At 66.4% G+C, this 56,566-nt stretch carries 55 protein-coding genes (2 of these 55 only partly in view); 24 read left to right on the forward strand and 31 right to left on the reverse strand.

Translation table 11 applies throughout. From position 1 onward, the window contains the following. The 6 genes from VVD47_RS04170 to VVD47_RS04195 all read right to left on the reverse strand — a co-directional run. Positions 1–3,095, reverse strand: the 5' portion of a protein-coding gene (locus VVD47_RS04170) for an EAL domain-containing protein (RefSeq protein ID WP_327602138.1). The gene continues 13 nt to the left of window position 1, outside the view; only the first 3,095 of its 3,108 coding nucleotides appear in the window; it begins with the start codon at positions 3,093–3,095; the stop codon falls past the left edge of the window. A gap of 204 nt (positions 3,096–3,299) precedes the next feature. Next, on the reverse strand, positions 3,300–3,629 hold the full coding sequence (locus VVD47_RS04175; protein WP_327602139.1) for an acylphosphatase: 330 nt from the start codon (positions 3,627–3,629) through the stop codon (positions 3,300–3,302). Further along, the gene (locus VVD47_RS04180) at positions 3,613–5,259 is read right to left on the reverse strand and encodes a SulP family inorganic anion transporter (protein WP_327602140.1); all 1,647 of its coding nucleotides are present in this window, start codon (positions 5,257–5,259) and stop codon (positions 3,613–3,615) included. The genes VVD47_RS04175 and VVD47_RS04180 overlap by 17 nt, the downstream gene beginning before the upstream one ends. 53 nt (positions 5,260–5,312) lie before the next feature. Beyond that, positions 5,313–5,543, reverse strand: a complete 231-nt coding sequence (locus VVD47_RS04185) for a hypothetical protein (RefSeq protein ID WP_327602141.1) — start codon at positions 5,541–5,543, stop codon at positions 5,313–5,315. A gap of 31 nt (positions 5,544–5,574) precedes the next feature. Continuing rightward, a complete protein-coding gene (metG, locus tag VVD47_RS04190) occupies positions 5,575–7,695 on the reverse strand; it encodes a methionine--tRNA ligase (protein ID WP_327602142.1) in 2,121 nt (706 codons plus the stop codon). 110 nt (positions 7,696–7,805) lie between these two features. Beyond that, positions 7,806–8,174 (reverse strand): YkgJ family cysteine cluster protein, encoded by a 369-nt coding sequence (locus VVD47_RS04195; RefSeq protein ID WP_327602143.1) that lies wholly within the window; start codon positions 8,172–8,174, stop codon positions 7,806–7,808. A gap of 75 nt (positions 8,175–8,249) precedes the next feature. On the opposite strand from VVD47_RS04195, the gene apbC reads away from it, so the two are divergent. The 4 genes from apbC (at position 8,250) to VVD47_RS04215 (ending at position 12,882) form a co-directional block, all read left to right on the forward strand. Beyond that, positions 8,250–9,338: an iron-sulfur cluster carrier protein ApbC gene (gene apbC / locus VVD47_RS04200; protein WP_327602144.1), complete on the forward strand. Its 1,089-nt coding sequence runs from the start codon at positions 8,250–8,252 to the stop codon at positions 9,336–9,338. A gap of 71 nt (positions 9,339–9,409) precedes the next feature. Continuing rightward, complete coding sequence (gene dcd / locus VVD47_RS04205) at positions 9,410–9,979, forward strand: dCTP deaminase (RefSeq protein WP_327602145.1); 570 nt, start codon at positions 9,410–9,412, stop codon at positions 9,977–9,979. 13 nt (positions 9,980–9,992) lie between these two features. After that, positions 9,993–10,547, forward strand: a complete 555-nt coding sequence (locus VVD47_RS04210) for a DUF2799 domain-containing protein (protein ID WP_327602146.1) — start codon at positions 9,993–9,995, stop codon at positions 10,545–10,547. 94 nt (positions 10,548–10,641) lie between these two features. Beyond that, positions 10,642–12,882 (forward strand): arginine/lysine/ornithine decarboxylase, encoded by a 2,241-nt coding sequence (locus VVD47_RS04215; protein ID WP_327602147.1) that lies wholly within the window; start codon positions 10,642–10,644, stop codon positions 12,880–12,882. A 74-nt stretch (positions 12,883–12,956) separates the two neighbouring features. On the opposite strand, the gene VVD47_RS04220 is transcribed toward VVD47_RS04215, so the two are convergent. The 5 genes from VVD47_RS04220 to VVD47_RS04240 are packed head-to-tail and all read right to left on the reverse strand — an operon-like array spanning position 12,957 to position 16,233. Next, positions 12,957–14,069: a rhomboid family intramembrane serine protease gene (locus tag VVD47_RS04220; protein WP_327602148.1), complete on the reverse strand. Its 1,113-nt coding sequence runs from the start codon at positions 14,067–14,069 to the stop codon at positions 12,957–12,959. An 18-nt stretch (positions 14,070–14,087) separates the two neighbouring features. After that, the gene (locus VVD47_RS04225; protein ID WP_327602149.1) at positions 14,088–14,327 is read right to left on the reverse strand and encodes a DUF2798 domain-containing protein; all 240 of its coding nucleotides are present in this window, start codon (positions 14,325–14,327) and stop codon (positions 14,088–14,090) included. A 21-nt stretch (positions 14,328–14,348) separates the two neighbouring features. Then, positions 14,349–14,708 carry a hypothetical protein gene (locus tag VVD47_RS04230; protein WP_327602150.1) on the reverse strand — a complete coding sequence of 120 codons (360 nt, stop codon included), beginning with the start codon at positions 14,706–14,708 and terminating at the stop codon, positions 14,349–14,351. 59 nt (positions 14,709–14,767) lie between these two features. Further along, the gene (locus VVD47_RS04235; RefSeq protein ID WP_327602151.1) at positions 14,768–15,742 is read right to left on the reverse strand and encodes a quinone oxidoreductase family protein; all 975 of its coding nucleotides are present in this window, start codon (positions 15,740–15,742) and stop codon (positions 14,768–14,770) included. A 41-nt stretch (positions 15,743–15,783) separates the two neighbouring features. Further along, complete coding sequence (locus VVD47_RS04240) at positions 15,784–16,233, reverse strand: hypothetical protein (RefSeq protein WP_327602152.1); 450 nt, start codon at positions 16,231–16,233, stop codon at positions 15,784–15,786. A 143-nt stretch (positions 16,234–16,376) separates the two neighbouring features. Here VVD47_RS04240 and VVD47_RS04245 point away from each other — a divergent pair, with 143 nt between their 5' ends. The 4 genes from VVD47_RS04245 to VVD47_RS04260 all read left to right on the forward strand — a co-directional run bounded on the left by VVD47_RS04245 (position 16,377) and on the right by VVD47_RS04260 (position 20,692). Further along, a complete protein-coding gene (locus VVD47_RS04245; RefSeq protein WP_327602153.1) occupies positions 16,377–17,144 on the forward strand; it encodes a ParA family protein in 768 nt (255 codons plus the stop codon). Between the two features lie 93 nt (positions 17,145–17,237). Further along, complete coding sequence (locus tag VVD47_RS04250; protein WP_327602154.1) at positions 17,238–18,857, forward strand: CHASE2 domain-containing protein; 1,620 nt, start codon at positions 17,238–17,240, stop codon at positions 18,855–18,857. Next, on the forward strand, positions 18,854–19,222 hold the full coding sequence (locus VVD47_RS04255; protein ID WP_327602155.1) for a hypothetical protein: 369 nt from the start codon (positions 18,854–18,856) through the stop codon (positions 19,220–19,222). The genes VVD47_RS04250 and VVD47_RS04255 overlap by 4 nt, the downstream gene beginning before the upstream one ends. 12 nt (positions 19,223–19,234) lie before the next feature. After that, on the forward strand, positions 19,235–20,692 hold the full coding sequence (locus VVD47_RS04260; RefSeq protein ID WP_327602156.1) for a M48 family metallopeptidase: 1,458 nt from the start codon (positions 19,235–19,237) through the stop codon (positions 20,690–20,692). Between the two features lie 34 nt (positions 20,693–20,726). Here VVD47_RS04260 and VVD47_RS04265 read toward each other — a convergent pair whose 3' ends face one another. Further along, positions 20,727–21,626, reverse strand: coding sequence for a LysR family transcriptional regulator (locus VVD47_RS04265; protein ID WP_327602157.1), 900 nt, complete (start codon positions 21,624–21,626; stop codon positions 20,727–20,729). Between the two features lie 108 nt (positions 21,627–21,734). Here VVD47_RS04265 and VVD47_RS04270 point away from each other — a divergent pair, with 108 nt between their 5' ends. Beyond that, positions 21,735–22,376 (forward strand): NAD(P)-dependent oxidoreductase, encoded by a 642-nt coding sequence (locus VVD47_RS04270; RefSeq protein WP_327602158.1) that lies wholly within the window; start codon positions 21,735–21,737, stop codon positions 22,374–22,376. Here the strand turns inward: VVD47_RS04270 and VVD47_RS04275 are convergent. From VVD47_RS04275 to VVD47_RS04300, 6 genes are all read right to left on the reverse strand, one after another. Next, a complete protein-coding gene (locus VVD47_RS04275) occupies positions 22,360–22,497 on the reverse strand; it encodes a hypothetical protein (RefSeq protein WP_327602159.1) in 138 nt (45 codons plus the stop codon). The two genes, VVD47_RS04270 and VVD47_RS04275, sit on opposite strands and share 17 nt — an antisense overlap. Positions 22,498–22,540: 43 nt before the next feature. Continuing rightward, entirely contained in the window at positions 22,541–23,110 is a 570-nt protein-coding gene (locus tag VVD47_RS04280; RefSeq protein ID WP_327602160.1) for a chlorite dismutase family protein, read from the reverse strand. A gap of 88 nt (positions 23,111–23,198) precedes the next feature. Further along, positions 23,199–23,399, reverse strand: a complete 201-nt coding sequence (locus VVD47_RS04285; protein WP_327602161.1) for a DUF1289 domain-containing protein — start codon at positions 23,397–23,399, stop codon at positions 23,199–23,201. Positions 23,400–23,482: 83 nt separating this feature from the next. After that, entirely contained in the window at positions 23,483–24,106 is a 624-nt protein-coding gene (lolA, locus tag VVD47_RS04290) for an outer membrane lipoprotein chaperone LolA (protein WP_327602162.1), read from the reverse strand. A 59-nt stretch (positions 24,107–24,165) separates the two neighbouring features. Beyond that, on the reverse strand, positions 24,166–26,481 hold the full coding sequence (locus VVD47_RS04295; RefSeq protein WP_327602163.1) for a DNA translocase FtsK: 2,316 nt from the start codon (positions 26,479–26,481) through the stop codon (positions 24,166–24,168). 139 nt (positions 26,482–26,620) lie between these two features. Continuing rightward, positions 26,621–27,883: a GAF domain-containing sensor histidine kinase gene (locus tag VVD47_RS04300; RefSeq protein ID WP_327602164.1), complete on the reverse strand. Its 1,263-nt coding sequence runs from the start codon at positions 27,881–27,883 to the stop codon at positions 26,621–26,623. Between the two features lie 213 nt (positions 27,884–28,096). On the opposite strand from VVD47_RS04300, the gene VVD47_RS04305 reads away from it, so the two are divergent. From VVD47_RS04305 to VVD47_RS04350, 10 genes are all read left to right on the forward strand, one after another. Beyond that, complete coding sequence (locus tag VVD47_RS04305) at positions 28,097–29,107, forward strand: sulfate ABC transporter substrate-binding protein (RefSeq protein WP_327602165.1); 1,011 nt, start codon at positions 28,097–28,099, stop codon at positions 29,105–29,107. 102 nt (positions 29,108–29,209) lie between these two features. After that, positions 29,210–29,815 carry an RBBP9/YdeN family alpha/beta hydrolase gene (locus VVD47_RS04310; RefSeq protein WP_327602166.1) on the forward strand — a complete coding sequence of 202 codons (606 nt, stop codon included), beginning with the start codon at positions 29,210–29,212 and terminating at the stop codon, positions 29,813–29,815. A 392-nt stretch (positions 29,816–30,207) separates the two neighbouring features. Further along, the gene (gene ssuE, locus VVD47_RS04315) at positions 30,208–30,810 is read left to right on the forward strand and encodes an NADPH-dependent FMN reductase (protein ID WP_327602167.1); all 603 of its coding nucleotides are present in this window, start codon (positions 30,208–30,210) and stop codon (positions 30,808–30,810) included. A 70-nt stretch (positions 30,811–30,880) separates the two neighbouring features. After that, the gene (locus tag VVD47_RS04320) at positions 30,881–31,843 is read left to right on the forward strand and encodes a sulfonate ABC transporter substrate-binding protein (protein ID WP_327602168.1); all 963 of its coding nucleotides are present in this window, start codon (positions 30,881–30,883) and stop codon (positions 31,841–31,843) included. 163 nt (positions 31,844–32,006) lie between these two features. Beyond that, complete coding sequence (gene ssuD / locus VVD47_RS04325) at positions 32,007–33,200, forward strand: FMNH2-dependent alkanesulfonate monooxygenase (RefSeq protein ID WP_327602169.1); 1,194 nt, start codon at positions 32,007–32,009, stop codon at positions 33,198–33,200. Positions 33,201–33,211: 11 nt separating this feature from the next. After that, a complete protein-coding gene (gene ssuC / locus VVD47_RS04330; RefSeq protein ID WP_327602170.1) occupies positions 33,212–33,994 on the forward strand; it encodes an aliphatic sulfonate ABC transporter permease SsuC in 783 nt (260 codons plus the stop codon). A 22-nt stretch (positions 33,995–34,016) separates the two neighbouring features. Then, positions 34,017–34,874, forward strand: coding sequence for an ATP-binding cassette domain-containing protein (locus tag VVD47_RS04335; RefSeq protein WP_327602171.1), 858 nt, complete (start codon positions 34,017–34,019; stop codon positions 34,872–34,874). An 80-nt stretch (positions 34,875–34,954) separates the two neighbouring features. Then, a complete protein-coding gene (locus tag VVD47_RS04340) occupies positions 34,955–35,170 on the forward strand; it encodes a TOBE domain-containing protein (protein ID WP_327602172.1) in 216 nt (71 codons plus the stop codon). Positions 35,171–35,387: 217 nt separating this feature from the next. Further along, entirely contained in the window at positions 35,388–36,437 is a 1,050-nt protein-coding gene (locus VVD47_RS04345) for an NADP(H)-dependent aldo-keto reductase (RefSeq protein WP_327602173.1), read from the forward strand. 492 nt (positions 36,438–36,929) lie between these two features. Beyond that, positions 36,930–37,670 carry a THxN family PEP-CTERM protein gene (locus tag VVD47_RS04350; RefSeq protein WP_327602174.1) on the forward strand — a complete coding sequence of 247 codons (741 nt, stop codon included), beginning with the start codon at positions 36,930–36,932 and terminating at the stop codon, positions 37,668–37,670. 83 nt (positions 37,671–37,753) lie between these two features. Here the strand turns inward: VVD47_RS04350 and VVD47_RS04355 are convergent, their stop codons facing one another. The 8 genes from VVD47_RS04355 to VVD47_RS04390 all read right to left on the reverse strand — a co-directional run bounded on the left by VVD47_RS04355 (position 37,754) and on the right by VVD47_RS04390 (position 48,032). Beyond that, on the reverse strand, positions 37,754–38,710 hold the full coding sequence (locus VVD47_RS04355; protein ID WP_327602175.1) for a helix-turn-helix transcriptional regulator: 957 nt from the start codon (positions 38,708–38,710) through the stop codon (positions 37,754–37,756). A gap of 302 nt (positions 38,711–39,012) precedes the next feature. Further along, positions 39,013–40,170, reverse strand: coding sequence for an oligogalacturonate lyase family protein (locus tag VVD47_RS04360; protein ID WP_327602176.1), 1,158 nt, complete (start codon positions 40,168–40,170; stop codon positions 39,013–39,015). A gap of 240 nt (positions 40,171–40,410) precedes the next feature. Next, positions 40,411–42,312 carry an ABC transporter substrate-binding protein gene (locus tag VVD47_RS04365; RefSeq protein ID WP_327602177.1) on the reverse strand — a complete coding sequence of 634 codons (1,902 nt, stop codon included), beginning with the start codon at positions 42,310–42,312 and terminating at the stop codon, positions 40,411–40,413. A gap of 249 nt (positions 42,313–42,561) precedes the next feature. Then, positions 42,562–44,484 carry an ABC transporter ATP-binding protein gene (locus VVD47_RS04370; protein WP_327602178.1) on the reverse strand — a complete coding sequence of 641 codons (1,923 nt, stop codon included), beginning with the start codon at positions 44,482–44,484 and terminating at the stop codon, positions 42,562–42,564. A 91-nt stretch (positions 44,485–44,575) separates the two neighbouring features. Continuing rightward, positions 44,576–45,817, reverse strand: a complete 1,242-nt coding sequence (locus VVD47_RS04375; protein ID WP_327602179.1) for an alpha/beta hydrolase — start codon at positions 45,815–45,817, stop codon at positions 44,576–44,578. A gap of 91 nt (positions 45,818–45,908) precedes the next feature. Further along, a complete protein-coding gene (locus VVD47_RS04380) occupies positions 45,909–46,211 on the reverse strand; it encodes a HepT-like ribonuclease domain-containing protein (protein WP_327602180.1) in 303 nt (100 codons plus the stop codon). Between the two features lie 53 nt (positions 46,212–46,264). Beyond that, a complete protein-coding gene (locus VVD47_RS04385; RefSeq protein WP_327602181.1) occupies positions 46,265–46,555 on the reverse strand; it encodes a nucleotidyltransferase family protein in 291 nt (96 codons plus the stop codon). A 175-nt stretch (positions 46,556–46,730) separates the two neighbouring features. Continuing rightward, positions 46,731–48,032, reverse strand: a complete 1,302-nt coding sequence (locus tag VVD47_RS04390; protein ID WP_327602182.1) for a tryptophan--tRNA ligase — start codon at positions 48,030–48,032, stop codon at positions 46,731–46,733. A 108-nt stretch (positions 48,033–48,140) separates the two neighbouring features. Here VVD47_RS04390 and VVD47_RS04395 point away from each other — a divergent pair, with 108 nt between their 5' ends. The 3 genes from VVD47_RS04395 to VVD47_RS04405 all read left to right on the forward strand — a co-directional run bounded on the left by VVD47_RS04395 (position 48,141) and on the right by VVD47_RS04405 (position 49,337). Then, positions 48,141–48,569: a hypothetical protein gene (locus tag VVD47_RS04395; RefSeq protein WP_327602183.1), complete on the forward strand. Its 429-nt coding sequence runs from the start codon at positions 48,141–48,143 to the stop codon at positions 48,567–48,569. Positions 48,570–48,660: 91 nt separating this feature from the next. Then, positions 48,661–48,918, forward strand: a complete 258-nt coding sequence (locus tag VVD47_RS04400; protein WP_327602184.1) for a type II toxin-antitoxin system Phd/YefM family antitoxin — start codon at positions 48,661–48,663, stop codon at positions 48,916–48,918. Beyond that, on the forward strand, positions 48,915–49,337 hold the full coding sequence (locus VVD47_RS04405) for a type II toxin-antitoxin system VapC family toxin (protein WP_327602185.1): 423 nt from the start codon (positions 48,915–48,917) through the stop codon (positions 49,335–49,337). Before VVD47_RS04400 ends, VVD47_RS04405 begins: the two co-directional genes overlap by 4 nt. A 248-nt stretch (positions 49,338–49,585) precedes the next feature. On the opposite strand, the gene VVD47_RS04410 is transcribed toward VVD47_RS04405, so the two are convergent. The 5 genes from VVD47_RS04410 to VVD47_RS04430 all read right to left on the reverse strand — a co-directional run bounded on the left by VVD47_RS04410 (position 49,586) and on the right by VVD47_RS04430 (position 54,802). Then, the gene (locus VVD47_RS04410; RefSeq protein WP_327602186.1) at positions 49,586–52,093 is read right to left on the reverse strand and encodes an ABC transporter permease; all 2,508 of its coding nucleotides are present in this window, start codon (positions 52,091–52,093) and stop codon (positions 49,586–49,588) included. Positions 52,094–52,327: 234 nt separating this feature from the next. Then, on the reverse strand, positions 52,328–53,056 hold the full coding sequence (locus tag VVD47_RS04415) for an ABC transporter ATP-binding protein (RefSeq protein WP_327602187.1): 729 nt from the start codon (positions 53,054–53,056) through the stop codon (positions 52,328–52,330). Positions 53,057–53,485: 429 nt separating this feature from the next. After that, positions 53,486–53,893, reverse strand: coding sequence for an ester cyclase (locus tag VVD47_RS04420; protein ID WP_327602188.1), 408 nt, complete (start codon positions 53,891–53,893; stop codon positions 53,486–53,488). A gap of 25 nt (positions 53,894–53,918) precedes the next feature. After that, positions 53,919–54,350, reverse strand: a complete 432-nt coding sequence (locus tag VVD47_RS04425; RefSeq protein WP_327602189.1) for a YybH family protein — start codon at positions 54,348–54,350, stop codon at positions 53,919–53,921. Between the two features lie 14 nt (positions 54,351–54,364). Further along, the gene (locus VVD47_RS04430; protein ID WP_327602190.1) at positions 54,365–54,802 is read right to left on the reverse strand and encodes a DUF1801 domain-containing protein; all 438 of its coding nucleotides are present in this window, start codon (positions 54,800–54,802) and stop codon (positions 54,365–54,367) included. A gap of 118 nt (positions 54,803–54,920) precedes the next feature. Between VVD47_RS04430 and VVD47_RS04435 the strand changes: the two genes are divergently transcribed. After that, positions 54,921–56,123, forward strand: coding sequence for an MFS transporter (locus VVD47_RS04435; protein ID WP_327602191.1), 1,203 nt, complete (start codon positions 54,921–54,923; stop codon positions 56,121–56,123). 112 nt (positions 56,124–56,235) lie between these two features. Beyond that, on the forward strand, positions 56,236–56,566 hold the 5' portion of the coding sequence (locus VVD47_RS04440; RefSeq protein ID WP_327602192.1) for an MFS transporter. 857 nt of this gene lie beyond the right edge of the window; the window shows 331 of its 1,188 coding nt (coding positions 1–331); it begins with the start codon at positions 56,236–56,238; the stop codon falls past the right edge of the window.

Here is a 56,566-nt window from a genome sequence, read left to right on the forward strand (position 1 = left end):
CCGGTGGCGTTGAGGTCGGCGGTGCGCGACGCCATGCCTTTGGTCAGCACAGCCATGAACACCTCGTGCGTGACCGGCGGGCAGAAATAGTAGCCCTGCGCCTCGCGACAGCCCTCCCGCACCAGGAAGTCCACCTGCGCACGCGCCTCCGCGCCTTCGGCGATGACATCCAGCTTCAGGCTGCGGCCGAGCTGGATGATGGCGCGCACGATGGCGGCGTCATCCGGGTCGTCCACCACGTCGCGCACGAAACTCTGGTCGATCTTGAGGCGGTCCACGTCGAAGCGCTTGAGGTAGGACAGCGAGGAATAGCCCGTACCGAAATCGTCGATCGACAGGCGCACGCCCAGCGCCTTGAGGCGCTCCACGGTTTCCAGCACCTCCTCCGCGTGCTGCATCAGCAGGGACTCGGTGAGTTCGAGTTCCAGCCAGCGCGGATCGAGGCCGGTCTCGTTCAAAACGCTGCGCACGCTCTCGACGATGTCATCGCGGCGGAACTGCAGGGCCGAGATGTTCACCGCCACCGCTACCGGCGGCAGGCCGGCCTGCTGCCATTCCTTCGCGTGCATGCAGGCTTGCCGCAACACCCAGCGGCCGATGGGCACGATGAGCCCTGACTCCTCGGCAATCGAGATGAAACGCCCCGGCGGCACGAAGCCCAGGGCCTCGCTCTGCCAGCGGATCAGCGCCTCCGCCCCCACCACGTCACCTGTCACCAGGTCGACCTGCGGCTGGTAGTTCAGCAGCAATTCGCCACGGTCCAGGGCCTGGCGCAACTGGTTCTCCAGTTGCAGGCGCTCCAGCGCATTGGCATTCATCGCTTCGGTGAAGAAACGGTAGGTGTTCCGCCCGCTCTCCTTGGCGTGATACATCGCCGTGTCGGCGTTCTTCATCAACGCATCGGTATCGCGGCCGTCGTTCGGGAACACGGCGATGCCGATGGAGAAAGAAGTGCCCAGCACGTGACCATCGATCTCGAAGGGCTCGGACAGGCGTCGCAGGATCTTCTCCGCCACCCGTGCCGGCACATCCGTGTCGCCGATGTCGGTCAGCACGATGAGGAACTCGTCGCCACCCTGGCGACACACGGTATCGGTGTCGCGCACGCACTGGGTCAGGCGCTCGGCCACCGCCTGCAACAGGCGATCGCCGGCAAGGTGGCCAAGCGAGTCGTTGATGGTCTTGAAGCGGTCGAGGTCCAGGAACAGCAGCGCCGCGATCTGCCCGTTGCGCTCGGCGCGGCCCAGCGCCTGTTCCAGGCGATCCTGGAACAGCGTGCGGTTGGGCAGCGTCGTCAGCGGGTCGTGGTGGGCCAGGAAGGCGATGCGCGCCTCGGAAGCCTTGCGCTCGGTGATGTCGGTGAACACCGCGACGAAGTGGGTCACGATGTCCGCGTGGTCGCGCACCACGCTGATCGACAGCCACTCCGGGAACTCGGTGCCGTCGCGACGGCGCTGCCAGATCTCGCCCTGCCAGGAGCCACGCCGGCGCGCCTCCCCCCACACGGTTTCGTACTGTTCGGTTTCGAAGCGCGCCGAAGACAGCATGTCCGGCGTGTTGCCGATGACCTCGGAGGAGCCAAAGCCGGTGAGGTCGCTGAAGGCCCGGTTCACCGACAGGATGCGCAGTTGCGCATCGGTGATCATGATGGCCTCCACGCTACTGTCGAACACGGTCGCGGCCAGGCGCAACTCTTCCTCGGCACGGCGCTGCGCGGTGATGTCGGACAGGGTCAGCACCACCGGATGCAGGCCGCTCTGCGAATCGCGAGGCAGCGGCTCGGCACGCGACACGAACCACACCTTGCTGCCGTCGCGGCGCTCGACGCCGACCACCGACGAGGCCGCACGACCCAGGCGCATGGCCCGCGAGCTGGGCAGCTCGTCGATGGAGCCCGGCGAACCATCCTCGTGCAGATACTTCACGATCACCGAGTCGTACAACGGCGGGAACGGTTCCTCCGGCCCCAGTCCGTAGATCTGGCGCGCGGCGGCGTTGGCGATCATCACCCGGCCACCGGCGTCGCGCATGATGACGCCCTCGCGCATCGCCGACAGCACCGTGCGCAGGCGCCCTTCGCTCTCGCGCAGTTCGTTCTCGGCCTGCCGCCGCGCGGTCACGTCCTCGATGACTTCCATGAACTGGCCCGCGGCACGGTTGCGGGCCTTCACCAGCGACATCGTGAGCCGGACCCACACCACCTCGCCGTTGGCGCGGATCATCCGCTTCTCGACGGAATAGGTTTCACGATTGCCGAGCACCAGCTCATCGAGCAGCCGCTCGTTGGGCTCGACGTCGTCACTGTGGGTGATGTCGCGGAAGTCGCGCTGCTGCAGCAGCGCCGCCGGGTAGCCGGTGATCTCGCAGTAGCGCTGGTTGACCCGCACGTAACGTCCGGTCAGCTCGCAAAGGCCCACGCCCACCGCGGCCTGTTCGAACATGCTGCGGAAGCGCGCCTCGCTTTCCTCCAGCGCCGCCTCGGAAGCCTTGTGCGAAGTGATGTCGACGAAGATGCCGCGCATGCCGACCGCATGACTGCGGGAGCCGACGATGGGCGTACGCAGGTCGCGCACGAAGACTTCACGGCCATCGGCATGCAGCAGGCGGTATTCGCATTCGTGGGCGGCATCCGGCCGGGACTGGTCCCGCAGGAAGGCCATGGCCTGTGCCACGTCCTCGGGATGGATACGCGAACGCCAGAAGCCGGACTGGTACCACTGGGTGAGCTGGAAGCCCAGCAGGCCCTCGCCCGGGGCCGACACGTAGGTGAAGCAGTCGGCGCCCACGTCGTACTCCCAGGCCACCACGCTGGTGCCCTCGACGATGACCCGGTAGCGCTCCTCGGACAACTGGAGCGCACGCAGCCGGCGCGAAGCGAGGGAGAGCTGGCGGCGATACATCAGCGACGCCACGGCCAGCAGGACCAGGGACGTCCCGATGAAGAAGGCCGACCAGCCGCTGTCCGACAGCTCGCGCCAGGAGCCCTGCGCGAACGCCGTCGCCGGGGCGGCCGCCAGCACGGTCAGGGCGTGTTTCAGCCCACCGTATCGCCCTGCCCCCCGCGCGCACTCCGCTGACAGTTTGTGCCCCTGCATGCGTCTCAGCTACCTGTGCAAATCAGGCAGGACACTAACACGTCACCGGGTCCGGAGCGACCCCACAAAAGTCCTTGGGGAGGGCATTCTGCGCGCTCGGCGCACGAGGCCGGAACGGCATGGCCGCCGGTCGTGAAAAACGCCCTGCCGATGACGACCGCCTAAGCTTCGCACGGAAGCTGTGCAGCCACGGCCGGCAGTGCTTCAGGCGGTATCTCGCTGCACGAACTGCAGGCGGAATTCGGGTGTGGCCGGCGCCGGGGAGTCCTCCACGGTCACCTGCTCCACCCGCGCACCCGGCGGGCCGTTGCGTGCCCAGTCGATCAGGGCCGCGATCTCGATGTGCGGCCCGTGGATCAGGGCCTCCACGCTGCCATCGCGACGGTTGCGCACCCAGCCGGACACGCCCAGCCGTTGCGCCGCCTGCACCATGCTCCAGCGGAAGCCGACCCCCTGCACCAGGCCGCGGATGCTCAGGTGCCGGGTCACCATGGCATCCGGCGGCGCCTTGTCCGTTTCAGTCCGAGGTGACATGCAGATCCTCCTTCGCCCGCGCCAGCGCTGCGGGCAGGTCAGGCAGCAAGCGGTCGCCGCCGAGCTGCGCGGCAAAACCGGACCGCTGCAGCAGGGACTGCACCTGGCGACCCGCCGCGCACACCACCAGACCGATGCCACGCCGGGCCAGGCCCCTGCGCAGGGCATTGAGCCAATCCACCCCCGAGGTATCGATGTTGAGCACCTCGTGCAGGTCCAGCACCAGCACGCGGCCCGCTATCCGTCCCGGGTCGAGCTGGGCATCCAGCCTGGCAATCGCGCCGAAGAACAACGAGCCACGCAGGGACACCAGTTGCACCCCGGCCGGCACGCCACCCGGGATGTCGGCCGCCGGACGCATGTCCACGCTGGTCAGGTCCTGCATGCGGTAGATGAAGAACAGGCAGGCCAGGATCATGCCGATCTCCACCGCGATGGTCAGGTCGAACAGCACCGTGAACACGAAGGCGGAGAGCACCACGGTGCGATAGTTCCACGAGAAGTGTTTCAGGCGTGCGAACTCGTGCCACTCGCCCATGCGCACCGCCGTCACCACCACGATGGCCGCCAGCACCGGGATCGGCACGTAGCCGGCGAGCGGCGCCGCCACCAGCACGATCAGCAACAGGAGCAGCGCATGCACGATGCCGGCCACCGGCGTACGCGCCCCGGCGCGAACGTTGGTCGCCGTGCGGGCCATCGCGCCGGTGGCCGCGAAACCGCCGAAGAGCGGCGCGGCCAGGTTGGCGATGCCCTGCCCCACCAGTTCCTGGTTGGGATCATGGCGGTCGTCGATGGCCGTGTCCGCCACCCTCGCCGACAGCAGGGATTCGATGGCCCCCAGCAAGGCGATTGCCAGAGCCGGTGACAACAGGCTGCCGAGCGAGGTGATGGAGAACGCCGGCAAGCCGGGCATAGGCACGCCCTGCGGGATACCACCGAAGCGCGCCTCGATGGTCTCCACCGGCAGGTTCAGCAGGACACTGGCAAGGGTGCCCAACACCAGCGCCACCAGCTGGCTGGGAAACCGCGCGAGCAGCCGCCAGCGTTTCGCCGCGCGCTCCCACAACAGGATGCAGGCCACCGCGGCGAGGCCGAGTGCGAAAGTCGGCCAGTGCGTCGTGTGCAGCGCCTGGCCGAGCGCCTGCATGCGCGCGAAGAACTCGGCCGGCAGTTCCCCCTGCAGGCCGAGGAAATCACGGATCTGCGACAGGAAGATGACGACCGCGATCCCGTTGGTGAAGCCGATCACCACGCCGATGGGAATCATCCGCACCAGGTTGCCCAGCCGCGCCAGCCCCATCGCCAGCAACAGGACGCCTGCCAGCATGGTGGCCACCAGCATGTTGTCGACACCGTGGGCCGCCACGACGCCATACACGATGGGGATGAAGGCGCCCGTCGGCCCGCCGATCTGCACCCGCGAACCACCAAGCAGGGAGATGAGCAGGCCGCCGACGATGCCGGTCCAGATGCCTGCGGTGGGGCTCATGCCGCTGGCGATCGCGAAGGCCATCGCCAGCGGCAAGGCCAGCACGCCTACCGTGATGCCCGCCGCGACATCCTGGCCGAATTGCTCGCGCGTATAACCGTGCAGCGATTCGATCAGCTTGGGTCGGAAGCGATGCATCACCCTGTGCGTCACCTAGATGGAAGGAGGCCGTCCGGCATCATGCGCGCCACTCATGACGGTGGCGCTGTGTGGTTGGCCGAGGCTGCCAGCAGCTTTGCCACGGCCTGCAGCATCAGGCCGAAGCCCAGCACCACGCAGACGATCGCACCGAATGTACCGCCCGGCCAACCCTCGATCAGCAGGGCTTTGTCGTAGAACAACCAGTAGCCGCCAGAAGCCAGCAGCAACATGCCGAAAGCATCCAGCACCAGCCACACCACCATGCCGGGCGTGGGGGTCATGCGGCGGCGACCGGGGCCCAGCATGGGGCGCTTACTTCACACGCATGCCGGGCTGTGCGCCGGAGTCGGGCGACAGCACGAACAGGCCGGGCACTTCGCCGCTTTCATCCGATGCGGCGAGGACCATGCCCTCGCTGATGCCGAACTTCATCTTGCGCGGCGCGAGATTCGCCACCATCACGGTCAGGCGACCGACCAGCGTGGCCGGATCGTAGGCGCTCTTGATGCCGGCAAAGACCTGGCGCACGCGCGGCTGGCCGTCCACCACCTCGCCGATGTCCAGTTGCAGCTTGATCAGCTTGGCCGCGCCTTCGACATGCTCGGCAGAGACGATCTTCGCCACGCGCAGATCGATCTTGCCGAAGTCGTCGATGTTGATCTCCGGCGCGACCTCCACGCCGGCCTTGGCGGCAACGGTTTCAATGGCGGCGGTTTCCGCGGTCTTCGGTGCTTCGCTCACGAGCGACTCCTTGTTGGCTTCCAGCAGCGCATCGACCTGCTTGCGTTCGATGCGCGTCATGAGGTGTTGATAGGTGTTGATGGCGTGGCCGGCCGGCAACGCCTGCGACAGGTCGTCCCAACCGAAGGCCGCGACGCCGAAGAAGCTCTCCACCTGCGCGGCCAGCGCCGGCAGCACCGGCTTGAGCAGCACGGTGAGCACGCGGAACTGGTTCAGCGCCGTGCTGCATACGCGGTGCAGGCGCTCGACTTGCGCCGGGTCCTTGGCCAGCTCCCAGGGCTTCTCGTCGTTCACGTAGACGTTGGCGAGGTCCGCCAGGCGCATGATCTCGCGCAGCGCCAGGCTGAAGTCGCGGTTGTCATACGCCTGCGTCACCGCTGCCACGGCGTCCGCACCGAACGGCGCCAGCGCAGCCGCGTCGCTCTCGCCCAGCTTGCCGTCGAAACGCTTGGCGATGAAACCAGCGCAGCGGCTGGCGATGTTCACGAACTTGCCGACCAGGTCCGAATTCACCTTGGCGATGAAGTCGTCCAGCGACAGGTCCAGATCCTCGATGTTGGCGTTCAGCTTGGCGGCGTAGTAATAGCGCAGCCATTCCGGGTTGAGGCCCTGCTCGGTGAAGCTGCGCGCGGTGATGAAGGTGCCGCGGCTCTTGCTCATCTTGGCGCCGTCCACGGTCAGGAAGCCGTTGACGCACAGCTGCGTGGGCGTGCGGTAGCCAGCGAAGTGCAGCATCGCCGGCCAGAACAGCGCATGGAAGTACAGGATGTCCTTGCCGATGAAGTGGACCATCTCGGTCCCTTCGGCAGCGGCCTTCGCCGGATCGGTGAAGCGCGACACATCGATGCCGCCGTGCTTGCCGGCGAAGTTCACGAAGCTGGCGAGGTAGCCGATCGGCGCGTCCAGCCAGACGTAGAAGTACTTGCCCGGCGCGTCCGGAATCTCGAAGCCGAAGTACGGCGCGTCGCGGGAGATGTCCCAGTCCGACAGCTTGTTCTCGCCGTCGCCACCGATCCACTCCTGCATCTTGTTGGCGGCGGACGCGGGCATCACCGAGCCGGCGGTCCACTGGCGCAGGAAGTCCACCGCGCGCGGGTCGGACAGCTTGAAGAAATAGTGCTCCGACTGGCGCAGCTCCGGCGTCGCGCCGCTGACCGCCGAGTACGGGTTCTTCAGCTCGGTCGGTGCGTACGCAGCGCCGCAGACCTCGCAGTTGTCGCCGTACTGGTCCGGCGAGGAACACTTCGGACACGTGCCCTTGATGAAGCGGTCCGGCAGGAACATCTGGCGCACCGGGTCGTAGAACTGCTCGATGGCGCGCGTGGCGATGAAGCCGGCCTGCTTCAGGCGGCCGTAGAACTCGCCGGCCAGCTGCTGGTTTTCCGGGCTGTGCGTGGAGTGGTAGTTGTCGAAGGCGACGCCGAAGTCGGCGAAGTCGCGCGCATGCTCGCCGTGGGCGCGGGCGATCAGCTGCTCCGGCGTGATGCCTTCCTTCTCGGCACGCAGCATGATGGGCGTGCCGTGGGTGTCGTCGGCGCACACGTAATGCACCGTGTTGCCACGCATGCGCTGGAAGCGCACCCAGATGTCGGCCTGGATGTAACCCACCAGGTGGCCGAGGTGGATGTCGCCGTTGGCATACGGCAGGGCATTGGTAACGAAGATCTCGCGTTTTTTCGCGGGCGTGCTCATGGGGGGATGTTCTGCAGAAGACTGCGGCAAAGCGGGAAGCCGCGATTTTAGCCCGCCGACCCCTTGCGGGTCACGGACACTGATGCCGACAGGCAGTTTCCAGCGGAGCGTCAGGCAAGCGTCAAGGCCACCAGCGGCGGCAGGCCGATGCCCGCCCGCGCCGCGTTACAGCGGGGATTCACGCTGCCATCCGGCTCGCGCGCATCGAACTCACGACAGGTGCTGGAGCGTTGCGTGTAGATGCGACAACTCACGCAACTGCCCGGCTCGCCCCCCAGCGCCACGCAGCGCTGGCTCACCGGATCGCGTCGCATCGCACGCATCGTGGGGCTCACCTGCTCGGTCAGCGCGACCGGCACCGTGCCGCCCGGCGCGTCATCCGCCTCGCCCCAGTAGAAGGAGACGCGGAAGCGCGTACAGCAGGCGCCGCAAGCCGTGCAGGGGTTTGGGGCTGCACCCGGGATTTCGACTGTGCTCATAACCAGAGGTGAAAAGGCGTCCAGGGACCCCGTGATAAGCTTGACTAAATCAATCAAGTATTACGTCAGACAGCCATGAGTCTAACCAACGACGCCCTGCTCGCCCTCGTCGGCGCGCTCATCGACCCCAACACCGGCAAGGCTTTCGCCGACGCACGCGCCATCAGATCGGTACGCATCGCCGACGGTCGTGCTGAAGTCGCGGTAGAGCTCGGCTACCCGGCGCGCAGCCAGCACGACGCCATCGCCGCGCAGATCGAAACCGCTGCGCGAGCAGCCGGCGCCACGTCTGCCAGCGTGACTGTCAGCTCGAAGGTCGTCGCCCATGCCGTACAGGGCAACAACAAGCTGCTGCCGGGCGTGCGCAACATCATCGTGGTGGCCTCCGGCAAGGGCGGCGTCGGCAAGAGCACCACCGCGGTGAACCTCGCGCTCGCGCTGTCGCAGGAAGGCGCGCGCGTCGGCATCCTGGACGCCGACATCTACGGCCCCAGCCAGCCGCAGATGCTCGGCATCGCCGGTGCCCAGCCGCAGAGCGAGGACGGCAAGACCATGCAGCCGCTGCAGGCCCACGCCCTGCAGGCCAACTCCATCGGCTTCCTGGTCGACACCGAGCAACCCATGGTCTGGCGCGGGCCGATGGTCACCCAGGCGCTGCGCCAGTTGCTCAACGAAACCCGCTGGGACGACCTCGACTACCTGGTGATCGACATGCCGCCCGGCACCGGCGACATCCAGCTGACCCTGGCGCAGACCGTGCCGGTCACCGGCGCGGTGATCGTCACCACCCCGCAGGACATCGCCCTGCTCGACGCCCGCAAGGGCCTGAAGATGTTCGAGAAGGTCGGCATCCCCATCCTCGGCATCGTCGAGAACATGAGCATCCACATCTGCTCCCACTGCGGCCATGCCGAACACATCTTCGGACAGGGCGGCGGCGAGAAGATGTGCGCCGACTACGGCGTGCCCTTCCTCGGCGCCCTGCCGCTGGACATCGCCATCCGCAGCCAGGCGGATTCCGGCACCCCGACGGTGGTGGCCGAGCCGGACAGCCAGGTGGCCGCCATCTACCGCCTGATCGCCCGCAAGGTGGCGATCGCCATCGGCGACAAGCAGCGCGACCTGCGTCACAAGTTCCCGAACATCGTGGTGCAGAACACCTGACGAGTAACAGGCCGCGAGGCGAAACAACCCTGTAATATCGCGGCTTTTCAGGCACTTCCGGGCAGAACAGCGTGAGTATCAAATCCGACAAGTGGATCCGCCGCATGGCGGAACAGCACGGCATGATCGAGCCCTTCGAGCCGCATCTCGTGCGCGAGGCGAATGGCCACAAGATCGTGTCCTACGGCACCTCCAGCTACGGCTACGACATCCGCTGCGCCGACGAATTCCGGGTGTTCACCAACATCAATTCGACGATCGTCGACCCGAAGAACTTCGATCCGCAGTCCTTCGTGGAAGTCTCCGGCAAGGGCTACTGCGTGATCCCGCCGAACTCCTTCGCGCTGGCCCGCACGGTGGAATACTTCCGCATCCCGCGCTCGGTGCTCACCGTGTGCCTGGGCAAGAGCACCTACGCGCGCTGCGGCATCATCGTGAACGTGACGCCCTTCGAGCCGGAGTGGGAGGGCTACGTGACGCTGGAGTTCAGCAACACCACGCCCCTGCCCGCCAAGATCTACGCGGGTGAAGGCTGCGCCCAGGTGCTGTTCTTCGAGTCCGACGAGATCTGCGAGACCTCGTACAAGGACCGTGGCGGCAAGTACCAGGGCCAGGTCGGCGTCACCCTGCCGAAGATCTGATCCGCAGGGCCTCGTGAGCGTACGAAACGGGCTGGCGCTCGCCGGCCTGCTCTGTCTTGGCCTCCTGCCGGGTTGTGCGTCGTTGTCTGAAAAGGAATGCCGCACGGCCGACTGGCAGCAGATCGGCTACCGTGACGGCAGCAACGGCTACCCGCGCAGCCGCGCGGCCGATCACGTCCAGGCCTGTCGCAAGTCCGGCGTGACAGTCGACGAGCCGCGCTATTTCGCCGGCCACGCCGAAGGCCTTCAACGCTACTGCACGCCGGACAACGGCCTGCGGGCCGGCCTGTCCGGCCAGGGCTACGCCGGCGTCTGCCCGGCCGACCTGGCGGTGGCCTTCGAGGAGCGCTACATCGCCGGCCGCGAGGTGTGGCGCCAGCGCCAGCGCATCGACGAGATCGACAATGAGCGCCGTAACCTGGAATACCAGCTGGGCCGGGCCAAGACCGACGACGACCGCCGCTACCTGCGCAACAGCCTGCGTTCGCTGGATTTCGAAGCACGCCGGGAGCGCGACATCCTGTACATGCTGGAACGCCGCCTGCGGGTGCCTGTAGGCGGATTCTGAGCGTCACATCCCTGTCCGCCTTTGCGCGGTATCATCCGCCCTTGTTTCCGAGCCGGCCCCGCGCCGGCCTTCTTCTTTTCCGGGAGTACCCGCCATGCGTTTCCACTTTCCGATCATCATCATCGACGAGGACTTCCGTTCGGAAAACACTTCCGGCTTCGGTATCCGGGCGCTGGCGAAGGCAATCGAGGAAGAAGGCATGGAGGTGCTGGGCGTCACCAGCTACGGTGACCTGACGTCCTTCGCGCAACAACAGAGCCGCGCGTCCTGCTTCATCCTGTCCATCGACGACGAAGAGTTCTTCGCCGACGAGGCGGAAGACACCATCGAAGAGCTGCGCGCCTTCGTGAAGGAGATCCGCTTCCGCAACGCGGAGATCCCCATCTTCCTGTACGGCGAGACCAAGACCTCGCGCCACATCCCGAACGACGTGCTGCGCGAGCTGCACGGCTTCATCCACATGTTCGAGGACACGCCTGAGTTCATCGCCCGCTACGTGGTGCGCGAGTCCAAGGCCTACATGGACAGCCTGCCGCCGCCCTTCTTCCGCGCGCTGACCCACTACGCGTCCGACGGCTCCTACTCCTGGCACTGTCCCGGTCACTCCGGCGGCGTCGCCTTCCTGAAGAGTCCGGTCGGCCACATGTTCCACCAGTTCTTCGGCGAGAACATGTTGCGCGCCGACGTCTGCAACGCGGTGGACGAGCTCGGCCAGTTGCTGGACCACACCGGACCGGTGGCGGCCTCCGAGCGCAATGCCGCCCGCATCTGCCACAGCGACCACCTGTTCTTCGTCACCAACGGCACCTCGACCTCCAACAAGATCGTGTGGAACTCGACGGTGGCGCCGGGCGACATCGTGGTGGTGGACCGCAACTGCCACAAGTCCATCCTGCACTCGATCATCATGACCGGGGCGATCCCCGTGTTCCTGATGCCCACGCGCAACCACTACGGCATCATCGGTCCGATCCCGAAGAGCGAATTCAAGTGGGAGAACATCCAGAAGAAGATCGAGAAGAACCCCTTCGCGACCGACAAGAATGCCAAGCCGCGCGTGCTCACCATCACCCAGAGCACCTATGACGGCGTGCTGTACAACGTCGAGGAAATCAAGGAAGAGCTGGACGGCAAGATCGACACCCTGCACTTCGACGAAGCCTGGCTGCCGCACGCCGCCTTCCACGACTTCTACGGCGACTACCACGCCATCGGCGAAGGCCGTCCGCGCTGCAAGGACTCGCTGGTGTTCTCGACCCAGTCGACCCACAAGCTGCTGGCCGGGCTGTCGCAGGCCTCGCAGATCCTGGTGCAGGACTCCGAGTCGCGCCAGCTCGACAAGCACACCTTCAACGAGGCTTACCTGATGCACACCTCCACCTCGCCGCAATACGCGATCATCGCGTCCTGCGACGTGGCGGCGGCCATGATGGAGCCTCCGGGCGGTACCGCGCTGGTCGAGGAGTCCATCTCCGAAGCCATGGAATTCCGCCGCGCTATGCGCAAGGTGGACGAGGAATGGGGTGCCGACTGGTGGTTCAAGGTGTGGGGGCCGGAGTACCTCGCCGAAGAAGGCATGGGCACCCGCGAGGACTGGACGCTGAAGGCCAACGAGCGCTGGCACGGCTTCGGCAACCTGGCCGAAGGCTTCAACATGCTGGACCCGATCAAGGCCACCATCATCACGCCGGGACTGGACGTGGATGGCGACTTCGACGATGAAGGCATCCCGGCATTGATCCTCACCAAGTACCTCGCCGAGCACGGCATCGTCGTGGAGAAGTGCGGCCTGTACTCCTTCTTCATCATGTTCACCATCGGCATCACCAAGGGCCGCTGGAACACGCTGGTGACCGAGCTGCAGCAGTTCAAGGACGACTACGACCGCAACCAGCCGCTGTGGCGGATCATGCCGGAGTTCGTCGCCAAGCATCCGCGCTACGAGCGCGTCGGCCTGCGCGACCTGTGCCTCCAGATCCACAACGTGTACAAGGCCCATGACATCGCCCGCCTCACCACCGACATGTACCTGTCGGAAATGGAACCGGCGATGCGCCCGACCGACGCCTGGTCGATGATGGCCCACCGCAAGATCGAGCGCGTATCCATCGACGAACTGGAAGGCCGCGTCACCGCCATGCTGGTGACGCCCTACCCGCCCGGCATTCCGCTGTTGATTCCCGGCGAGCGCTTCAACAAGACGATCGTGGATTACCTGAAGTTCGCCCGCGTCTTCAACGAGCAGTTCCCCGGCTTCGAAACGGACATCCACGGGCTGGTGAAGGAAGACCGGGGCGGCGAGGTGCGCTACTGCGTGGACTGCGTGCAGCAGTAACTGAAGCCGCATGGAAAAGGGCCGCCGGTGAGTACCGGGCGGCCCTTTTCTTTTTGATACGGCTGGTGTGCCGGCTAGCGGCCCGACCTGTCCTGGCGGGCCTCGCGCAATTGCCACTGCAACAACAGGTTCTCGGCCCGCAGGCGCAGGTTCTCCGCCTGGTCCAGGGACTGCCGCTCGCCATGCGCCAGGGCACGCACCAGGGCGCTGACCGACTGCGCGCGCAGGTCGCTGTACTGCATCAGCATCTGCTTGCGCTCGGCATCGCCGTCCAGCCCGCTCAGCATGCCTTCGACCTGCTGCCAGCCGGGCAGGACTTCGTTCTCCAGGCGGGTGGCGGCCTCAGTCGCCGAGATCTGGCGGGTCTGCAGCGCGCCCAGAACCTGTTGCGTCCTTTGCGTGAGGCTCATGTCCTGCAAGGCAAGATTGCGCAGCAGTTGCTGGTCCTGGCTCGCCTCGGCCGGCTGCGTCGGGTGGTTTGCCGCAAGCCACAGGCCCAGGCCTGCCAGTGCCACCAGCAATACGGCAGCCCAGCTGAGCGGCCTCAGCCATACCGTACGCAGTGGCTGGGCCACGGAAACCGCCATCCCCGCCCCCAGCACCACACCTGCCAGCAATCCGCCGACGTGGGCGGCGTTGTCGACACCCGGCACCATGAAGCCTGCAAACAGCGAATAGCCGATGAACGCAACGACACCGCTGCGCACTTCGCGCAGCATGGCCAGCGGCATTTCGCCGCGACGTACCAGCAGCCAACCCGCCAGCGCGCCGGTAAGTCCGAACACGGCACCGGACGCCCCCACGCTGACCGGCCCCGGTTGCCACCACAGGCTGGTGAGCGCTCCCAACAGGCCCGACATCAGGTAGATCAGCAGCAGGCCGGCGCGCCCGTGGAGCCGCTCCACGAAGGCGCCAACCTGCCACAGGGCAAGCATGTTGAGGCCGAGGTGGATCAGGCCGCCGTGCAGGAAGATCGACGCGGGCAGGCGCCAGAACTGGCCGTCCAGCACCAGCCTCGCCTGGTTGCCGCCCAGGCGCACCAGCCATTCCGCCGGAATGTGCCACAGCGCACCCGCCGTGGCGGCCTGCACCGAGAAGACCAACGCGGTAAGGACCACGAGGCCGTGGCTCCAGCGCGCGCGGGGCACGCGGCCAAAAAGCAGGTCGAGGAATCGCTGTTCGTCCAAGGGCGTATCGGTGGCCGGTCAGTGGCCTGAGTGGGCTTGCAGCAGACGGGTTGTGAAGTGTCGCACCGCCGGTGCGAAGAAGAAGATCATAGGGCAGGCCACGGCATAGGCAATGACAAAGGCCTTCAACCAGTGAAAGACGAAATCGGGCACGAAGCCGATGTTCACGAAGGTCACCACGAAAGTCATGACCGGCACCATCACGGCGGCCATGAGGGCCGAGAACAGCAGGTGGGCACGGGTATCGGGTCTGTCCAAAGGCGCCTCGTCGCAGAGCTGCTACTTGCTACGGGCAGCCTTCTGGGCGTCAGCCAGGGCCTGGCGATAGCGCTGGTCCGCGTCGCGGATGCGCTGCTTCTGGTCGTCGTTCAACGGGCGGCGCAGATCATTTTCCAGCCCCGCGATGAGACGCGCCACCGGGTCGGTGATGCGGCCCTGGCTGGGCATCGCGCGGCGCACCGTCATGGCGGGAATATTCAGCGACATGGCCACGTCGCGGATGAAGCCTTCGTCGGCCTTGCGTGTCTCCGCCTTCAGGTAGGCCACCTGGGCGGGCGACAGCGACGGCCCTGCCGCAAAGGCGGACGTCCCTCCCAGCAGGCACGCGACGACACACAGGCAGAAGGCTCTCTTCATCATGCAGGGACTGTATCAGGCTTGGGCCTGTCCGAAGGCAGGCATGCCCGAACCGGGCGATGTCAGGGAAGCAGGATCGTCGATCCCGTGGTGCGGCGCGCCTCCAGCTCGATGTGCGCCTGCGCCACATCCGCTAACGCATGGCGCTGGCGGATGTTGACACGCACGGCGCCCGACAGCACCTGCTCGAACAGATCGGCAGAAGCCGCCAGAAGGTCTTCGCGTCGGGCCACGTAGTGCGCCAGGATCGGGCGCGTCAGGAACAGCGAGCCCATGCGCGCCAGCGCTCCCGGCTCGATGGCCGGCGCGGGCCCGGACGCATTGCCGAAGGTGACCATCATGCCCAGCGGACGCAGGCAGCTCAGGGAATCGAGGAAGGTGTCGCGGCCGATCGAGTCGTACACCACCGGCAGGCCTTCCCCGCCGGTGATCTCGCGCACCCGCTCGGCGAATTTCTCGCGGGTGTAGACGATGGTGTGGTCACAACCGTGTGCGCGCGCCAGTTCGGCCTTCTCGTCGCTGCCGACAGTACCGATGACCGTGGCCCCCAGCGCCTTGGCCCACTGGCACACGATCAGCCCGACGCCACCCGCCGCCGCGTGGATGAGGATGGTGTCGCCCGGCTGCACGCGATAGGTCCTGCGCAGCAGGTACTGCGCCGTCAGGCCCTGCAGCATGATGGACGCCGCCGCTTCGCACGATATCTGCGGTGGCAGCTTGACCAGGCGGTCGGCCGCCACGTTGCGCGCGGAGGAGTACGCGCCCAGCGTCGCGTTGCCATAGGCCACGCGATCGCCCGCCGCGACCTCGGTGACTTCGCTGCCCACGGCCTCCACGACACCGGCGCCCTCCTGGCCGAGACCGCTCGGCAAGGGCAGCGGATAAAGACCGGAGCGCTGGTAGACGTCGATGAAATTCAGGCCGATCGCTTCGTGGCGGACCCGCACCTCGCGCGGCGAAGGCGGTGGCAGCTCCACCGATTCCAGTTGCATGACCTCGGGGCCGCCGTGCTGGTGGATGCGTACGAAGGTTTCCATGCTGAGTCCTCGCGACTGTGGTCGTCCGTGGCAGCGCCTGGTCAGGGCAGGCGGAATTTCACCTGGCCCACGAAGGCGCCGTCCACATAGGGTTTGATCGAAGGCACGACGAAGAACTGCAGGCCGGTCACGCTGCCGCGCCATTCCAGCGTCGGTGCCAGCAGGGGCGCCACCTCGGTCTCGTTGTAACCGGTCAGCGCGCCGACGGTAGCACCGACCCGCCAGCCTTCCGACAGGCGCCACGGATAGTAGTTGCCCACCGCGTAGAAGGTCGGCTTCGACAGGCTGTTCTTGTAGTAGCCGACGGCCCAGGAGATCTGCTCGTTCCAGTCGCGCTCGTAGCCGATGCCGGGATTGAATTCGTTGTGGCCGAGATCGCGCTCGAAATGGTACGAACCGCCACCGATGTTGATGAACTGGTCGGCCGCAGCGCTACCGGCCATCGCGGTACAAAGCGCCGCCAGCGCAAGCCTGCAATGCAATTGCAACATGTACTCCAGGGGTCGGACATGAGGAATGCGCAGTCTAGCGCGAGGGCAGCGGCAGGGATGGCACAAAGGTCGTCGGCCAGCTTCACGCTACCCGGCCCGGCGGGCATAATGCACCGCAGCATTCCAGCCTCGGGAGAGTGATCGTGAAGCGCGTGGTGTTCAACCAGAAGGGCGGCGTCGGCAAGTCCACCATCACCTGCAACCTCGCGGCCATCGCTGCCTCGCAGGGTCTGCGCACCCTCGTGGTCGACCTCGACCCGCAGTGCAACTCCAGCCACTACCTGCTGGGCAAGGCCGCCGATGACGCTGAACCTACGGTGGCCGACCTGCTCGAACAGACGCTCACCGTGCGTTTCGAGCACAAGCCCGCACGCGACCACGTGCTGCCCACGCCCTTCGACAACCTGTGGGTGATGGCGGCCTCCCCGCGACTGGAAGAACTCATCACCAAGCTGGAATCTCGCTACAAGCTCTTCAAGCTGCGCGAGGCTTTCGAGGAGCTATCGACAGACTTCGACCGCATCTACGTCGACACCCCGCCCGCACTCAACTTCTACACCCGCTCCGCGCTGATCGCCGCCGACCGCTGCCTGATCCCCTTCGACTGCGACGACTTCTCCCGCCGTGCGCTGTACGCGCTGCTGGAGAACGTCAACGAAATCCGCGGCGACCACAACGAAGCCCTCGCGGTGGAAGGCATCGTGGTCAACCAGTTCCAGCCCCGCGCCAGCCTGCCGCAGAAGATCGTCGACGAGTTGCTCGAAGAGAAGCTGCCGGTATTGCCGACCTATCTCTCTTCATCGGTGAAGATCCGCGAGTCGCACCAGCTTGCGAAGCCGATGATCCACCTCGACGCACGCCACAAGCTGACGCAGGAATTCATCGCCCTGCACGACGCGCTGGAGCGCTGAATCCGTCGGGGGTGTGCCCTTTCGTCGCGATGATCCGACCGTCTGGCCGCCTGTAAGCTTTGAGGTCACCTACCACTCGGCATCGCATACGTCATGACGAAGGATTGCACCAAATATGATCCTCTCGTCCCGGACAGCCCTGCCGACGTAGCAGAAGCCTCTGCTGCGCCCTCGCGCGCGGGGCCACTGCCCTGGTCAACACGCTGGCTTGCGGTCGGCCTCACCGCGCTCGTCATGGGCACGATGGCCTGGATGCTGGACTTCCTGACCGACATCGAACTGGTCGACCAGCTCACCAAACGCGCCGTCGCGCGCTTCGTCGTGCCGGTCCAGGGCTTCTTCTACGGAGAAGGCTCCCGCAGGAACATCGTCGTCGTGCACATCGACGCACAGAGCCTGGCGGAGTCGGGCAGCGCGTCGGTCCTCCCCTACCGCTATCACGCGCGCGTCCTGCGGCAGATCGCCGCAAGGCAGCCGAAGGCAATCTTCGTCGACATCCAGTTCGAACAGACACGCGACGATCCGTCCATCGATCTCCTGGTGGACACCCTGTGCGAAATCAAGACGCAGGGCATCCAGGTTTTCATGGCCGCAGGCGGCGACCCCCAGGGCGGTCGCCTGAGAGCGGAACTGGAGGTTGCCCGCGCAGAAGGCTGCTTCAGGAAGGTGTCGGTTTTCCAGACGCCTGACAGCTTCGACCGGCTTGCGTGGACGTATCCACTGACTGAACGGATCGTCGAAGACCACTACGACTCGGCGGCCCTCGCCCTCTACAACTCGCTTCACCGATCACCCCTCACGAGCGACACGAACAGCAGCATGGCACTGGTGTGGGGGACACGGAGCAGTGCCATGGGCCTCGGCTGGGCAGAGGGAAGAAGCGGTCGGCAGTACTGTCGCGACCGCCAGCTGGAAGATCTTCTGCCCTTCGCCGCCGTGCTGGGGTCTGTGCAGGAAGTCGACTCCCGTCCCCAATGCGTCTTCCACGAAAGCCTGCCAGCCCGGCGACTGCTGCGCGCCACCGATGCGGCAGACAGCGAACGGATTGGCGCCGCCATCCGGGACAAGGCCGTTCTCTACGGCCTCTCATCCAATCCATATGACATGGTGGCGTCGCTCGCGCATGGCGAAATCCCCGGCGTCTACTTTCACGCCATGGCGCTGGACAACCTGATGACCTACGGAAGAAAGTGGAAACGGGCATCCGACGAAAAATCCGGCGGGGCGCTGCTTTACGGCGGCTTCGTGATCGTCAGCCTCGCTTACCTGCTGGCCACGCTGGCAGTGCTCGGCCATGCACGACACCTGCGACAGTGGTCCGGAACGCGATCGATGACCGCCATCGTCGCGCGCCTGCGCGACCGCATCCATGCCGGGGAGCGGCAAAGCGGGCCGCTCGACCGTTATCCGAGAATGCGCGCGACCGGCGTCGCCATGGCAGGTTTCCTGTGGCGGCCGATTCCCGGCCTGCTCATGTCCGCGTTGCGCTTCGTGCTGCTCGCCGCCGGCCCCGGCCTGGTCGTCGCCGTCATCGCCCACCAGTGGCTCGACCTCGGCCTGCTGACATATATCCCCGTTATCGTCATGTGTGCCGGCAGCGAAGCGCTGCAGTCTTCGCGGGAGGTTCTTGCGGCCATGACGGCATCGCTCGCCACACCCGTCCCGCCTGCTCCATCGCCGCCACCCGCTTCGCCCCAGGAGATGCTTCCATGATGAAACCCAAGGTCCGCCTGTACCTGCTCGTCGTGCCCTGCATGCTGTTCGGGTTCTGCATGAACGCCTTTGCCCAGCATCCGCCCATCGTCGGCATCACCAAGGGGGTGAAGGAGTTGCCGCTGTACGCATCGGTCGACGACCTGAAGCCGTCGATGAAGATCGCCGCCTCCGCGCTGCCCCTGCCGCTGGAAGTCATCGCCGTGCAGGGCGATTTCCTAAAGGTCCGCCTGCAACAAGGCGAGCTCTGGCTGGAGGGCGCCGACGTCATCGTCGAACGGCGCGCAACGATTGTCTGCGCCCCCGCGGCGAACAAGCCCCGCCTCACCGCGGCAACCCAGAACGCAGGCAACAACTGCATCTAGACGGGAGGCACCATGCGCAACCCGTTGATCATGGCGCTCGTCGTGCTGACGCTCGGCGCCTGCGCCACGCCCGCCACCCTGATGACGGCCGGCACGACGTCCACGCCGGCGGAGGCGTCCGCCGCCACGGAGGCGGAGCTGGCGAAGGAGCGTGCGGAGGACGTCAACCGGCAGCAGGTCACCGGCGCCGGCCTCGCACGCATCGAGCCCGTTTCCGCGCACCTCAACGCGCTGCTGGACAGGATCCGCAGCGCCGGCCCGCAGCCTGCCCACCCCGCCCAGGTGTTCATCCGCAACGACCCGGGATACATCGCGTTCACCTCGCCCTCGGGGAACATCTACGTCAGTCTCGGCTGGCTGGCGAGCGTCGGCAGCGAGGACGAACTGGTCGCGCTGCTGGCGCATGAGTACGGCCACGCGGCCTCCTCGCACCTGTCGCGGAACTGGATCGGCGCGTCGGGCTACTTCGGGCTGCTCGGCACGGCGGTGGGCGCCATCTCGCGCAACAAGCAGATGCCGCTATCCGTCCCGCTCGCGGTGTCGGTATGGGGTGCGGTGGTGAGCCCGTCCTGGTCACGCTCTCAGGAACTGGAAGCCGACGCCATCGCGCTCGATGTCTCCACATCGCTCGGCTATTCCTACACGCAGGGGCCGAAGGCCTTCCTGGAACGTATCGCCCGGCTTTCGATCTCGCTCGCGCAGAGCGACAAGGCCACGGCAGGCAACAACCTTTTCGCGTTCTCCGAAAGCCATCCCGACCCGGCCGATCGCCTGAGCGCCCTCGACACCCGTTACCGCGAAAAGGCCCAGCGCAACCGCAGCCAGCGCGGCGATGACCCCTGGCTGGCGCTGATGGGCCGCGCAGACGTGAAGGCGCTGTTCCAGGCTTACCAGCAGGCCGCAGACATCCCGAAGATGCTGGTGGATAAGCAGGGCCAGACCAAGGCCATGCAGAGGGTGACCGCCCTCAGGCAAGGACCGGCAAGGGATCATCCCTTCATCCTCACCAACGCGGCGACCGTGTACTGGGCGGCCAACCGGACCCCCGAAATGCTTGCCGCACTCAACCAGGCAACGACCGCCACGGACAGTCAATGGACGCCGTACTTCATGCTGGGCCGTCACTGGCTGGGGCAGCGTCGTTTCGACGATGCAACGACCGTCATGGAAGCGGGCTACCAGCGTTTCGGCAAGCCTGCCGCGCTTTACCCCGCGATGATCGAGCACTACCGCATCGTGCGCGACGCCTCCGCCAAGAACTCGTCCCAGCAACTCAACGCCAACCTGCAACTGCTGGCGCTGCAGTCCCAGTGCATCCTGCAGCCGGACTTCTCGGAGGAATGCACCCAGGCATCGATGACCGACGCACAGCGTGCCCAGGCCAAGCGGCAGGAGGAAGCGTTGAAACGGCAGAACGACCAGAAGCTCCAGGCCCAGATCGAGAAACTCATCAAGGACGGCTTCAAGTAGCCACGGAGGTTGCCCGGGAAATGCGGACGCCGGCTCAGCCGCGCGTCCGCAGGTACTCGCGGAACGCCGCGATGAAGGCCTTGGATTTCGCCGGCACATGGCGGCCCGGCGGATACACCGCGTAGATGCCGGCGGCGGGCAACTGCCAGTCCGCCAGCACGCGCACCAGCCGCCCCGCTTCCACGTCCTCCCGCACCACCATGTCGGCGCTCGCCGTGACGCCTGCGCCTTCGCAGGCAAGCGCGTTCAGCGTGGTGGGCGAATCGGTGCGCAGGGCGGCGCGCATGCGCACGGTGAGGTCCTCGCTCTGCTCATCACCATGCCGGCTGAAGCGCCAGGACAAGGGCGCGGGCAGCAGGCTCAAGGCAATCCAGCGGTGCTCCGCGAGTTGTGACGGGTGGTCGATCGGTCCGTGCGAAGCAAGGTAATCCGGCGTGCATACCACCCATTGCTGCACCTCTCCCAGCATGACCGCGCGCTGTGTCGAATCGCGCAGCCAGCCCATGCGGAAAGCGATGTCGATGCGCGCGGCCACCATGTCCAGCACGGTGTCGGCGGCGACAAGATCGAACTGCATGTCGGGATGCGCGGCGGCGAAGCGCGCGAGCGCCGGCGCCACCATGCCGGCCGCGAAGTCCACCGGCGCGGTGATGCGCAAGGTGCCGCGCAGCGCTTCGCCCCCCTGCGCGACTCGCGCCAGCGCGGACTCGGCTTGAGCGATCAGCGGCGCACTGTCCGCGAACAGTTCGGTGCCGGCCTCGGTCAGCGTCACGCGACGCGTGGTGCGCGAGAACAGCATGACCCCCAGCTCCGCCTCCAGCCGCGCGACCTGCTGGCTGACCAGCGCCTTGGTGCTGCCGAGGCGTTCCGCTGCGGCCGTGAAACCACCTGCGTCCGCCACTGCCACGAAAACCCGCAGGCGATTGAGATCCATCCGCATACCGTCAACAAATCGATAACAATCAATTATTGATCGGCGCGTTTATGTAATCAATTGCGGCGCGCATGATGGCGCCACCTCAACGCACATCGGAGTCCTGACATGAACATCGTCCTCATCGGCGCCACCGGTTTCGTCGGCAGCGCCCTGCTCACCGAGCTGCTATCCCGCGACCACATCGTGACCGTCGCCGGCCGCAGCGCCGACAAGCTGCCCACCCACAAGAACCTGCGTTTCGTGCAGGCCGACGCCTACGACGCCGGCCAGGTCGCCGCCGCGGTGCGCGGGCAGGACGCCGTCATCAGCGCCTTCAACCCCGGCTGGGGCAAGGCGGACATCCATAACCTGTTCCTGAAGGGACACGACGCCATCGTGGCCGGCGTGAAGCAGGCTGGCGTGAAGCGCTTCCTGGAAATCGGCGGTGCCGGCAGCCTGTTCGTCGCACCCGGCGTACAGGCGGTGGACCTGCCCAGCTTCCCGGCCGAGTGGAAGGATGGCGCCCTGGCCGCACGCGAGGCGCTGAACCGCCTGCGCAAGGAAGACTCGCTGGAGTGGAGCTTCATCTCACCGGCCGCGCACCTGGTGCCGGGCGAGCGCACCGGCAAGTTCCGCCTCGGCAGGGACGAGATGCTGATGAGTGGCGATGAGCCCGGCAGCATCTCCACCGCCGACCTCGCGGTGGCCATCGTGAATGAAGTGGAGCTGCCGCAGCACATCCGCCAGCGCTTCACGGCAGCGTACTGAACAGTGCCTGAGCCGCAGCCCGCCACGGCAGGTTGCGGCGAACCCACGACACCTCGAACCCGTCGGCTTGCCGGCAGGGCGACGAGGCACGGCGCATCGTCTCCAGGTCGGTGTGTTTCATCTTCGCCGGCACCTCTCAAGGCATCACCGGCGCTGCCGACCGGCTACACCTCGCGCACCATCCGCACATCCACCTCGCGCTCGACGTAGTTCCACTCCGGCGAAGCACGCAGCGCGGCCACCAGCTCTTCAAAGGCGGCGAGGTCCTGCGCGGAGTACTCGAACCAGGTGAGGAAATCGAAAGGCTCGCTCGTGCCGAGGTCCCGGCAGTGATGCAGGCGGCGGGCAATCGCCGGCAGGTAGCGCAGGCCGATACGGATGTGCTGCGACTGCGCTTCCAGCACGTCGCGGCGTTCGTCCTGCGTCATGGCCCACCAGGCCGCTGACTTGCGGATCGGGATCAGTGCGGCATGCGTCGAACCGGTGCGGCCCAGGCCTTCCTGCCGTGCGACCAGTTCGGTCTTCTCGGGCCGGGTGACGTAGCGTTCATTGCTGGTGATGCCGCGCAGATGCCAGCCCTGCGGCGGCGCACTGAGCGTGCCGCCCACCATGCTCAGGCACGGCACCGCGGGAAGCGTCTCGCCGACCACGGGCGCCACCCGGATCACGCGCCAGTTGCCGATATCCGCACCGATGAAATTGAACAGACGATCCGCTGGAGGAGGCGCAGACATGGCAAGGCCCTTGCATATTGAAACCGCATTCAATCCAGCAAGGATTGCGCCATTCCGGGCGGTGCCGGCACGCGCGGCACGGGACGAGTCAGCGCCGCGGTGGACGCGGATAGCCCTGGGCCAGGATGCGCTCCCAGATCTTCTCCTTCTGCTCCGGGGTGTAGGTGACCCATTGCGCCACCTCATCGATGGTGCGGCCACATCCCTTGCAGATCTCGTCGAAGGTGGCGGTGGAACAGATCGACACGCAGGGCGAGTCGGGACGATCGAAAAGACTATTGCCGCTCATGATGTGCTCGATAATCCTGTGTTGCGTTGAGCGAAGCGGAGCGTAGGCCCGGCGTCGTGGTGCCGGATCTTGTTGGGTGTGGGCTACTCGCCGACGACGTCTGCGCCCTTCGGTGGTACGAACCTGAACAGGTCGGCGCCCAGCGAAGGATTGCGTTCGAACTTCTCGAAGCGTAGTTGCGTGAGCTGGCCGAAGTTGTCCTGCACTTCCATGGCCTGCGGCAGGCCGCCCTTGAAACCGATACGCACCCTCTGGAAGCCGGCCTCCTGCGTCTTCGGCAGCGCCTCCAGCCATTCCAGCTCGCCGTCGGCGCCATCGTTCTTCAGGGTGAAGTTGCGCTCCAGCGCGTTGTCGCCGGCCAGCAGCGCGGCGGGGCTGGCGCCCAGCGAGTCGCCCATCGGCTTGACCACCACCTGGTTGAGGTCCTTGTCGTAGGACCACAACCTGGCGCCGTCACCGACGATGAGCTGGTTGTAGGGCTTGATGTACTCCCAGCGGAACTTGCCGGGGCGCGAGATCAGCATGGTGCCGGATGCGCTCTGCCCGGGCCGGCCGGACTTCGTGGTGACCACCTGCGAGAAGCTGGCGCGCGCGGTGCGCGTCTCGGTGAGGAACTGCTTGAGCTGATCGAGCGACGCGGCCATCGAGCCAGGCGACATGAGCGCAGGCACGGCAGCGGCGATGAGGGTGAGGAGTGTCTTGCGCATGAGTCCGTCGTATCCGTTGGTGGCGGGGTCGCGGCGTATCGCCTGCGACGCCGCGTGCATCATTCTTCGCGTGCCGGTACCAGCACGTCGCGGTTGCCGCTGGGGCCCATCGCGGACACCAGGCCGGCCTTTTCCATCTGCTCGATGAGGCGCGCGGCGCGGTTGTAGCCGATGCGCAGGTGACGCTGCACCAGCGAGATGCTGGGGCGACGCGTCTTGAGCACGACTTCCACGGCCTTGTCGTAGAGCTCGTCGGCTTCGCCGCCTTCACCGCCCTCGCCGAAGTTGTCGCCGTTGAGGCTGCCGCCCCCCTCGCCTTCCTCGCCGCCTGCACCGGTAAGAATGCCTTCGATGTAGTCCGGTTCCCCGGTGGTCTTCAGATGCTCCACGACCTTGTGGACTTCATGGTCGGCCACGAAGGCGCCGTGCATGCGCAGCGGCAGGCCGGTGCCGGGCGCCAGGTAGAGCATGTCGCCCATGCCCAGCAGGGCTTCGGCGCCCATCTGGTCGAGGATGGTGCGCGAGTCGATCTTGCTGCTGACCTGGAAGGCGATGCGCGTCGGGATGTTGGCCTTGATGAGGCCGGTGATGACGTCCACGCTCGGGCGCTGGGTGGCGAGGATGAGGTGGATGCCAGCCGCGCGCGCCTTCTGCGCCAGGCGGGCGATCAGCTCCTCGATCTTCTTGCCGACCACCATCATCAGGTCGGCCAGCTCGTCGATGATCACCACGATCATCGGCATGTTCTCCAGCGGCTCGGGATTGTCCGGGGTGATGGAGAACGGGTTGGTCAGCGGCTTGCCGGCCTTCTGCGCGTCGGCCACCTGCTTGTTGTAGCCGGCCAGGTTGCGCACGCCCAGTGCGGACATCAGCTTGTAGCGGCGCTCCATCTCGCCGACGCACCAGTTGAGCGCGTGGGCGGCATGGCGCATGTCGGTGACCACCGGCGCCAGCAGGTGCGGAATGCCTTCGTACACCGACAGTTCCAGCATCTTCGGGTCGACCATGATCAGTCGCACCTTGTCGGGGCCGGATTTGTAGAGCAGCGACAGGATGATGGCGTTGATCGCCACCGACTTGCCGGAGCCGGTGGTACCGGCCACCAGCACGTGCGGCATCTTGGCGAGGTCGGCCACCGTCGGCACGCCGGAGATGTCCTTGCCGAGCACCATGGTGAGCGGCGAATTCATGTCGTGGTAGGCCTTGGAGCCGAGGATCTCCGACATGCGCACCGTCTGGCGCTTCGGGTTCGGGATCTCCAGGCCCATGCAGGTCTTGCCGGGGATGGTCTCCACCACGCGGATGCTCATCACCGACAGCGCGCGCGCCAGGTCCTTCACGAGGTTGACGATCTGCGCGCCCTTCACGCCCACTGCGGGTTCGATCTCGAAGCGGGTGATGACCGGGCCGGGATAGGCCGCCAGCACCTTCACCTCGACACCGAAGTCGGCGAGCTTGCGTTCGATGAGGCGCGAGGTGTACTCCAGCGACTCCACCGAGGGCGGCTCGACATCGTTGGACGGCGCATCCAGCAAGGTGATGCTGGGCAGCTCGCCGGACGCATCCGCGAACAGGCCCAGCTGCACGCGCGCCTTCTCGACGGCGGGCGCCTGCTCGATGGTGATCTTCGGCGGCTCGATGTGCAGCGGCGGCGGCGGCGCCTCTTCCCGCTTCTTGCGCTCGCGCTTGGCCTTCTCTTCCCGCTTGACTGCCACTTCCTTGCCGGCGCGGCGGTCCTGGCGGGCCTGCCACATCCTTTGCGCGGCCAGCCACGACTGCTCCAGCAAGTGGCCGGTGCGTTCGAAGACGTTGATCCACGAGAAGCCGCCGAACAGGCACAGCCCGCCCGCCCAGGCCGCCAGCAGCAGCAGCGTGCCGCCAGCGAAGCCCAGGTAGCGCTGGGTCAGTTCGCCGACCTCTTCGCCGATGACCCCGCCCGGCTCGCCCGGCAACAGCGCGGTACTGGTGTGGAAGCGCAGGGCCTCAAGGCCGCAACTGGTGAGCAGTACGACCAGGAAGCCGAACAGCACGATGAACAGCGAGCGACGGTCACCTTCCAGGTCTTCGCGGAAACGGCGGCCGCCGATCAGCAGGCCCCAGAACATCAGCGCGACCCACCACCAGGTGGAGCTGCCGAACAGCAGCAGCAGCATGTCCGACAGCCAGGCGCCGAAGCGGCCGCCGGGGTTCTGCACCTGGCTGACCTCCACCGCGTGCGACCAGCCGGGGTCGGCCTTGTCGTAGCCGAACAGGATGATCGCCAGATAGACGCCCAGCGCGGCCAGCACCACCCAGCGCGCCTCGCGCACCAGGCCGGCGATCTTTTCGGGCAGGGGTTGGGCAGGGGTGGAACGGGACAGGGCGCGGAAGAGCATGTGGCAGGAGGTGTGGCAGGCGTAGCGGGCCGGCGGAGGGAATGGCGGCGATTATACCTGTCGGCCCCTGCCCGCCTCACCGCAGCGGATGGCCAGCGGGCACACGCCCCAGCCACACGCGAATACCGGCCAGCGTGCCTCAGGGCTGCGACGACACCCCGTCATGCGCCGCTGCCGACAGGATGGGAAGGCGTGCCACGAAGCGGGTGCCCGCCTCCGCCGTGGACCGGACGTCGAGGCGCCCGCCATGCGCCGCGACGATCTGGGCGCAGATATACAGGCCCAGCCCGAGGCCTTCGCCGCGATGGGGGCTGGCCCGCCGCCAGTAGGGCTCGAAGATGCGTTGCAGGCTGCCCGGATCGATCGGCTCGCCGGCGTTGTGCACCTCCAGCAGCAGCGCATCGTCCTCCACCCAGGCGCTCACCCGCACCGGCTCGTCGGCGGAGCCGTGGGCCAGCGCATTGGCAAGAAGGTTGGAGGCCAGTTGCTGGATGCGCGGCGCGTCGCACCAGGTCGTCTGCGGCACCACCGTCCGGCACACCACCTGGCGGTCGGGGTGCGCATCGCGCAGCTCGTCGACCACCGCTTCCAGCGCCTCGCCGAGTGCGTCGGTGCGGGCAAGCTCCACGCCCAGCCCGCCACCCAGGCGCCCGCGCGCCAGATCCATGGTGTCGGCAATCAGCCCCGCCATGCGACGCGAATTGGCCGCGATGCGCGCGCCCAGGCCCGACACGGTGCCATCCACATGGCGCTGCAGCGCCCCGGCGCAGGCGGCGATGGCCGACAGGGGGTTGCGCAGGTCGTGCCCCAGCACGGCGATGAATTGTTCGCGCAGCTCGCTGCTCTGGCGTTCATTGAGCAGCACGGCCCGCTCCTGCTCGCGCTCGCGCTCGGTGTCGAGCTGCAGGCCGATCAGTTCGGCGAAACGCTCGAACATCGCCAGGGTGCGCGGGTCCGACACCTTGGCCGGCAGCGGGTCGATGGCGCAGAGGTTGCCGAAGTACTCGCCGCTGCTGAGCACCACCGGCACCGACACATAGCTCTCGATGCCGTAGATGCGCGGCGTGTGGTGGGTGCAGTAGGTGGCGTTGCGGCTGGCGTGGTCGATCAGGATCGGCTCGTGCGCGGCCCGCACCTCCTTGCACAGCGTGGTGTGCACATCGAGCTGGCCGCCGGCCTTGAGCCCGAACGCGATCTCGTCATGCACCGCGCACGCCGTCCAGCTGTCGTCGGTCACCCGCGCCACTGCCGCAAAACGCATGCCGGTGGCCTCGCAGATGATGCGCAGGATCGAGGGCACGCAGTCGATGCGACTGACGGTCAGCACGTCCGAAAGAACGGCAGGCGGCAGTGTCGGGACGGCGGCGTGGGGGGCGTCACCGGGGACGTGGATATCAGTCATGCAGAGCGTGGAATACGGAAAGCGGCAAGGTTCCGGCACAGGCGCCTGGCAGCGCCTTCGCCAGACTGGATCATAGGCCGGCCACCCGGCGAAACGCCGCCGGCCGCGCATATTCCATTTACTGATAAAGAACGCAATTATTAGTCGTTATCAAGATAAACGGGCGCATCTACAGTGCGGACACCTTCCTACAACAAGTGATGGAGTCACACCATGCGTACCAAGCTGTTCTCTCGCCTGATCGCCGCCAGCCTGTTCTCGGCTGCGTTCGCAACTCTCCCCGCGCTGGCGCAGACGACGCTGCTCAACGTGTCCTACGACCCGACCCGCGAGCTGTACGAGGATTTCAACAAGGCCTTCGCCGCCAACTGGAAGGCCAAGACCGGCGAGACCGTCACCATCAAGCAATCCCACGGTGGCTCCGGCAAGCAGGCCCGCTCGGTCATCGACGGCCTGGAAGCCGACGTGGTGACCCTGGCCCTGGCCTACGACATCGACGAGATCAACACCATCGGCAAGCTGATCCCGGCTGACTGGCAGAAGCGCCTGCCGCACAACTCCGCGCCCTACACCTCGACCATCGTGTTCCTGGTGCGCAAGGGCAACCCCAAGAAGATCCTGGACTGGAACGACCTGACCCGCAGCGGCGTGGAAGTCATCACCCCGAACCCCAAGACATCCGGCGGCGCCCGCTGGAACTACCTGGCAGCCTGGGCCTACGCCCTCAAGCAACCGGGCGGCAACGACACCACCGCGCAGGCCTTCGTGAAGAAGATCTTCGCCAACGTGAAGGTGCTGGACTCCGGCGCACGCGGCTCCACCACCACTTTCACCGAGCGCGGCATCGGCGACGTGCTGCTGGCTTGGGAAAACGAAGCCTTCCTGGCCGTGAAGGAACTCGGTCCGGACAAGTACGACATCGTCGTGCCCTCGCTGTCCATCCTGGCCGAGCCGCCGGTCACCGTGGTCGACAAGGTGGTCGACAAGAAGAAGACCCGCAAGCAGGCCGAAGCCTACCTGCAGTACCTGTACTCGCCGGAAGGCCAGGAACTGGCGGCCAAGAACTACTACCGCCCGATCGACCCGAAGGTGGCCGAGAAGTACGCCAAGCAGTTCCCCAAGGTCAACCTGGTGACCATCGACAGCTCCTTCGGCGGCTGGACCAAGGCCCAGGCCACCCACTTCGCCGACGGCGGCGTGTTCGACAAGATCTACGGTCAGTAAGCGACACACTGCTGGCGACAGGCCCCTCTCCTCGCAAGAGGGAGGGGCTTTGTCTTTCAGCCACACCTACACTTCATTCGGGCATCAAGCAGGACTCCCATCATGAGCACCACCCTCATCGTCCCCGGTCTTCACGGCAGCGGCCCGACCCACTGGCAGAGCTGGTTCGAGGGTCTCATCCCCGACGCGGTGCGCGTCGAGCAGAGCGACTGGATCGACCCGCACCTGCCACGCTGGGCGGGTGCCGTGCGGTGCGAGATCGAACGCGCACGCGGCCCGGTGTGGATCGTCGCGCACAGCTTCGGCAGCCTTGCCGCCGCGCACGCGGCCTGGGAGTACCGCGACCGGGTGGCGGGCGCGATGTTCGTGGCGCCGGCTGACCCGGACAAGTTCGGCATCGCCGACACCCTGCCCGACCAGCCCTTCGGTTTCCCGAGCGTGGTGGTGGCCAGTACCAACGACCCCTGGGTGCGCCTCACCAAGGCCGCGCTGTGGGCGGAGCGCTGGGGCAGCCGCTTCGTGAACCTCGGTGCTGCGGGACACATCAACGTCGACTCCGGCCACGGCCCCTGGCCGGAAGGACTGGAGCTGTTCAAGCAGTTGCAGCGCACCCAGTCCGACGTCCCGCTCGGCTCGCTGGATACCGACGCCTTGCGCGTGCCGGTGAGCAAGCCTTTCGACTGGGGCAGCTACCTGCGCGACCGCTGATGCGTATCGCTGACGCACCGATGGCGTTTCGATGGCGTGCTCCGCGGCACCATCATCGGCGCTGCCGGCGTAGGCTGGGCTGAGCAAAGCGACTTGTGCCGAGCTTGCCGAAGCAAGCCCAGCACTCTGCGCAACCTGCCCGCCGCGCCTCCTGATCGCAGCCTGCCCGCAGCCCACACCCCATCCCGGAAAGACCCGCCACGCGCGGGTCTTTTCTTTCCCCGCACCCGCCGCAAACCCCTGCATTCCAAGTAGACGCTTATCAAGCGCGCCGCGATAAGCACAGCAGGATTTCATCGTTCCCCTGTTATGACAGCTCCCCTACAGTGCGCCACACAGTCGCACCGCGGCAGGAATGCGGATCGCATACAACCATATTGACTGAGCGCACCATGAGCATCCTCTTCATTTCCGGCAGCCCCACCGAACAGTCGCGCAGCGCACGCCTGCTGGACGCCGCGCGTGAGCGCATCAGCAAGCAGGGTTTCGCCACCGACTGGATCCAGGTCCGCGACCTGCCGGCGCAGGCGCTGCTGCATGCCGACTTCAAGGACACGGTGCTGAGCGAGGCCATCGGCCGCGTGGAATCCGCGCAGGCCGTCGTGCTGTCGTCGCCGGTCTACAAGGCCGCCTACGCCGGTGTCCTGAAGGCCTTCCTGGACCTGCTGCCGCAGACCGGACTGGCCGGCAAGCTGGTGCTGCCGCTGGCCACCGCGGGCAGCCCGGCGCACACGCTGGCGCTGGATTACTCGCTGCGTCCGGTACTCGCCGCGCTGGGCGCACGCGATGTGGTGGCCGGCGTGTTCGCCGTCGACACCCAGGTGCAATGGTGGCCGGACACCGGCCTGCACCTGGACCCGAACATCGAGGCGCGCCTGGACTCGGCCGTCAGCCACCTCATCGAAGGCCTGCGCCGCGCCGAGCGCGAAGCCCTGCACCAACGCAACCTGGACGCGCCGAAGGTGCCATTCGGCAGCGTGCGCGTCAGCACCTGACACAGCTCACCGCCACTGAGCCGCGTTCATCACCACAGAAGTCCCACACATCCGGATACGGAGAGAAAAAATGCACAACCAGAAAACCCGTCGTCACCTGCTTGCAGGTCTCGTAGCCAGCGCCGCCGCTGCGCTGTTCCCGTTCGCCGCGCAGGCGGACTACAACCCCAAGCTGCTGCGCATCGGCTACCAGAAGTCGGCCAGCACCCTGGTGCTCATCAAGTCGCAAGGCACGCTGGAAAAGCAGCTGGCGCCCAAGGGCATCGAAGTGAAGTGGGTGGAATTCCCCGCCGGCCCGCAGCTGCTGGAAGGCCTGAACGTCGGCTCCATCGACTTCGGCTACGTCGGCGAAGCTCCGCCCATCGTAGCGCAGGCTGCCGGTGCCGAGTTCTACTACGTCGGCTATGAACTGCCAGCGCCGAAGGCCGAGGCCATCCTGGTGCCGAAGGATTCGCCGATCAAGTCGGTGGCCGAGCTGAAGGGCAAGCGCGTCGCGCTGAACAAGGGCTCCAACGTGCACTACCTGCTGGCCAAGGCGCTGGAAAAGAACGGCGTGAAATACAGCGAGATCACCCCGAGCTTCCTCGCGCCCGCCGATGCACGTGCCGCATTTGAAAAAGGTGCGGTCGACGCCTGGGTGATCTGGGACCCCTTCACCGCCGCCGCCGAAAAGCAGATCGGCGCCCGCGTGCTGGTCAATGGCGAAGGCATCGTCAACAACCACCAGTTCTACCTGGCCGAGCGCGAGTTCGCTGCCAAGCGTCCGGACGTCGTGAAGCTGCTGCTCGACGAGAGCAACAAGCAGGCGCAATGGGTGGAAAAGAACATCAAGGCCGCCGCCGCGCAACTGGCTCCGATCCAGGGCCTGCCGGTGGAAGTGCTGGAACTGTCGCTGTCGCGCTACCCCGCCGGCACGCACCCGATCACCGAAGCGGTGCTGGGCGAGCAGCAGAAGATCGCCGACGTCTTCAACGAACTGAAGATCATCCCGAAGGCGATCAAGACGCGCGACGCGCAGGTGCCGAAGCCCTGACCGGCTGAAGCGCGATCAGCACAACACCGGCGCGGCGCAGGTCGCCGTGCCGGTGTCACAACAAGCAGAACGCTAACGATAGCGACATCACTCCCGAGCACATGAAACGCCGCCAGGCCATGCGCAGGCATGCAGCCGCCGGCACGCAAGACCGGAGACCGACATGAAAGTACTGTGGTTCCTGCCCACCCATGGCGACAGCCGCTACCTGGGTACCAGCGAAGGCGCACGTGAAGTGAGCCTGGACTACCTGCGCCAGATCGCGCAGGCCGCCGACAATCTCGGCTACTACGGCGTGCTCACGCCCACCGGCCGCTCCTGCGAAGACCCGTGGGTCACCACGTCCAGCCTCATCGGCGCCACCCGCAACCTGCGCTTCCTGGTCGCGCTGCGTCCCGGTCTCACGCTGCCCAGCATCGCCGCGCGCATGGCCGCAACCTTTGATCGCCTCTCCGGCGGCCGCCTGCTGGTGAATCTCGTCACCGGCGGCGACCCCAACGAACTGGCCGGCGACGGCGTGTTCGGCACGCATGCCGAGCGCTACGAAGCCTCCGCAGAATTCATCCGCATCTGGCGCGAGATCATCGCCCACAGCCACACCAGTGAATCCTTCGACTACGAAGGCAAGCACCTGCAGGTGAAGGGCGCCAAGCTGCTCTACCCGCCGATCCAGCAACCCTACCCACCGGTGTGGTTCGGTGGCTCGTCGGAGGCCGCGCACGAACTCGCCGCAGAGCAGGTGGACACCTACCTGACCTGGGGCGAACCGCCCGAGGAAGTCGCCAAGAAGATCGCAGACGTGCGCGCCCGCGCTGCCGCCCGTGGTCGCAAGATCGAGTTCGGCGTACGCCTGCACGTCATCGTGCGCCCCACCGAACAGGAAGCCTGGGCCGCCGCCGACGAACTCATCAGCCGCCTGGACGACGAGACCGTGTCCCGCGCGCAGGCCGCCTTCGCCAAGATGGATTCCGAAGGCCAGCGCCGCATGGCCGCACTGCACGCCGGTGGTGTGAAGCGCACGCGTGCCGACCTGGAGATCAGCCCCAACCTGTGGGCCGGCGTCGGCCTGGTGCGCGGCGGTGCCGGCACGGCACTGGTCGGCAGCCCGGAACAGGTCGCCGCCAAGCTGCGCGAGTACCAGGCCGCTGGTGCGGACAACTTCATCCTGTCCGGCTACCCGCACCTGGAAGAGGCCTACCGCTTCGCCGAACTGGTGTTCCCGCTGCTGAAGCTGGACCACGGCACGCAGCAGGCCAGCCTGCCGGGCCAGAAGCTGTCCGGCCCCTTCGGCGAAGTGGTGGCCAACCACTTCGTGCCCAAGGCCGCGCCGGCTCCGGCACAGGCCTCCGCAAGCTGAGGTCGCATGCCATGAGCAAACCCTCCTCCGCGATCGCCAGCCGCGCCCTGCCCTGGCTGGTGCCCATCACCCTGCTGGTGGTGTGGCAGCTCGCCGCCAACCTCGGCTGGCTGTCGGTGCGCGTGCTGCCGGCGCCGTACAACATCGCCAAGGCGGCGTGGACGCTGGCCGCCTCCGGCGAGTTGTGGACCCACTTGGTGGTCAGCTCGCGCCGCGCGCTGACCGGCTTCGCCATCGGTGGTGGTGCCGGCCTGCTGCTGGGGCTGGCTACCGGTTCCTTCCGCAAGATCGAGACGCTGCTGGACACCACGCTGCAGATGCTGCGCAACATCCCGCCGCTGGCGCTCATCCCGCTGATCATCCTGTGGTTCGGCATCGACGAGACGGCCAAGGTCTTCCTGGTCTCCATCGGCGTGTTCTTCCCGGTGTATCTCAATACCTTCCACGGCATCCGCTCGGTGGACCCGGCGCTGATCGAGATGGCGAAGAGCTACGGCCTGTCCGGCTGGTCGCTGTATCGCGATGTCATCCTGCCCGGCGCGCTGGCGAACATACTCGTCGGCGTGCGCTTCGCGCTGGGCTTCATGTGGGTGCTGCTGATCGTGGCCGAGACCATCTCCGCCACCGAGGGCATCGGCTACATGACGATGAACGCCCGCGAGTTCCTGCTTACCGACATCGTGCTGGTCGGCATCCTGCTCTACGCCCTGCTCGGCAAGCTGGCCGACGTGGCCGCGCGTGCCCTCGAACGTGCCTGGCTGCGCTGGCACCCCAACTACCAGCCCGGCGCTTGACGTAGGTCGAAAGCGAACTGACATGAACAATCATCCGAACGAGACAGCCGCCGTCGCCGCCAGTACGCCAAGCAATGGCACTGCCCTGCACATCGCCGACGTGGTGAAGCGCTACGGCGAGCGCGAGGTGTTGAAGCAGATCAGCCTCGACATCGCTCCCGGCGAGTTCGTCGCCATCGTCGGTCGCAGCGGCTGCGGCAAGAGCACCCTGCTGCGCCTGATCGCCGCGCTGGAGAGCTTCCAGTCCGGCGTGCTGCACTACGACGGCGAGGCCAGCGACAGCCGACACGACACGCGCATCATGTTCCAGGACTCGCGCCTGCTGCCGTGGAAGCGCGTGCTGGACAACGTGGCGCTCGGCCTGCCGCGCGACGCGAAGGACAACGCGCAGCGCGTGCTGGGCGAAGTCGGCCTGGCCGACCGTGGCCGCGAGTGGCCTACGCGCCTGTCCGGCGGCCAGCGCCAGCGCGTGGCCCTGGCCCGCGCCCTGGTGCACAAGCCGCGCCTGCTGCTGCTGGACGAACCGCTGGGCGCGCTGGACGCGCTGACGCGCATCGAGATGCACACGCTGATCGAGCGCCTGTGGCGCGAGCATGGTTTCACCGCCCTGCTGGTCACCCACGACGTCGGCGAGGCCATCGCGCTGGCCGACCGCGTGGTGCTGATCGACGAAGGCCGCATCACGCTGGACCTGCGCATCGACCTGCCCCGCCCGCGCGCCCGCGGCTCGGCCGCCTTCGCCGCGCTGGAAGAACGCGTGCTGGCCGAAGTGCTGAAGCAGCACGGCGGCGCACCCGCCAGCAATCCGCAGGAGCCCGGCGAAGAGCCGGGTGACCACAGCCTGTGGCGCACCGTCGACCAGGTGCGCTGGGCCGTCTGATCACATTCGAACCGACTGCCCTTCCCATTCCCATTCCCCTCCCCCTCGCCAGACCCACTCAACAAGACAGGAGCAACACCATGAGCATCCAGGCCATCAACGTCCGTAACCAGTTCCGCGGCAAGGTCCGCGAAATCGTCCGTGGCGACGTCGTCAGCGAAGTCGACATCGACACGCCCGCCGGCATCGTCACCTCCGTCATCACCACGCGCTCGGTGGACAACCTCGGCCTCAAGGTCGGCAGCGAAGTGGTGGCCCTGATCAAGTCGACCGAAGTCTCGATCGCCACGCTGTAAGCGCGCAGGCCCTGCACTCCCGACGGGCCCGTCACGTACGGGCCCGTGGTGCTTCCGCGCCCGCAAGGAGGCGCGGCACCCGCATACGTCAACGCGCATGACCGCCACGCGACATCGCTCCGCCTGACGGGCGTAGCATGCGCAATACCCCTGAACGAAGCCACGTCGCCGCAGTCGCATCGTGACGACCGCCCACCCACGCAGCAGGAGCACACGCATGCAGTACCGCAAGCTGGGCCACACCGGCCTGGACGTCAGCATCATCACCCTGGGCACGATGACCTGGGGCCAGCAGAACACCGAGGCCGAAGCGCACAGCCAGATCGACCTGGCGCTGGAAGCCGGCATCAACCTGATCGACACCGCCGAGATGTACCCGGTGCCGCCCATGCCTGAAACGCAGGGCCGCACCGAGGAATACATCGGCGCCTGGCTGGCGAAGGGCGGCCGGCGCGACAAGGCGTTGATCGCCACCAAGGCAGCCGGCCCGTCGCGCCAGAAGCACAACCCCGGCTTCATCCGTGGCGGCAAGGCCCAGCACGACCGCCAGAACCTCACCGAGGCCCTGCACGCCAGCCTGCGTCGCCTGCGCACCGACTACGTCGACCTCTACCAGTTGCACTGGCCGGACCGCACGACCAACACCTTCGGCATGCTGAGCTACCCCTGGGTGGACGACGAATACACGGTGCCCATCCGCGAGACGCTGGAAGTGCTGGCCGACTTCGTGAAGCAGGGACTGGTACGCCACGTCGGCGTGTCCAACGAGACGCCCTGGGGGGTCGCGCAATTCCTGCAACTGGCGAAGGAGCACGACCTGCCGCGCATCGCCAGCATCCAGAATCCCTACAGCCTGCTCAACCGCAGCTACGAGATCGGCCTCGCCGAATTCAGCCACCGTGACGGCCTGGCGCTGCTGGGCTACTCGCCGCTGGGCTTCGGCGTGCTGAGTGGCAAGTATCTCGATGGTGCCAGGCCGGCAGGTGCGCGCCTCACGCTGTTCGACCGCTTCGTGCGCTACACCAACCCGCATGCCCAGGCGGCGACCGCCGAATACGTGGCGCTGGCGCACAAGCACGGCCTCGACCCGTCGCAGATGGCCACCGCATTCGCCCTCAGCCGTCGCTTCATGACCAGCTCGATCATCGGCGCCACCACGCTGGAGCAACTACGCAGCAACATCGCGAGCGTCGACGTCACGCTGGGCGACGAGGTGATTGCCGGCATCAACGCCATCCACGCGCGCTGGTCGAATCCGGTGCAATAGGACACGCGGCACGCCTACACGGACAGGACCAATCCGGCCACCGATGGAATGCCATCCGCATTCCATCGGTGGCCGCCCCGCCCGATCCGTTTGCTCCGCCGGCTCCATCCGACGTGCAGCACGCAGCCCCGGTTACTGGCTCGATCCGTTCGCCAACAACCGCCCAGACATTGCTGCTCTGAATACATCTCCCGTTCGGCCGACCCGGCTTTTCGCGGTCGTCATCGCGCCTCCTGTCGTGCCATTGCGACAGAACGACGCCACCTGTTTCGTGCATTCCTACAGGCGCGTCGGCCCGCAGGACATAGGCATGTAGGCCTCTTCCTACGAACCGTCGAACCCATTTACATGCCCTTCCCGGAGGTGCATTTTTCCCTTGCACATCAATGCGCTGCGCACTGGAACGCTTGTTGCTGGATAAACCTTAGTCGTAGAGGCCACGCAGATGGGCCCGCCGCGACCAACCCCAACAAGGAGCAATAAAAAATGCGCATGCTTCGACCCCTGCTGGCAGTCGTCTCGTCCACGCTGATCAGTGTCGCCCCCCTCACCGCTTCCGCTGCCGCCGTCTCTCTCGGCGCCTTCACCGGCACGTGGATCAACGCCACGCCCGCCGCTGTCGCCAGCAACGCCGGCGCAAGCCTCAACTGGGGCCTGCCTGCCGATGGCTCGACGCAGAGTGGCTACGACTTCCTCGCCGCCGCGGGCGTGAACAACTTCGAGATCCCGCCGTCGCCGGACCCTTTCCTCATCGGCAACTTCGTCCACCGCAACATCGCGGTCTTCGGCGAGTCGCTCAGCAGCGCGCAGTTGCAGCTCACCACCAGCATCTATGTCGATGGCGTATCGATCGGCGAGCGCTCCTTCCTGTTCGGCTTCTCGCACCTGGAGTCGCTCAACGTCAATGGCACCTGCGCCGATGGCGGACAGTCGGGTGCCGGCGTGAATGCGAACGGCTGCGCGGACAATGTGCAGATCAGTTCGTTGAACGCGTCCGACACCTTCGTGATCGACGGTGACGAATGGACGCTGGACCTGCTGGGCTTCAGCCGCAACGGCGGGGCCGACATCGACCTGTCCTACTGGACGATGGAAAACCAGTCGAACACGGCCGGCCTGTACGCCACGGTGTCACGCTCTGGCCCGGTCAGACAGGTGCCGGCACCGGATGGGCTGAGCCTGCTGGGCATCTCCCTGCTGGGCATGACGCTCATCCACAAGCGACGCAGGTAAGAACGGCACGCATCAGCCCCGCCAATGAAAAAACCCGCCGATGGCGGGCTTTTTCATTCTCGTTCTTCGCGTCGGCGTCCGGCTCAGCGGCTCACCACGCTGCGCGCATGCGGCGACAGCCAGTCGCTGTGCGAGCGGAATGCCGTCGTATCAAGGCGGTCGTTCAGCAGCGCCAGGTACCGCTGGCGGGCCATCGGGTTGTAGAAGTGCGGGCGCTCACGTACGCCGCGCACGAACTCCACCGTCGACAGGCCGGCCAGTTTGTCCAGCTCGTGGATGAAGTGGGATTGATCGAAGAACCCTGCATCCAGGGCGCTGCTGCCGGCCGTGCAGTCCGGCTCCAGCGCCAGCTTGCGGGCCACCTGCTGCAGGCGCGCGACGCGGGCGAAGAACTTGGGCGTCACGCCGTAGGTACTGGCGAACATGCGCTCGAAGTGACGCATGCTCCAGCCCGCACCGGCAGCCAGGTCGGCAATGCGCATGCTGGGCGACAGGTACAGCAGGTCCAGCATCAGGTCGAGCCGCGCCTCACCCGGACGCGGCAGCATCGCGGACAGGAAGGCGGACAGGCGCAGGCGACAGGCTTCCAGGTCCACCGCCTCTTCAAGCTGCTCGGCCATCAGCGACGCCGAGCTGCCCCACAGGTCGGCCGCGTCGGTGATGTGATCCTGCAGCTCCGCGAAGCTCGCCGGGCTGAAGTAGCGCAGGCGGCCGGGGCGGAAGCTCACCAGCACCAGGCGCGACGGGCCCGTGGCGGCGAGGTCCAGCACATGATGGCGATTGCACAGCAGGAAGGCGCGGCTGAGGTGGCGATGCTCGGCGCTGTGAACGTCGTCCACCGCCAGCGGCGCGCCGGACACGAAGCAGCACAGCGCACCGGTGCCCGGCAACAGGCGCGGCAGCGGGCCGGCGGCGGTGATCTCCAGCAGCTGGAAGTTGTCGATGAAAGGCGCCAGGACCGGCGGCGGCAGGCAGCGCTGCAAGGAATTGCAGATCGACTGCTCCGGTGCATCCGGCGAATGCGGGTGGGTCGTCGACAAGGTGGCGCCTGCTGGTCAGGGCGTGCATCCGGCGCCAGCGCCGGGCGAACGCGATTGGATCGAAGCACATCGGGCGGCCTGCACTGCCCGCCTGCGGCTTCGCAAATATATAGATATTGGCGATCCGGGTGAAGGACTCTGCCACGACAACGGCCAAACCCTCGGCCATGCAAGCCTTTGTTGCAGCGCGGAAAAACAAAGCCCCGCCATCGTTGGATGGCGGGGCTCGTCAGTTCGGATGCCGGGCACTGCTACGGGACCATGGCAGCAGCACCAAGGCGGCAGGCACCAGGCCGCAGACCCTAGGCCGGCAGGTCCGCGAGATACACCGCGGGCTCGCCTTCGAAGTCGGAGCTGAACAGCACCTGCTTCTCGTCCGGCGTGAAGCCCGGATGCGGGTGGGTGACCTGGCGGTTCTCGCGGTACTCGCGCCACGACGAGTTGTGCGCGGCGATACGCGTGGTGGTCTTCTTCTTCAGGTCGAACAGGTACAGGAAGGGATCGCTCTCGCGCTTGAAGCCTTCGGTGCTGGCCATGTCCTGCGGCGTGCCGGAACCGTCGGCCACGGCCTTGCTGCCGTCGAAGTTGCTCATCAGGTGCGAGCAGGCCGGCATCGGCATGATGACTTCGTTTTGCAGCGTTTCCGGATCGGCCACGCAGATCCAGCGGTCGTGCCCGTCGCGTTGCTTGTAGCTCACGTACATCATCTTCGAGCCATCCGGCACCCAGAACTCGTGCGTGCAACGCTCGCCGTCCTCGTGGTCCTTGATCTTGCGGCGATTCGTACCGTCCTCGTCCACCAGCCACATGCGGGCATCGACGAGGTCCAGCGGACCTTCGTGGCAATAGCCCACGGTGTTGTCGTCGAAGGGGCGGTAGATCGGGTGGCCGGTCCACTTGGCCTGCTCGAACAGCGTGGTGGCCTTGCCCGATTCGATGTCGATCGAGATCAGGCGGCAACGCGGATTGCGCAGGAACTGCTCGCGGAATTCTTCCCAGGTCGCCAGCGCCATCAGGTCGCCATCGACGACCTCGATGCCCACCAGCTTGGTGCAGGCGGAATTCACACCCCAGGTGCCGTAGCCCTTGTAGCCGGCCGGCACGGTGTAGATGACCTGCTCTTCCAGGGTGTCGAGCGCAACGCGACGCAGCTCGCGGCCGCGCTTCACGTAGTACAGGTATTTGTCGTCCGGCGACAGGAAACAGCCGAACGTGTTGTCACCGCTACCCTCGGTGAGCTGGCGCGCGGTCTGCGTGTCCAGGTCCATGAGGTAGCAGTTCCAGTCATTGTCGAACCAGGCACCGAACAACAGCTTGCGGCCGTCGTTGGTGAAACACTTCTGGTAGAAGTAATTGCGGTGGCAGGTGACGTCAGGCGGCGTCAGCCGCGTGACGCGCACGCCAGTGGTCGGGTCGGTGAATTCGTGAAACTTCAGTTGGATCGTGCTGCCTTTTGCCACGGGAATCTTTCTCTGCTCTGTGTTGGCTGCCCGGCTCCGCATCTCGGCTCTGCATCTCGGCATTGGCTTCGAGGCCTCTGCGTCGATGCCAATGCGTCGATATACCTGCTTCGATGCGTCTGCTTCGGCGTGCTTCAGTGTTGCGCTCGACCCTTGCTACAGACTGACACCGTCAGGGTCGCGACGGTGAGGAAGCCCCCGGGGCCGGAGGACGCCAACCCCGGGGCTCCCGGCTCCCACCTACTTCGCGTAGAACCACGTTTGCAGCAGGCTCGGTCCAGGCGTAGGCCAGGACCAACCCGCCGGCATCTTTTCATACACGTTCTTCAGGTTCGTCTTGCGGATGGCGTTGTCACGCGGCGGGCGCACCACACCGATGACTTCGAACTCGTCCGCCGCCAGTTCCAGGATCTGCTTGAAGATCTTGTCGGCTTCGGCCGCGGACTTGGCGGCACGCCATTCTTCGTACAGCGCGATGCGCTTCTTCATCGACGCCGTCGGCTCTTCACCCTGCTTGCCGTTGGAGGCATACCAGCGATACCACAGCACGCTCTGGCGCGACTCCGGGTGCATGGTCAGGAAGCTGCGCGGGTTCTGCGTGGCATCCAGGCCGCCGGGGGCGACGTCGACCGACATGTCGTAGTCATTGTTGTTGGCACGCTCGAAGGTCAGCGAACGTTCGCCGGCGCGGATCACCAGCTCGATGCCGATCTTGCTCCACTGCTTGCGCACCAGCTCCATGGCTTCCAGTTGCTGCTGCAGCTGGATGGCGACGATGGTGTTGATGGCGATGCGGCCGCCGTCCGGATACTGGCGATAGCCGTCCTTGTCACGCGTGGTCAGGCCCAGCTTGTCCAGCATGGCGTTGGCCTTGGCGACGTCGAGCTCCAGGTACTGCTTGCCCATCTTCTCGATGTACCACTTGGACTCCGGCACCGGCCCGGTCTGCCACGGCTGTGCCTGGCCCAGGTAGACGATGTCGGCCACTTCCTTGCGGTCGATACCGTGCGACAGCGCGATGCGGAAGTCCTTCTGCTGCACCAGCTTGCGCAGCTTCGGGTTGGGCGTGCTCAGGTTGACGTACATGCCCACCGAGTTGGCGTTCAGCGAGCTGAGGCTCATCAGCGAGTAGCCACCCTTGACCGCGTTCTCGGCCAGCACCGGACGGTTCTGGATCGGGAAGATGTGGCGGTGCTGGAAGTCCAGGCGGCCACCGATGGAAGCCAGCACCATCGATTCCACTTCGTTGATGATCGGCATGTTCAGCGTGTCGATGTACGGCAGCTGGTTGCCCGCCGTGTCGACCTGCCAGAAGTACGGGTTACGTTGCAGCACCACCTGGGTGGCGGCGCCACCGTAAGGCTGCTGGATCACCCACGGGTCCAGCGTCGGCTTCTCCGGGTTGCCCCAGCGGGTCGGCACTTCGATGTCGCCGCACTTCACGCGGAACAGCGTCGGCCAGTCCTTCACGCTTGCAGCGGTCAGCTGCTCGTTGATCTTCGGGTTGTACTTCGGGTGGAACTGCGAGCAGTACTTCTTCTGGTACATCACCGGGTACTGGCCCAGCGGGTGTGCCAGCGTGTCCAGCAGCGCGGCGTAGGGGCCGGCGAATTTCATGCGCACGGTGTAGTCGTCGACCTTGGTCGTGGTCACCAGCTTGTTGCCCACGACGAAGTTCTCCGGCGGCGTGCCGAGGAATTGCGAGTTGCCGACGATGTCGTTCATCGCGAACAGCACGTCTTCCGCGGTGAAGGGCGTGCCGTCACTCCACTTGGTGCCCTTGCGCAGCTTGAAGGTGTACTCGCTGGCGTCTGCCGACACCGTCCAGCTCTCGGCCAGGTTCGGCACCGTGCCGTTGAAGTCCATGGTCCAGCGCACCAGGCCCTGGTTGCCGACCAGGCGCAGGATGGCGTGGTAATCGTTATTGCCGCGAAGGGCGGAGCGCAGCGTGCCGCCATAGGTGCCGACACGTTCGATCGGCTTCACGACTTCGGGCTTCTCCGGCAGGCGTTGATCTACCGGCGGCAGCTCCTTGGCCTTGACCTTCTGCGCCAGCACGGGCGCTTCATGGTGGGCGTGGGCAAAGGCGGATGCCAGCGCAAGGCTTGCGCCCAGCATCAGCACGTGAGGTTTGCGAAGCATGAATAAGTCTCCTGATAGCCCGTCTCGGTGCAGCGGGGTTTGCGCAGTCTCTGGAAACATCATGGGGGTGTCTTGTAAAAATGCGACATGGCGGCAAGCCCGGATACATGTCGTATCAATAACTCTAGACCACGGGTAAACCCCATGAACACGGGCTTCCAAGCGATTCGCTCCAGACCGCGGCGCAGCAAACCGCGTGCTTCCGGCAGCGTCACCCGGCAGCACCGTTACGAGAAAAGCTGATCCTGATCAGGACAGCGTGCGGCGCAGGTCCGGGCGGTCGTCCTTGTGCGGCGCGTCGTCCTGGAGTTCCTCCGCAGGCACCGCCACCCTGCCCGCCACCGCCATCGGTTTCGCCGATGGCTCGCCCATGTCGTGCGAGGCCTCCGGCAGGAAGCCGCCGGCCTGCCGGCTCCACAGCCGCCAGTAGGCACCGCCCTTCGCCAGCAGGGCGTCGTGCGGCCCGTCCTCCACGATGCGGCCGTTGTCGAACACGAGGATGCGGTCCAGGTGCGCGATGGTCGACAGACGGTGCGCCACCACGATCACCGTCTTGCCGCGCATCACCTCCTCCAGCGTGTCCTGGATCACCTTCTCGGTAATCGAGTCCAGCGCCGAGGTGGCCTCGTCGAGGATCAGCACCGGCGCATCCTTGAGGATCACCCGCGCAATCGCGATGCGCTGGCGCTGGCCGCCGGACAGCTTGATGCCGCGCTCGCCCACCATCGCGTCGTAGCCTTCCTTGATCTGCGCGATAAACTCGTGCGCATGCGCCTTGCGCGCGGCCTCCGCCACCTCCTCGTCGGTCGCGGCGGTGCGGCCGTAGCGGATGTTGTCGCGCAGGCTGCGGTGGAACAGGCTGGGGTCCTGCGGAATCAGCGCGAGCTGCTCGTGCAGGGATTCCTGCGTCATCGCGCGCACGTCCTGCCCGTCGATCAGGATCTGCCCGCCCTGCGGGTCGTACAACCGCAGCAGCAGGCTGACGAAGGTGGACTTGCCGGAGCCCGACAGCCCCACCAGGCCCACGCTCTGCCCCGCCGGGATATGCACATTGAGCTGCTCGAACACGCGCTTGTCCGGCGCGTAGCCGAAGTCCACGTTCTCGAAGCGGATGTCGCCCTGCGTCACCTTCAGCGCCGCCGCGCTGGCGGTGTCCACCAGCTCGTGCGAACGCACGATGGTGTGCACCCCGTTGGCCACGTTGCCGATGTACTCGAAGAATTCCAGGAAGCGGCGGCTCAGGTTGCGCGCCTCGTTGATGATCAGCAGCGACAGGCTCACCGCCATGACGAACTCACCCACGCCGATGAGACCCTTGCCCCACAGCGTCAGCGCGTAATACAGCAAGCCCACCTTGAGGATCGCCGCGGCAGAGAACTGGAACCAGCGCACCCGCTCGTTGTAGCCATTGGAGCGGCGCACCGCCTTCAGCTCGCGCTTCAAGGTCTCGTCCAGGTTCTGGCGCTCGAAGCCCAGGCGCGCGAACAGGCGCGCGCTGGTCAGGTTGGTGACCGAGTCCACCACCACGCCGGTAGTCTCGCTGCGTGCCGACGCCGCGTCGAAGGCGTAGGGCTGCGCACGCTTCGCCAGCCAGAAGGACACGCCGATGAAGCACACAGACCACGCCAGCGCGAACAACCCCAGTTGCAGGTGCGCGCTGAACAGCAGCACCACCGACACGCCGATGACGATGGCTACCGGCCAGAATTCGGTGAGCAGCGACCACAGCGTCTGCACCGTGCCCATCGAGGTCTCGGAGATGCGGTGCGCCAGCGCGCCCGCGAAGTTGTTGCTCAGGTAGCGGTGCGAGTGTTCCTGCAGGTAGTGGTACAGGTGGCGCGTCACGTTCTGGCGCTGCCGCGGCCCCAGGCGGATCTGGATGCCGCCCGCCATGCGGCCGAACACCAGCTCCGCCACCGCGAGACCCATGAACAGCATCAGCGGCCCGTGCAGCGCCTCCACCATCGCCATCGAATGGCCCTGCGCGCCGGTCACCGCCTTCATGATCTTCGACAGCGCGTAGGGAATCAGGATGCCACTGGCCGCGCCCAATGTTTCGCACACGAACATGCCCGCGTACCACCAGCGGAACTGCGCAACGAAGTACAGGATGAAGCGGAAGGGCGTGTCGGGCAGCGCCGGCGTGCCGGGCGCGCGCTGTTCAGGAGTCATGGCGACAGTCTGGCGAAAACGCGCAGCCTTGGTGCCGGAGCAACGACATTGCAGCTCCGCGGGCTGCGTCAGAGGCAGGATCGTGCCACATTCAGTTGCTGCGCGCGGCACCGCCACCCGAAACGCCGCCTGCCGGCGTATCCGCGCCACGCCTTGCGCTGGCCGTGTTGCCGCCCTCGGTGCGCGGCGCGTCGGCCACGCTCTCATGCGCGGCCCCGAGCACGCTTTCCAGCACCTGCAACTGCCAGTCGAAGTACGGGTTCCAGGTCAGCCGCGCGTGGATCTTGCCGTCCTCGCGGTAGCCCCAGTCGGAGTACCACACCTCTTCGCCCGCCTCGCAACGCGGCACCGTGTCCGGCGCCTGCCCGTTCCAGCACAGCCGCAGCGTGCCCGCCTCGCCATACAGCGGGTTGTCCGGCGCGAACAACAGGCCCATATGCGAAAACTGGCTGATGCGCCGCTCCGGCAGCCGGTCCGTGCGCACCAGCACCCGTGGCGGCGCGCGGTCCGTCCCCACGTCGGCCGGCAGGTCGCCGTACCACACCAACCGGCTGGCCGGATGCGTGAAGGATTGCTGGAAAGCCAGCAACGTGAAACCCACGTCCACCACCGAATCGTTCGCCGTCGTCACCAGCAGGGCCGGCCGGTCGAAGGGCTTGTCCGCGAGGCGGCTGCGCACCGCGTAGCTGCTGCGCCAGAACAGCGAGAAACCGTTGGTGGGCGTGATGAGGTAGCGCACCGGCGACTGCTCCGGTCGCCCCGGGTCGCGCTCGCGCAGCCACGGCCGCGCCCAGGCCACCCACGGCGCCAGCCAGTCTATGTCCGTGTCCGAACGGAATGCCGGCGAGAACAGCAGCAGCCCCGCGATGGCATCGTCATCCAGCGCATACTCCGTCACCAGGTTCGCACCGGTGGAGAAGCCCCCCAGCCACACCTGCCCGCCTTGTTGTCCATGCCCATCCAGCTCACGTTTCAACAAGGCCACCTGCGTGCGCACCAGGAAACCGCGCTCCGCCAGTCGCTGGCCCAGGTCATGGAAGGACCAGGGAGAATCCCCCAACCCATGCACCAGCAGGACCCCGCGCGTCGGCGTGGCGGCTGCGCTCGCAGACACCGCCCGCCAGCCCGCCGGCCGCCACTCCTGCGGACTGTTCCACTCCAGCTCCGCCTGCATGTCCTTGCCCTCCTTCGCCAGGAAAGCACGCCGCTGCTCGATCAATGCGCGCGTCTGCGTGCGGTACTCGTCGAAGCTGCTGTACGACGGGCCGGGCGTCGTGCAGGCGGCGAGGCCAAAGGTGGTGAGGACAGTGAAGAGGAAGCGGACGGCGCGCATTCAGGAACACCCAGGTACGCAGGACGAACCGCATTCTGACTGGACGAAGCGGGAAAGGATTCCCGCAGATAGTGTGCGATGGGAAGAACGACTACAACGATGCCAGCAGGCGCTGGATCTGTCCTTGCAGGACCGGCAGATCAACCTCGATGGTTCTCCACACCAATCCAAAATCAACCTTGAAGTAGCCGTGCGCTACACGGTTGCGCATCGTGTGGAGCAGGCTCCAGGGTATGTCGTCATGTTCAGCCGCGAACGCTGGATGATGGCGCTCGATATTGCGCGCCGCCTCGCCGATGACCTCGAAGTTGCGGACAACCGCATCCTGGGTCTTTTCGTCGCAGAGGAATCCGGCCTCGTCCATGTCGCCGATGTAACGCTGGATGCGCTCCACCGCCTCGACGATATGTTGAAGTTAATCAGGGACGCGGAGTGCGTCAGTCCGGCTCATACCGGCTGTGCTTCCGCCAGCACGTGCTGACGGAAATGCTCCGGCAACGCTCCCGGCGTCAGCACATCCACCGGCACGTCGAGCAAGCGCCGCAACGCCAGCTCGATGCGCGCAATGTCCATCAAGGTCGTGTCCGCGGTCGGCTCGACCAGCAGATCCAGATCGCTGCCCTCGGTGTCGTCGCCATGCAGCACAGAACCGAACACGCGCACGCTCGCCACCCGATTGCTCAGTGCAATGGCGCGAACAGCATCGCCATGGTTCTGCAAAGCAACGGAAGGACGCATGAAAAACTCCCGAGGGGATCAGTGCCGGATGATCGGCGAGCCAGGGCAATGCGTCAAATCGCGCACAGCATCCGTAGCCCGGATGCAGGCCACGGCCCGTATCCGGGGCGCGACCTTGTCACGAGACTTCCCGGATTCCGCTTCGCTTCATCCAGGCTACGTCGGGAATGCGGACTCACGCCTGCGCAAACGCCGCCAGCGCCGTCGCCACGTCCTCGGCGCTCACACCCTCCGCCAGCGTCGCCGGCACATCCGCCAAAGCCGCCGCACCATCCGCCTTCAAACGGCCCACCCACTGCCCGGCCTCGCGGCCCTGCTCGAAGCCCTGGCTCTGCAGCAGCAAGCGGCCATCCGCCGCGCTCAGCTTGAAGTAGAACTTGCCGTCGGCCTCGCGGTACTGCTTGAACACCGGCAGCGCGGCGCCGGCATCGGCCTTCTTCTCCACCGCCTTCGCCTCAACCTTGCGGAAGTGACGCAGGCCCACCGCCTCGCGCAGTTCGGCCAGCAGCGGTGCGGCGGTCGCGCGCGCCTTGCGCGCCCCCTCCAGCAGTTCTTCCTCGATCTCTTCCGGCTTCGCCATCAGCTCGTCGTAGCGCGCGCGCATCGGCGCGAGGTCGCGTTCCAGCACTTCCAGGAAGCGCTGCTTCGCTTCACCCCAGGCCAGGCCGGCACGCAGGTCGGCACGGAACTGTTCGCGCTCCGCGGGCTGCGCGAAGGCATCGAACAGCGTCACCAGGTGGCTGTTGTCCGGGTCCTTCGGCTCGCCCGGCAGACGCGAGTCGGTGACGATGCGCGCCACCGCGCTCTTCAATGCCTTGGCACCACCTTCGAACAGCGGAATCGTGTTGTCGTAGCTCTTCGACATCTTGCGGCCGTCCAGCCCCGGCAGCGTCGCCACGCCTTCCTCCACCGCCGCCTCGGGCAGCACGAACAATTCCTTGCCCGCGCCGAACAGGTGGTTGAAGCGCTGCGCCACGTCGCGCGCCATCTCGATGTGCTGGATCTGGTCGCGACCCACCGGCACCTTGTGCGCCTTGAACATCAGGATGTCCGCCGCCATCAGGATCGGGTAGGAATACAGCCCCATCGTCACGCCCGCATCCGGCTCCTCACCCGCCGCCTCGTTCGCATCGGTCGACGCCTTGTAGGCATGCGCGCGGTTCATCAGCCCCTTGCTGGTCACGCAGGTCAGCAGCCAGGTCAGCTCCGGAATCTCCGGGATATCGCTCTGCCGGTAGAACACCACGCGCGACGTATCCAGCCCCGCCGCCAACCAGGTCGCCGCAATCTCCAGCCGCGAACGCTCGATACGCGCCGGGTCATCGCACTTGATCAGCGCGTGGTAGTCGGCGAGAAAGAAGAAACTCTCGACGCCGGGCTGGCGACTCGCCTGGATGGCCGGGCGGATCGCGCCCGCGTAGTTGCCGAGGTGGGGAGTGCCCGTGGTGGTGATGCCGGTGAGGACGCGGTGAGGCATGGTAAGTGAGGTCGGTACGCTGTTATCAGGCAAGGGCAGAGTCTACCTTGGCAATCGCGCTACGATCACACGCTGGCAAACCTCCCTTCACAACTCGGACGTTTGACGATGCGCACACTGATCTGGCTCTTGCTTTCTGCTGCGCTCTGCGGATGCGCAACCACGCCGCCTTCTCCATCAGAAATTCTTCCTGCGCCAGACGCGCAGATTTTCTTCAAAGGCGCCGTACGCTCTTCCACCACAGCAAGAATTATCGTCATACGCGACGGAGGCGTCTTTGGCAGCGCCAACTACATGCATTTCTACGTGAACGAGCAGAAGGCCGCATCTCTGGATCCGCGTCAAAAAATTGAATTAGATCTGCAGGCCGGCGAGTACGCCTTGGGCGTCAAGCCAACAGATCCATTTGGCGTCCATTCTCTTTACTCAATAGATCAGATGCTGCAGGCAGGCCGGACCTACCACTATCGAATCATCTATGACGCTCAGACGGGTGCCCGCATCCAGCGAGTAAGCACCACGCCACGCCAGCCTTGATCACCAAGGGGTCAAATATCCGGGTAACGCTTTTGACAGATGTTATCGGCAGGAGCAAACTAGTCATCAATCTAGTCAGAAGGATATGATCATGCATTCTTGGCCGGTACAAGACGCGAAGGCGCGGTTCAGCGAATTCCTCGATGCCTGTCTTTCGGAGGGTCCGCAGATCGTGACGCGGCGCGGGGCCGAGGCTGCCGTACTGGTGCCGGTGCAGGAGTGGCGCCGATTGCAGGCAGCGGCAAGACCTTCGCTGAAGCAGTTGCTGCTCGCCGACGAAGCACGGGCCGAGGTGATCGTGCCGGCGCGTGGTCGCGCGAAACGGCGGCCGGCCGAGCCGCTGCGGTGAGCGGGCTGTTCCTGCTCGACACCAACGTGGTGTCGGAGCTGCGCAAACCGCGCCCGCACGGCGGTGTGGTGGCCTGGCTGCAGGCGCTGGACGACACGCAGTTGTTCCTGTCAGCGGTCACGCTGGGGGAAATCCAGGCCGGCATTGAGCTGACCCGCGAACAGGACGCTGCCAAGGCAGCCGAGATCGAGGCCTGGTTGGAGTTGCTGGCGGATGCATACAACATACTGCCGTTGGACGCGAAGGCCTTTCGCCAATGGGCGCGACTGATGCATCGCAAGTCCGACACGCTGTACGAAGACGCCATGATCGCGGCCACTGCGCAAGCGCACGGGCTGACCGTCGCGACGCGCAACGTGGCGGATTTCGAGGCGCTGGGGGTTCAGGTTTTCAATCCGTTCTCCGCGACGGCGGCGTAACCACATTTCCCGGGCACGTTCCTGCCCCGCCTTTTGGCTTACCGAAGCCATGGCGACGTTGGGTGTTGGGCTTCGCTGTGCTCAGCCCAACCTACCGCTTCTGTGTGGCATCACGCTGTGGACGTAGGTTGGGTTGAGTGAAGCGAAGCCCAACAGCGGGTGCGCGTTCAAGCACCTTGGCAAAAGGGAAACGCGTCACCTCGACACGAATGTCGCGCGTGGGCTCACCGAGCCCACCCTACGGTGGGTCAGCCCCCTGCCCTTAGCAGACGGGCCGGACTCACCCGCAACTGCCGTAGCAACCACGCCGCGCCCAGCCCGAGGCTTGCGCTGCTGACTAATACCGCCGTCGCGGCGCCGGCCCACAGCAGGCCGGTCATGTCGAGTTGCAGGCGGAAGTGCAGCAGCACGAAAGCCAGCGCGCTGCCGACGAGGATGGCGAACAGCGATGTGAGCACGGCGAGCAGCGCGTATTCCGCCTGCAGGGCGCGGCGGATGGTGGCGATGCGGGCGCCGATGGCGTTGAGCAGGCTGGCTTCGTACACCTGGCGGCTGCGGCTGGCGGCCATGACGCTGGCGAGTACGAGCAGGCTGGCGATGAGGCTGACACCGGCTACGACGGCGAGCCCTGCACTGGCGCGGGCCAGCAGCGTGCGGGCTTCGTCCAGCATGCCGGCGGTGCGCACGCTGACGATGTTGGGCGCGAGTGCGGCGATGCGGTCCTGCGCGGCCATGGCCTCTTGCGCATCGAGATACGCGGCGCCGACGTGGCGGGTGATGAAGGGGTCGAGCACGCCGTCGGAGAACATGGCCTCCAGCCACAGGCGCGCCTGGTAGCGGCGCTGGCTGTAGATGGCGGCGAGCTTCGCTTCCACCGGCGTGCCGAGGATGTCGAATCGCAGCGTGTCGCCGACCTGCAGGCCCAGCTCGTCGGCCTCGCGGTCCTCCATCGCCACCAGCGGCGGGCCGCGGTAGTCGTCCGGCCACCAGGCGCCGCGCGCGATGATGACGTCGTCGAAGTTGCCGGCGCGGGTGGACAGTTTCTGTTCGTCGCGGGCTTCCAGCGCGCGGCCGGCGTCACCGCTGTCGCGCAGCGCCACGCCGTTCACCGCCTGGATGCGGCCGAGCACCAGCGGTGCGAGCTGCAATTGCTGCAGGCTGGGGCTGCGCGCGAGTTCATCGCGCACGATGTCCTGCTGCGCGTTCTGCACGTCGTAAAACACGAGGGCCGGTGCGCGCTCGGGCACGGTCTCGTTCACCGTGCGCAGCAGTGCGGCGACCACCAGCGTGGACGCCACCAGCAGCGTGAGCGCGGAGCCGAGCGACAGCAGCGCGGCACGCAATGGCGCGCCGGGGCGGTGCAGGCTGGCGAGCGCGAGGCGCCAGGTGAAGTCTTCGACAAGCCTTGTGCGCATGAGCGCGCGCGAAGCGCTTTGCAACACACGGACCAACAACTCCAGCAAGCCAAGGACGAGCAGTGTGGCGACGACGAAGCCTGCGCCGAAGCGGCGGTCCGGCATGGCCAGCACCAGCAGCGTGGCGACGCACAGGCCCGCCAGCGCGGTGAGCCACCACCAGCCGCGCGAGGTGCGCGTCACCGCGCCATCCAGCCCGCGGAACAGCGCGGCAGGCGACACCGACAGCGCGCGGCCGAGTGCGGGTAGCGCGAAGGTGAGCGCGGTGAGCACGCCGAACAGCCAGGCGAGCGACAGCGGCGCGACAAGGCCGATCAATGCGGGCGCGAGCGGCAGGCGGTCCGCCGCCATCGCCGCGCCGGCGAGTGCGAGCACACCGCCGAGCAAGGCGCCGACCAAGCTCGCCAATGCCGCGAGCATCAGCAGTTGCAGCAGGTACAGCGCGGCGAGCCGGCCGTCGCGCAGGCCCAGCGCGCGCAGCGTGGCGAGTGTGCCGAGCTTGCCCTGCAGGTAGGCCTGCACGCTGTTGAACACGCCCAGCCCGCCAATGAAGAGCGCGCTGAAACCGATGAGCAGCAGGCCGGAGCCGATCTGCGCCAGCACCTCGGCCACGCGCTCGCTGCGCTGGGAGAAGGTGCGCACGTCCCAGTCGCCTTGCGGGAAGGCGGCGACCAGTTGATCGCGGAAGGCCTCCGGCGGCGTGTCGGTCTTGATGCGGTAGTTGTATTCGACGCGGCTGCCGGGCTGGATGAGGCCGGTAGCGGCGAGCGCGTCGGCGGACAGCAGCACCGGCAGGCCGCTCCAGTCGGCGCGCAGGCTGCGGTCCGGCTGGCGCAGGGTGATGGCGCGCACGGCGAGCGTGGTCTCGCCCAGCGTGACCTCGTCACCCGGCTTCAGGCCAAGGCGTTGCGCGAGGGCACGGTCGATGGCGATGCCCCAGCGGCCGTCGCGCTCGGCCAGGGCGTCACGTAACGGTGCAGGTGGCGACATTTCGACACTGCCGTACAGCGGGTAATGCTCGTCGAAGCTCTGCAGCTCCACCAGTTGCGCGCGCTCGTCGGCGGTAAGCAGCATGCTGCGCAGTTCGACCAGCAAGGACACCTCGCCGCGTGCACGCAGCCAGGCGAGTTCGTCGTCCTGCAGCGGGCGGTCGTGCTGCACTTCCACGTCGCCACCGAAGAGTGCGCGCGCATCCGCCTGCAGGCTGTCACCGACCTGGCGGAACAGGCCGCCTCCGGCCGCCACCAGCGTGACGCCGAGGACGAGGCAGGCGCAGAACACCCACAGGCTGCGGCCACCGCCGCGCAGGTCGCGCCAGGCGAGATCAAGCAGGAAGCGCATGGCCCGGATACCGCACGTGAGTGGAGCGAACGCAAAAGTCGCTGGGCTCTGCCCGGTCCCCGAGCCCGCCGAGGGGCAGGAGCGACGGGTTGGGGGTTGTGTGGCTGAAAGTTGCTTCCGTCCGCAGCGGCGCTCTCCCGCGACGTCCTATCGCTCCGTCATTCCTGCGGAGGCAGGAATCCAGCGTCGTCGGGTTGTACGCGGGAGCGTGGGCCGTGCGACTGGTTGGCGCTGTCATTGGCATGTCCGGGACTCCACCGCGACATCCACATCAGCACCACCGCCCTGCTCCGCCATCGGCTTCCATTCGTGCAGTTGCCCGTCATGCAGGCGCAGCACGCGGTCGCAGCGCGCGGCGAAGTCGAGGTCGTGGGTCACCAGCACCATCGTCGTGCCGATCTCGCGGTTGAGATCCAGCAGCAGTTTTCGCACGCCCTCGCCGGTGTGGTCGTCGAGGTTGCCGGTGGGCTCGTCGGCGAGCAGCAGCTTCGGCTTGTGCACCAGCGCGCGGGCAATCGCCACGCGTTGCTGTTCGCCACCGGAGAGCTGCGCCGGATAGTGATCCAGCCGCGCACCGAGGCCGACGCGTTCCAGCTGGGCGCGGGCACGCGCGGCGGCGTCACGCTGGCCGGCGATCTGCAGCGGCAGCGCCACGTTGTCCAGCGCGGTGAGGCTGGCGACGAGGTGGAAGGACTGGAAGACGATGCCGACGTGATCGCGCCGCAGGTCGGCCAGCGCGTCGCGGTCCAGCGCATCCAGTGGCTGGCCGTCCAGCACGATGCGCCCCGCCGCCGGCCGCTCCAGCCCGGCGAGCAGCAGGAGCAGCGATGTCTTGCCGGAACCGGACGGCCCGGCGATGGCGAGGCTCTGCCCGCGCGGAATGTGGAGGCTCACCTCGCGCAGCACGTCGATGCGTGCCGCGCCCAGGCTGTAGTGCATGGAAACGCCGTGGAGATCGATCATGGTCGGGGGACTGGTCTGGGCACTTGTCTGAAGGCACTTTGGCTCGTGAGGGAGCCGTGTCTGGGTGTTTTCTGAGGGGCGCGGGCATAAGTGCTGCGGCGTTGCGCGGAGTCACGCTCGCACCCTGTGGCGCGTGGTTCGACTCATGGCGGCAAGGCGAGTTCGTGGCCGTACACAGCTTTACATGGCAGCAACATCACGGAATGCGGCGCGGCGGGCATCGGCGCGCATCGGGCGCAGGTGCGAAAGTCGAAAGTCGCTGGATTCCCGCTTTGCGAGCTTCCGGCATACGCCGGAATGCCTGCTTACCCCTCTGCGCGGGAATGACGGGATCGACGGGTAGTGCCTCTTCTGTCGTTCCCGCGCGGTCCCTGAGCGTGTCGAAGGGCGGAACCCGGTGACGTCGATGCTGGAACGTTCGTCCCGAACTTAGCGCTTGCGCGCCAGCAACAACTGCTCTGCCAGATCGGTGACCACCCATTCCTGCACGATGAGGCCGTCGCGGATTTCGCTGGTCACCATATCGCACCAGCGGAGTTTTTTATCGCTGGCCGGGAAGCCCTTGAAGCTGCCGGTCTGCGTGCCGCTCGCGGTGCGCAGCCAGGCGATGCGGTCGCCGGATTCGACGAGGACGTCCACCTCCAGCGTGATGTCGGAGAAGGCATTGCGGATCGCGGTGATGACGCGTCGCACGGCGTCGTGGCCGCCAGCGAGATCACTGCCGGTGAAGTGCGCGACGTAGTCCGGCGAGAAGAATTCATTGATGGCGTCGAGCCGGCCTTCGACGATGAGCGCCTGGTTGGCGGCATGCACGAGCGATGCGGGAGAACGGCTCATGTCGGTCCTCGTCGTGGTGACGCGGTCAGCGCTGCAGGATGAGCTTTCCCGACTCGTGATCGGCGGGCGCCGAGGTGTGCTCGTGCACGATCTTCAACCCGTCGTCATCGCGCTGCACGACCCAGCTCAGGCGGTTGGTCATGGCGCGGATCTTCTCGCCCTTGTCCGTCATCGCGGTGTAGGTCAGGAAGGCGAGCACGGACAGGGCGTCGCCGAACTGGCGGGCCTGCAGTTCGTCCCAGGTGACGACCACGCACTCCGTGGCAGGCAGCGCGGCGAACCATTCCCGCGCCATGCCGGCCCAGGCTTGCGCGTCGCTGTAGCTCCACACACCCCAGGTGTCGAAGATGCAGGCGTCCGGGTGGTAGAGACTGATGAAGGCCTGCACGTCCTTGTCGAGGACGGCACGGGCGTAGGCCTGCAGCAACAACTGTGCAGCTTCGACGGGCGTCTGCATGCTCGTTCCTTCGCTCATTTCTTCACGTTGCTTGCTGGCTTCCTTGCGGTTTTCTTCGCGGCCTTGCTGGCGACATTGAGCGCGACCGCCTCACGCACCAGCGCCTTGAACGCAGCCTCGTCCACCTGCCCGCCTTCGGGGATGTCGATGGCGCGGCGTGCGTTGCCTTCGAGGCTGGCGTTGAACACCTGCGAGGGGTCGGGCAGGGACGCGCCCTTGGCGAAGGTCAGCTTCACTACGCTCTTGTAGGTCTCGCCAGTGCAGAGGATGCCGTCGTGCGACCACACCGGGGTGCCGCCCCACTTCACTTCCTCCACCACCTCGGGGTCGGCTTCGTGGATCAGCTTGCGCATGCGCGCCAGCGTGGTGCCGCGCCAGTCGCCGAGGCTGGCGATCTTCTCCGAGATGAGTTCCGGTGCCGCTGGCCCGGGCGCTGCGTCTGGCTTGCTCATGCGTCGATCCTCCTGTGGGCGCTCCGGCAAGGATGATCCGGCCGGGTTTGACGAGCGCCAAGCCTACGCCACGCAACTTGTATGGCAGCAGGGAGGTTGCTGTCTTACAATTGCGGGGATGCAACTCAGCCGCAACCAGATCCAGCTCTTTTCCCTGATCGCCGTCTCCATGCTCGCCCACGTGACGATGGGCGGCGGTCGCATCACCGCTTCGCTGTTCATGCTGAAGCACAACAATTCCCAGTTGCTGGCCGGCCTGGCCTACAGCGCCTACAGCGTGCTGCCGGTGCTGCTGTCGCTGGCGATGGGCAAGTGGATCGACCGGGTGGGCGCGCGCTACGTGATGCGTGTCAGCCAGGCGCTGATGATCGTCGGCCTGGCCGCCCCCGCCGTGGTGCCGGACGCCTGGGTGGTGATGGTGACCTCTACCATCTGCGGCCTGGGCTTTGCCAGCTACCTGCTGGCGGCCAACGTGGCGGTGAGCCTGATGCCCTTCGAGACGCACGGGGAACGCGTCGGCATGCTGGGCTGGCTGGCGATGGGCAACTCGGTGGCGGCCGTCGGCGGCCCGGCCATCGCCGGACTGATGATCGACTGGTCGGGCTTCCGCGCGGCTTACCTCGCGCTGGCGCTGATCGTCGCGGCCAGCCTGGTGGTGTCGTTCTGCGTCGATGTGCCGGGTGGCGCGGGCGCGCCGCGCAAGGACAAGGCGAACGACGGCCACAGCGTGGTGCGCATGGTGTTCTCCGACCCGGCCCTGCTGCGCATCTACCTGCTGGCGATGGGCATCTCGGTGAGCTTCGACTGCTTCTCCTTCATGACGCCGGTGCTGGGCCACGAGCGCGGCTTCTCGGCCACCACCATCGGCATGATCATGTCCGCCTTCGCGGTGGGCAGCTTCGCGGTGCGCGCGCTGCTGCCGCTGCTGTCGCGGCACATGACGGAATGGCAGATGCTGACCAGCGCCTACGGCATCCTCGCCACCGGCTTCCTGCTGCTGCCCTTCGCGCACAACAGCTATGTGCACGCCAGCATCGGTTTCTTCCTCGGCTTCGCGGCCGGTGCGGGCCAGCCGAACATCCTGAGCCTGATCTACCGCGCCATGCCGCCGGAGAAAGCGGGTGAAGGCGCGGGCCTGCGCTCGGCGATGGGCAACACCATGGGCCTGACGGCGCCGTCGGCCTTCGGCGCGGTGTCCGGCATGTTCGGCGCGGTGCCGGTGTTCATCGGCGTGGGCGGCATTGCCTGCGTGGCAGCCTGGCAGTCGCACCTGGGTGGCTTGCTCAGCCGGCTGGGTGGATCGCCGGCGAAGCCTGGCTGATCGACTGACCGCCACCGCGGTGGCTTGCGCTGGGTCAGTCATGCCGCGCTGACACTGGCCTGGCAGGCGGCATGACGAATGGGAACACCGCATTTGTCTTACAATCAGACCAATGCAGCTCTCGCGTAACCAGATCCAGCTCTTTTCGCTGATCGCGGTGTCGATGCTCGCCCACATCACGATGGGCGGCGGCCGCATCACCGCGTCCCTCTTCATGCTGAAGACCAGCGACTCGGCCCTGCTCGCCGGCCTGGCCTACAGCGCCTATGCCTTGCTGCCGGCCTTCCTGTCGCTGCTGATGGGGCGCTGGATCGACCGCGTCGGCGCGCGCTTCGTCATGCGCGTCAGCCAGGCCATGATGGTCGGCGGCCTGGTGATTCCCGCCGTGCTGCCCCACATGGGCACCGTGTTGTTCAGCGCCATGCTGTGCGGGCTGGGCTTCG

This window comes from Uliginosibacterium sp. H1 (assembly GCF_036017065.1).
GTDB lineage: Bacteria > Pseudomonadota > Gammaproteobacteria > Burkholderiales > Rhodocyclaceae > Uliginosibacterium.

Coding starts and splice junctions, on each gene's coding strand:
- VVD47_RS04175 (WP_327602139.1), bottom strand. CDS start 3,629: ATGTCACCTCGGACTGAAACGGACAAGGCGCCGCCGGATGCCATGGTG.
- VVD47_RS04180 (WP_327602140.1), bottom strand. CDS start 5,259: ATGCATCGCTTCCGACCCAAGCTGATCGAATCGCTGCACGGTTATACG.
- VVD47_RS04185 (WP_327602141.1), bottom strand. CDS start 5,543: ATGACCCCCACGCCCGGCATGGTGGTGTGGCTGGTGCTGGATGCTTTC.
- metG (WP_327602142.1), bottom strand. CDS start 7,695: ATGAGCACGCCCGCGAAAAAACGCGAGATCTTCGTTACCAATGCCCTG.
- VVD47_RS04195 (WP_327602143.1), bottom strand. CDS start 8,174: ATGAGCACAGTCGAAATCCCGGGTGCAGCCCCAAACCCCTGCACGGCT.
- apbC (WP_327602144.1), top strand. CDS start 8,250: ATGAGTCTAACCAACGACGCCCTGCTCGCCCTCGTCGGCGCGCTCATC.
- VVD47_RS04215 (WP_327602147.1), top strand. CDS start 10,642: ATGCGTTTCCACTTTCCGATCATCATCATCGACGAGGACTTCCGTTCG.
- VVD47_RS04230 (WP_327602150.1), bottom strand. CDS start 14,708: ATGATGAAGAGAGCCTTCTGCCTGTGTGTCGTCGCGTGCCTGCTGGGA.
- VVD47_RS04235 (WP_327602151.1), bottom strand. CDS start 15,742: ATGGAAACCTTCGTACGCATCCACCAGCACGGCGGCCCCGAGGTCATG.
- VVD47_RS04240 (WP_327602152.1), bottom strand. CDS start 16,233: ATGTTGCAATTGCATTGCAGGCTTGCGCTGGCGGCGCTTTGTACCGCG.
- VVD47_RS04250 (WP_327602154.1), top strand. CDS start 17,238: ATGACGAAGGATTGCACCAAATATGATCCTCTCGTCCCGGACAGCCCT.
- VVD47_RS04255 (WP_327602155.1), top strand. CDS start 18,854: ATGATGAAACCCAAGGTCCGCCTGTACCTGCTCGTCGTGCCCTGCATG.
- VVD47_RS04260 (WP_327602156.1), top strand. CDS start 19,235: ATGCGCAACCCGTTGATCATGGCGCTCGTCGTGCTGACGCTCGGCGCC.
- VVD47_RS04265 (WP_327602157.1), bottom strand. CDS start 21,626: ATGGATCTCAATCGCCTGCGGGTTTTCGTGGCAGTGGCGGACGCAGGT.
- VVD47_RS04270 (WP_327602158.1), top strand. CDS start 21,735: ATGAACATCGTCCTCATCGGCGCCACCGGTTTCGTCGGCAGCGCCCTG.
- VVD47_RS04275 (WP_327602159.1), bottom strand. CDS start 22,497: ATGAAACACACCGACCTGGAGACGATGCGCCGTGCCTCGTCGCCCTGC.
- VVD47_RS04280 (WP_327602160.1), bottom strand. CDS start 23,110: ATGTCTGCGCCTCCTCCAGCGGATCGTCTGTTCAATTTCATCGGTGCG.
- VVD47_RS04285 (WP_327602161.1), bottom strand. CDS start 23,399: ATGAGCGGCAATAGTCTTTTCGATCGTCCCGACTCGCCCTGCGTGTCG.
- lolA (WP_327602162.1), bottom strand. CDS start 24,106: ATGCGCAAGACACTCCTCACCCTCATCGCCGCTGCCGTGCCTGCGCTC.
- VVD47_RS04295 (WP_327602163.1), bottom strand. CDS start 26,481: ATGCTCTTCCGCGCCCTGTCCCGTTCCACCCCTGCCCAACCCCTGCCC.
- VVD47_RS04300 (WP_327602164.1), bottom strand. CDS start 27,883: ATGACTGATATCCACGTCCCCGGTGACGCCCCCCACGCCGCCGTCCCG.
- VVD47_RS04305 (WP_327602165.1), top strand. CDS start 28,097: ATGCGTACCAAGCTGTTCTCTCGCCTGATCGCCGCCAGCCTGTTCTCG.
- VVD47_RS04310 (WP_327602166.1), top strand. CDS start 29,210: ATGAGCACCACCCTCATCGTCCCCGGTCTTCACGGCAGCGGCCCGACC.
- ssuE (WP_327602167.1), top strand. CDS start 30,208: ATGAGCATCCTCTTCATTTCCGGCAGCCCCACCGAACAGTCGCGCAGC.
- VVD47_RS04320 (WP_327602168.1), top strand. CDS start 30,881: ATGCACAACCAGAAAACCCGTCGTCACCTGCTTGCAGGTCTCGTAGCC.
- ssuD (WP_327602169.1), top strand. CDS start 32,007: ATGAAAGTACTGTGGTTCCTGCCCACCCATGGCGACAGCCGCTACCTG.
- ssuC (WP_327602170.1), top strand. CDS start 33,212: ATGAGCAAACCCTCCTCCGCGATCGCCAGCCGCGCCCTGCCCTGGCTG.
- VVD47_RS04335 (WP_327602171.1), top strand. CDS start 34,017: ATGAACAATCATCCGAACGAGACAGCCGCCGTCGCCGCCAGTACGCCA.
- VVD47_RS04340 (WP_327602172.1), top strand. CDS start 34,955: ATGAGCATCCAGGCCATCAACGTCCGTAACCAGTTCCGCGGCAAGGTC.
- VVD47_RS04345 (WP_327602173.1), top strand. CDS start 35,388: ATGCAGTACCGCAAGCTGGGCCACACCGGCCTGGACGTCAGCATCATC.
- VVD47_RS04350 (WP_327602174.1), top strand. CDS start 36,930: ATGCTTCGACCCCTGCTGGCAGTCGTCTCGTCCACGCTGATCAGTGTC.
- VVD47_RS04365 (WP_327602177.1), bottom strand. CDS start 42,312: ATGCTTCGCAAACCTCACGTGCTGATGCTGGGCGCAAGCCTTGCGCTG.
- VVD47_RS04370 (WP_327602178.1), bottom strand. CDS start 44,484: ATGACTCCTGAACAGCGCGCGCCCGGCACGCCGGCGCTGCCCGACACG.
- VVD47_RS04375 (WP_327602179.1), bottom strand. CDS start 45,817: ATGCGCGCCGTCCGCTTCCTCTTCACTGTCCTCACCACCTTTGGCCTC.
- VVD47_RS04385 (WP_327602181.1), bottom strand. CDS start 46,555: ATGCGTCCTTCCGTTGCTTTGCAGAACCATGGCGATGCTGTTCGCGCC.
- VVD47_RS04390 (WP_327602182.1), bottom strand. CDS start 48,032: ATGCCTCACCGCGTCCTCACCGGCATCACCACCACGGGCACTCCCCAC.
- VVD47_RS04395 (WP_327602183.1), top strand. CDS start 48,141: ATGCGCACACTGATCTGGCTCTTGCTTTCTGCTGCGCTCTGCGGATGC.
- VVD47_RS04400 (WP_327602184.1), top strand. CDS start 48,661: ATGCATTCTTGGCCGGTACAAGACGCGAAGGCGCGGTTCAGCGAATTC.
- VVD47_RS04410 (WP_327602186.1), bottom strand. CDS start 52,093: ATGCGCTTCCTGCTTGATCTCGCCTGGCGCGACCTGCGCGGCGGTGGC.
- VVD47_RS04415 (WP_327602187.1), bottom strand. CDS start 53,056: ATGATCGATCTCCACGGCGTTTCCATGCACTACAGCCTGGGCGCGGCA.
- VVD47_RS04420 (WP_327602188.1), bottom strand. CDS start 53,893: ATGAGCCGTTCTCCCGCATCGCTCGTGCATGCCGCCAACCAGGCGCTC.
- VVD47_RS04425 (WP_327602189.1), bottom strand. CDS start 54,350: ATGCAGACGCCCGTCGAAGCTGCACAGTTGTTGCTGCAGGCCTACGCC.
- VVD47_RS04430 (WP_327602190.1), bottom strand. CDS start 54,802: ATGAGCAAGCCAGACGCAGCGCCCGGGCCAGCGGCACCGGAACTCATC.
- VVD47_RS04435 (WP_327602191.1), top strand. CDS start 54,921: ATGCAACTCAGCCGCAACCAGATCCAGCTCTTTTCCCTGATCGCCGTC.